The sequence below is a fragment of the Nonomuraea sp. NPDC003707 genome, from assembly GCF_053587055.1.
In genome coordinates this window covers 1-57,671 of sequence record NZ_JBSFNK010000054.1, presented here as the reverse complement: position 1 = coordinate 57,671, position 57,671 = coordinate 1, and the positions used below count along the sequence as shown (strand labels likewise).

The 57,671-nt window shown below is 67.7% G+C and carries 51 protein-coding genes and 2 pseudogenes (1 of these 53 running past the window's edge); 26 read left to right on the top strand and 27 right to left on the bottom strand.

Annotated features, from left to right (window positions below; genetic code table 11):
• The 10 genes from ACWDRB_RS61275 to ACWDRB_RS61230 form a co-directional block, all read left to right on the top strand.
• A protein-coding gene (locus ACWDRB_RS61275; RefSeq protein ID WP_449911006.1) for a hypothetical protein crosses the window boundary here: on the top strand, positions 1–313 show its 3' portion. 107 nt of this gene lie to the left of the window's left edge; only the last 313 of its 420 coding nucleotides appear in the window; its start codon lies beyond the left edge, outside the window; it ends in the stop codon at positions 311–313.
• 79 nt (positions 314–392) lie between these two features.
• On the top strand, positions 393–704 hold the full coding sequence (locus ACWDRB_RS61270) for a hypothetical protein (RefSeq protein WP_449911005.1): 312 nt from the start codon (positions 393–395) through the stop codon (positions 702–704).
• A 578-nt stretch (positions 705–1,282) separates the two neighbouring features.
• Entirely contained in the window at positions 1,283–1,435 is a 153-nt protein-coding gene (locus ACWDRB_RS61265; RefSeq protein WP_449911003.1) for a hypothetical protein, read from the top strand.
• An 88-nt stretch (positions 1,436–1,523) separates the two neighbouring features.
• A complete protein-coding gene (gene fxlM / locus ACWDRB_RS61260; protein ID WP_449911001.1) occupies positions 1,524–2,729 on the top strand; it encodes a methyltransferase, FxLD system in 1,206 nt (401 codons plus the stop codon).
• 81 nt (positions 2,730–2,810) lie between these two features.
• Positions 2,811–2,984: an FxLD family lanthipeptide gene (locus ACWDRB_RS61255; protein ID WP_449910999.1), complete on the top strand. Its 174-nt coding sequence runs from the start codon at positions 2,811–2,813 to the stop codon at positions 2,982–2,984.
• A gap of 112 nt (positions 2,985–3,096) precedes the next feature.
• The gene (locus ACWDRB_RS61250; RefSeq protein ID WP_449910998.1) at positions 3,097–6,180 is read left to right on the top strand and encodes a lantibiotic dehydratase; all 3,084 of its coding nucleotides are present in this window, start codon (positions 3,097–3,099) and stop codon (positions 6,178–6,180) included.
• Positions 6,177–7,412, top strand: a complete 1,236-nt coding sequence (locus ACWDRB_RS61245; RefSeq protein WP_449910996.1) for a lanthionine synthetase C family protein — start codon at positions 6,177–6,179, stop codon at positions 7,410–7,412. The genes ACWDRB_RS61250 and ACWDRB_RS61245 overlap by 4 nt, the downstream gene beginning before the upstream one ends.
• An 18-nt stretch (positions 7,413–7,430) precedes the next feature.
• On the top strand, positions 7,431–8,264 hold the full coding sequence (locus ACWDRB_RS61240; protein WP_449910994.1) for a thiopeptide-type bacteriocin biosynthesis protein: 834 nt from the start codon (positions 7,431–7,433) through the stop codon (positions 8,262–8,264).
• Positions 8,261–9,406: a hypothetical protein gene (locus ACWDRB_RS61235; RefSeq protein ID WP_449910992.1), complete on the top strand. Its 1,146-nt coding sequence runs from the start codon at positions 8,261–8,263 to the stop codon at positions 9,404–9,406. Before ACWDRB_RS61240 ends, ACWDRB_RS61235 begins: the two co-directional genes overlap by 4 nt.
• Positions 9,407–9,902: 496 nt before the next feature.
• On the top strand, positions 9,903–10,820 hold the full coding sequence (locus tag ACWDRB_RS61230) for a phosphotransferase family protein (protein WP_449910991.1): 918 nt from the start codon (positions 9,903–9,905) through the stop codon (positions 10,818–10,820).
• Between the two features lie 60 nt (positions 10,821–10,880).
• Here ACWDRB_RS61230 and ACWDRB_RS61225 read toward each other — a convergent pair whose 3' ends face one another.
• From ACWDRB_RS61225 to ACWDRB_RS61215, 3 genes are all read right to left on the bottom strand, one after another.
• Positions 10,881–11,624: a hypothetical protein gene (locus ACWDRB_RS61225; RefSeq protein WP_449910989.1), complete on the bottom strand. Its 744-nt coding sequence runs from the start codon at positions 11,622–11,624 to the stop codon at positions 10,881–10,883.
• A 66-nt stretch (positions 11,625–11,690) separates the two neighbouring features.
• Positions 11,691–12,865, bottom strand: a protein-coding gene (locus tag ACWDRB_RS61220) for an IS3 family transposase (RefSeq protein WP_449910987.1) whose coding sequence is annotated in 2 segments (ribosomal slippage) — positions 11,691–12,604 and positions 12,604–12,865 — 1,176 coding nt in all. Because the reading frame shifts where the segments join, the coding sequence is not laid out codon by codon here.
• Between the two features lie 64 nt (positions 12,866–12,929).
• On the bottom strand, positions 12,930–13,601 hold the full coding sequence (locus tag ACWDRB_RS61215; RefSeq protein WP_449910985.1) for a helix-turn-helix domain-containing protein: 672 nt from the start codon (positions 13,599–13,601) through the stop codon (positions 12,930–12,932).
• A gap of 564 nt (positions 13,602–14,165) precedes the next feature.
• Here ACWDRB_RS61215 and ACWDRB_RS61210 point away from each other — a divergent pair.
• Positions 14,166–14,819 carry a GNAT family N-acetyltransferase gene (locus ACWDRB_RS61210; RefSeq protein ID WP_449910983.1) on the top strand — a complete coding sequence of 218 codons (654 nt, stop codon included), beginning with the start codon at positions 14,166–14,168 and terminating at the stop codon, positions 14,817–14,819.
• 105 nt (positions 14,820–14,924) lie between these two features.
• On the opposite strand, the gene ribD is transcribed toward ACWDRB_RS61210, so the two are convergent.
• Positions 14,925–15,785 (bottom strand): bifunctional diaminohydroxyphosphoribosylaminopyrimidine deaminase/5-amino-6-(5-phosphoribosylamino)uracil reductase RibD, encoded by an 861-nt coding sequence (gene ribD, locus ACWDRB_RS61205; RefSeq protein WP_449910981.1) that lies wholly within the window; start codon positions 15,783–15,785, stop codon positions 14,925–14,927.
• Positions 15,785–17,017, bottom strand: a complete 1,233-nt coding sequence (locus tag ACWDRB_RS61200) for a helix-turn-helix domain-containing protein (protein ID WP_449910979.1) — start codon at positions 17,015–17,017, stop codon at positions 15,785–15,787. Before ACWDRB_RS61200 ends, ribD begins: the two co-directional genes overlap by 1 nt.
• A gap of 1,010 nt (positions 17,018–18,027) precedes the next feature.
• Here ACWDRB_RS61200 and ACWDRB_RS61195 point away from each other — a divergent pair.
• From ACWDRB_RS61195 to ACWDRB_RS61170, 6 genes and pseudogenes are all read left to right on the top strand, one after another.
• Positions 18,028–18,846, top strand: coding sequence for an SAM-dependent methyltransferase (locus ACWDRB_RS61195; RefSeq protein ID WP_449911022.1), 819 nt, complete (start codon positions 18,028–18,030; stop codon positions 18,844–18,846).
• Positions 18,847–19,657: 811 nt separating this feature from the next.
• Complete coding sequence (locus ACWDRB_RS61190; protein ID WP_449910977.1) at positions 19,658–20,302, top strand: TetR/AcrR family transcriptional regulator; 645 nt, start codon at positions 19,658–19,660, stop codon at positions 20,300–20,302.
• A gap of 698 nt (positions 20,303–21,000) precedes the next feature.
• A complete protein-coding gene (locus ACWDRB_RS61185) occupies positions 21,001–21,453 on the top strand; it encodes a hypothetical protein (RefSeq protein ID WP_449910975.1) in 453 nt (150 codons plus the stop codon).
• Between the two features lie 105 nt (positions 21,454–21,558).
• Complete coding sequence (locus ACWDRB_RS61180; RefSeq protein ID WP_449910973.1) at positions 21,559–22,155, top strand: hypothetical protein; 597 nt, start codon at positions 21,559–21,561, stop codon at positions 22,153–22,155.
• A gap of 46 nt (positions 22,156–22,201) precedes the next feature.
• Positions 22,202–22,459, top strand: a pseudogene (locus ACWDRB_RS61175) (phosphoadenosine phosphosulfate reductase domain-containing protein); the annotation flags it as partial.
• A 127-nt stretch (positions 22,460–22,586) separates the two neighbouring features.
• Positions 22,587–22,886: a hypothetical protein gene (locus ACWDRB_RS61170; RefSeq protein ID WP_449910971.1), complete on the top strand. Its 300-nt coding sequence runs from the start codon at positions 22,587–22,589 to the stop codon at positions 22,884–22,886.
• A gap of 826 nt (positions 22,887–23,712) precedes the next feature.
• On the opposite strand, the gene ACWDRB_RS61165 is transcribed toward ACWDRB_RS61170, so the two are convergent.
• The 5 genes from ACWDRB_RS61165 to ACWDRB_RS61145 all read right to left on the bottom strand — a co-directional run bounded on the left by ACWDRB_RS61165 (position 23,713) and on the right by ACWDRB_RS61145 (position 26,530).
• Positions 23,713–24,183: a hypothetical protein gene (locus tag ACWDRB_RS61165; RefSeq protein WP_449910969.1), complete on the bottom strand. Its 471-nt coding sequence runs from the start codon at positions 24,181–24,183 to the stop codon at positions 23,713–23,715.
• A gap of 228 nt (positions 24,184–24,411) precedes the next feature.
• Positions 24,412–24,810 (bottom strand): hypothetical protein, encoded by a 399-nt coding sequence (locus ACWDRB_RS61160; protein ID WP_449910967.1) that lies wholly within the window; start codon positions 24,808–24,810, stop codon positions 24,412–24,414.
• A gap of 174 nt (positions 24,811–24,984) precedes the next feature.
• On the bottom strand, positions 24,985–25,386 hold the full coding sequence (locus ACWDRB_RS61155) for a hypothetical protein (protein ID WP_449910965.1): 402 nt from the start codon (positions 25,384–25,386) through the stop codon (positions 24,985–24,987).
• A gap of 176 nt (positions 25,387–25,562) precedes the next feature.
• Positions 25,563–25,964, bottom strand: a complete 402-nt coding sequence (locus ACWDRB_RS61150) for a hypothetical protein (protein ID WP_449910963.1) — start codon at positions 25,962–25,964, stop codon at positions 25,563–25,565.
• A gap of 179 nt (positions 25,965–26,143) precedes the next feature.
• On the bottom strand, positions 26,144–26,530 hold the full coding sequence (locus ACWDRB_RS61145; RefSeq protein ID WP_449910961.1) for a hypothetical protein: 387 nt from the start codon (positions 26,528–26,530) through the stop codon (positions 26,144–26,146).
• A gap of 114 nt (positions 26,531–26,644) precedes the next feature.
• Between ACWDRB_RS61145 and ACWDRB_RS61140 the strand changes: the two genes are divergently transcribed.
• Positions 26,645–27,073 carry a hypothetical protein gene (locus ACWDRB_RS61140; RefSeq protein ID WP_449910959.1) on the top strand — a complete coding sequence of 143 codons (429 nt, stop codon included), beginning with the start codon at positions 26,645–26,647 and terminating at the stop codon, positions 27,071–27,073.
• A gap of 221 nt (positions 27,074–27,294) precedes the next feature.
• On the opposite strand, the gene ACWDRB_RS61135 is transcribed toward ACWDRB_RS61140, so the two are convergent.
• The 14 genes and pseudogenes from ACWDRB_RS61135 to ACWDRB_RS61070 form a co-directional block, all read right to left on the bottom strand.
• On the bottom strand, positions 27,295–27,897 hold the full coding sequence (locus ACWDRB_RS61135) for a hypothetical protein (RefSeq protein WP_449910958.1): 603 nt from the start codon (positions 27,895–27,897) through the stop codon (positions 27,295–27,297).
• 702 nt (positions 27,898–28,599) lie between these two features.
• Entirely contained in the window at positions 28,600–29,232 is a 633-nt protein-coding gene (locus ACWDRB_RS61130; protein WP_449910956.1) for a hypothetical protein, read from the bottom strand.
• 133 nt (positions 29,233–29,365) lie between these two features.
• Complete coding sequence (locus ACWDRB_RS61125; RefSeq protein WP_449910954.1) at positions 29,366–30,028, bottom strand: LmeA family phospholipid-binding protein; 663 nt, start codon at positions 30,026–30,028, stop codon at positions 29,366–29,368.
• Positions 30,029–30,082: 54 nt separating this feature from the next.
• Complete coding sequence (locus tag ACWDRB_RS61120) at positions 30,083–30,952, bottom strand: hypothetical protein (protein WP_449910952.1); 870 nt, start codon at positions 30,950–30,952, stop codon at positions 30,083–30,085.
• Complete coding sequence (locus ACWDRB_RS61115; RefSeq protein WP_449910950.1) at positions 30,949–31,290, bottom strand: PadR family transcriptional regulator; 342 nt, start codon at positions 31,288–31,290, stop codon at positions 30,949–30,951. Before ACWDRB_RS61115 ends, ACWDRB_RS61120 begins: the two co-directional genes overlap by 4 nt.
• 122 nt (positions 31,291–31,412) lie before the next feature.
• Positions 31,413–32,522, bottom strand: coding sequence for a TniQ family protein (locus tag ACWDRB_RS61110; RefSeq protein WP_449910948.1), 1,110 nt, complete (start codon positions 32,520–32,522; stop codon positions 31,413–31,415).
• Positions 32,522–33,631, bottom strand: a complete 1,110-nt coding sequence (locus tag ACWDRB_RS61105; protein ID WP_449910946.1) for a TniB family NTP-binding protein — start codon at positions 33,629–33,631, stop codon at positions 32,522–32,524. The genes ACWDRB_RS61110 and ACWDRB_RS61105 overlap by 1 nt, the downstream gene beginning before the upstream one ends.
• Entirely contained in the window at positions 33,628–35,715 is a 2,088-nt protein-coding gene (locus tag ACWDRB_RS61100) for a Mu transposase C-terminal domain-containing protein (RefSeq protein ID WP_449910944.1), read from the bottom strand. The genes ACWDRB_RS61105 and ACWDRB_RS61100 overlap by 4 nt, the downstream gene beginning before the upstream one ends.
• Positions 35,715–36,479, bottom strand: coding sequence for a TnsA-like heteromeric transposase endonuclease subunit (locus ACWDRB_RS61095; protein WP_449910942.1), 765 nt, complete (start codon positions 36,477–36,479; stop codon positions 35,715–35,717). The genes ACWDRB_RS61100 and ACWDRB_RS61095 overlap by 1 nt, the downstream gene beginning before the upstream one ends.
• Positions 36,480–36,640: 161 nt before the next feature.
• The gene (locus ACWDRB_RS61090; protein WP_449911020.1) at positions 36,641–37,585 is read right to left on the bottom strand and encodes an ROK family protein; all 945 of its coding nucleotides are present in this window, start codon (positions 37,583–37,585) and stop codon (positions 36,641–36,643) included.
• A gap of 66 nt (positions 37,586–37,651) precedes the next feature.
• Positions 37,652–37,864: pseudogene (locus ACWDRB_RS61085) on the bottom strand (MarR family transcriptional regulator); the annotation flags it as partial.
• Positions 37,865–38,086: 222 nt separating this feature from the next.
• Positions 38,087–40,075, bottom strand: coding sequence for an ATP-binding cassette domain-containing protein (locus ACWDRB_RS61080; protein WP_449910940.1), 1,989 nt, complete (start codon positions 40,073–40,075; stop codon positions 38,087–38,089).
• Positions 40,072–41,415, bottom strand: coding sequence for a DUF4407 domain-containing protein (locus tag ACWDRB_RS61075; RefSeq protein ID WP_449910938.1), 1,344 nt, complete (start codon positions 41,413–41,415; stop codon positions 40,072–40,074). The genes ACWDRB_RS61080 and ACWDRB_RS61075 overlap by 4 nt, the downstream gene beginning before the upstream one ends.
• Before the next feature lie 33 nt (positions 41,416–41,448).
• Entirely contained in the window at positions 41,449–41,937 is a 489-nt protein-coding gene (locus ACWDRB_RS61070; RefSeq protein WP_449910936.1) for a hypothetical protein, read from the bottom strand.
• Positions 41,938–42,672: 735 nt separating this feature from the next.
• Between ACWDRB_RS61070 and ACWDRB_RS61065 the strand changes: the two genes are divergently transcribed.
• A complete protein-coding gene (locus ACWDRB_RS61065) occupies positions 42,673–43,605 on the top strand; it encodes a tyrosine-type recombinase/integrase (protein ID WP_449910934.1) in 933 nt (310 codons plus the stop codon).
• Between the two features lie 28 nt (positions 43,606–43,633).
• Here the strand turns inward: ACWDRB_RS61065 and ACWDRB_RS61060 are convergent, their stop codons facing one another.
• Positions 43,634–44,581 carry a restriction endonuclease gene (locus tag ACWDRB_RS61060; RefSeq protein WP_449910932.1) on the bottom strand — a complete coding sequence of 316 codons (948 nt, stop codon included), beginning with the start codon at positions 44,579–44,581 and terminating at the stop codon, positions 43,634–43,636.
• A 97-nt stretch (positions 44,582–44,678) separates the two neighbouring features.
• Entirely contained in the window at positions 44,679–45,410 is a 732-nt protein-coding gene (locus ACWDRB_RS61055; protein ID WP_449910930.1) for a hypothetical protein, read from the bottom strand.
• A 204-nt stretch (positions 45,411–45,614) separates the two neighbouring features.
• On the opposite strand from ACWDRB_RS61055, the gene ACWDRB_RS61050 reads away from it, so the two are divergent.
• From ACWDRB_RS61050 to ACWDRB_RS61025, 6 genes are all read left to right on the top strand, one after another.
• Complete coding sequence (locus ACWDRB_RS61050) at positions 45,615–47,204, top strand: Mu transposase C-terminal domain-containing protein (RefSeq protein WP_449910929.1); 1,590 nt, start codon at positions 45,615–45,617, stop codon at positions 47,202–47,204.
• Entirely contained in the window at positions 47,204–47,968 is a 765-nt protein-coding gene (locus ACWDRB_RS61045) for an AAA family ATPase (protein WP_449910927.1), read from the top strand. Before ACWDRB_RS61050 ends, ACWDRB_RS61045 begins: the two co-directional genes overlap by 1 nt.
• Positions 47,961–49,445 (top strand): hypothetical protein, encoded by a 1,485-nt coding sequence (locus ACWDRB_RS61040; RefSeq protein ID WP_449910925.1) that lies wholly within the window; start codon positions 47,961–47,963, stop codon positions 49,443–49,445. The genes ACWDRB_RS61045 and ACWDRB_RS61040 overlap by 8 nt, the downstream gene beginning before the upstream one ends.
• The gene (locus ACWDRB_RS61035) at positions 49,442–50,227 is read left to right on the top strand and encodes a hypothetical protein (protein WP_449910923.1); all 786 of its coding nucleotides are present in this window, start codon (positions 49,442–49,444) and stop codon (positions 50,225–50,227) included. Before ACWDRB_RS61040 ends, ACWDRB_RS61035 begins: the two co-directional genes overlap by 4 nt.
• Before the next feature lie 304 nt (positions 50,228–50,531).
• Entirely contained in the window at positions 50,532–54,653 is a 4,122-nt protein-coding gene (gene mobF, locus ACWDRB_RS61030) for a MobF family relaxase (protein WP_449910921.1), read from the top strand.
• Between the two features lie 217 nt (positions 54,654–54,870).
• Positions 54,871–55,485 (top strand): HNH endonuclease, encoded by a 615-nt coding sequence (locus ACWDRB_RS61025; protein ID WP_449910919.1) that lies wholly within the window; start codon positions 54,871–54,873, stop codon positions 55,483–55,485.
• A 136-nt stretch (positions 55,486–55,621) separates the two neighbouring features.
• Here ACWDRB_RS61025 and ACWDRB_RS61020 read toward each other — a convergent pair whose 3' ends face one another.
• Positions 55,622–55,981 (bottom strand): hypothetical protein, encoded by a 360-nt coding sequence (locus ACWDRB_RS61020; RefSeq protein ID WP_449910917.1) that lies wholly within the window; start codon positions 55,979–55,981, stop codon positions 55,622–55,624.
• A gap of 222 nt (positions 55,982–56,203) precedes the next feature.
• Here ACWDRB_RS61020 and ACWDRB_RS61015 point away from each other — a divergent pair, with 222 nt between their 5' ends.
• Positions 56,204–57,442 carry a cytochrome P450 gene (locus ACWDRB_RS61015; RefSeq protein WP_449910915.1) on the top strand — a complete coding sequence of 413 codons (1,239 nt, stop codon included), beginning with the start codon at positions 56,204–56,206 and terminating at the stop codon, positions 57,440–57,442.
• Positions 57,443–57,671: the final 229 nt, after the last annotated feature.

Genomic DNA, 57,671 nt, shown 5'->3' with positions numbered 1-57,671 from the left:
GGCCCAATACTGCGAGCGGCACGAACTGCAGCTCTGCGGCATCTTCACGGATCGTGAAGGTAGGCCCGGTGACGACCCGGCGTTCGTGGGACTCTTGGACGTCCTCACCTTGTCCGGCGCTTACGGAGTGGTCTTGCCGACCGCCGGCCATCTGGGCAAGAAGCGTGTCGCTGCCCGACGCCGAGAACAGATAGGCGCGATCGGGGCGCGTCTGCTCCTCGTTCGCGGTGCCCTTCGCCGGGCGACTGCTGCCGCGCCGCTTCCGCACTCGCGTGCTGCGTCGTCGCCGGACCACATGCCGTCCGCACGATAACCGCCAATCGCCCAGATATTCCTGTCGTCCTGGCCGAGGCCGGCCTGCGCGCCTTTCGATGTTCCATCCGGAGAAACCCATGATCTTGGTCAACGAGAGCGACGCCGCCGCTGACGAGGCAGGGAGAAGGTGCGTGGAGAGCCTCCAGCATCGCCTTCCCGACTGGTGGCTAATGTACTCCCGCTACGGCCGCTCCCTCGTCGCCTTCTACGAAGGCCCCTGCGCGCGGGGCGGGATCAGTGTCGAGGCTGAGCACCCAGAGGAGTTGCTGCGCCTCATGGGCGACGCGATCCAGGCGCAGTGGAAGGCCCAGATGAGGCTCACCCGCGCCAACCCCACCGACGCTCCCCGGGAAGCGCCTTCCGGCCCACAGTGGAGAGCGGCCGGATGATCAGACGGGACATGGCCGAGCTGGCGGCCCCGCGCGCAGCCGGGGCTGCCGTACCACGTCTCGGCGCGGCCCGGCCCGCGGATAGGGGCCGTGCCCCTCTTGCCGGCCATGCACCACGGCGCGGGTTTTACCGGCCGTGGAAACCCATTCCCTCCTGGCCCGCGCTGCCACAAAGCCCCTTGCCCACCTCCTGCGGCCCTCTCCCCGAACATCCTCACCCGCACGCATCGGGGTGGCCAACGGCGAAGCGGAGTTGCAGAGACCTGCAACGGAACTGCAGCACCGCTCCTCTCCTCGTGCCGGGGCAAGGCTTGCATCATCAATGCACGCACCCCTCACCGCGATGTGTCCTCCGGTTACGGCTCTGCCCTCAGCACCAGACAGTGAGACGTGCGCGGAGAGAGCGGACCATGGCGAGCCACCAACCGCAACCAGTTGAGCAGACGCCCACCCGGGCTGAGGAGGAGGCGCCCACTTTCACATGGGTCCCGTACGAGTCGCACGGCGGGACCCTCCGAATCAGTCGTACCTCGTGCTGCGGCGCCGTCGAGCTGGCGTCTGAAGGAGGCGAATACTTCGTGCTGCGCTACTCCAGGGCCGGCCGCTACGAGGAGACCAGCCGCGGCGTGTACCGCAAGGCCGCCACCGCCTACATCGCCCTCGAGCACAAACACCGCAGCGAGGACCATCGCGGGGAAGCACCGGAACAATACGCGCCCATTGACCAGTGAAAGGCCGGCGAGGCTACCCCCCAGGATTGCCCGCCAACAGCCACTATCGACCAGTTGCCCACCACGATCAAGAAGAGGGGACCTATCGGTGACCACCGACAACGACGTCCAGGACGCCACCGCGTTGCGCGCCGCCATGGTGCGCGAACTTTGGGACACGAGCGTAATCCAGTCCGAGTCTGTGGCGGCAGCCATGGCTGTCGTGCCGCGCCACGTGTTTACGCCAGGCGAGCCGCTGGAGGTCGCCTACGCCGTGGACAGCGCGCCCATCGTCAAGCGCGACGACAACGGTATGACTCTCAGCTCGGTGTCCGCCGCTCACCTCCAGGCCACCATGCTGGAACAGGCCGCGGTCGAACCCGGCATGCGGGTCCTCGAAATAGGCAGTGGCGGCTACAACGCCGCCTTGCTGGCCGAGCTCGTGGGCGACAAGGGACGCGTCACCACGATGGACATCGACCCCGACATCGTGGAGCGCGCTGGTGCCTTCCTCCACGAGGCCGGCTACGACCAGGTGGACGTGGTGCTGGCCGACGCGGAGCAGGGCGTCCCCATGGCGGCGCCCTTTGATCGGATCATCGTTACAGCGGGGAGCTGGGACATCCCGCCCGCGTGGCTGGAACAGCTCAGCCCCGCCGGTCGGATCATCGTCCCGCTTCGGATCAAAGGAGTGACCCGCTGGATCACGTTCGACCGTGACGGCAAGGGTGGTCTGATCAGCCGCGACTACGGCTTGTGTGTCTTCGTGCCCTTCCAGGGGGACGGCTCCCACACCGAGCGGAACATCGTGGTCGACGACGGGGTGGTGGTGCGCCTCGACGACGAGGACCTCAAGGTCGACGCAGAGGCGTTGCGCCGGGCGTTGCACCTGCCGAGGATCGCCCGCTGGTCCGGGGCCGCGTTCGACATGCCCGACGAAGTGGCGCTGTTCCTGCTCACTAACGACCCGGACATGGTCATGCTGTACGCGGAGCAGAAGCGCATCGACCAGGACCTGCTCGCGCCCTCCACCGCGTTGGGCGTGCCCGTCCTGATCAGCGGCGACAGCTTCGCTTACCGGACCAGGCGTGCGAACGACCAGACGGGCGGATTCGAGAGCGGCGTTTACGCGCACGGACCCTCGGCCGAGGAGGTCGCCGCCCGGTACGTGGAGCTGCTGCGCCAGTGGGCGGCCAAGCACCACCGCCGCGGTGCCGCGTCCTTCAGGTACATCCCCAATGCCGTCAGCGCGCCGGCCCCCTCCAGCGGGGTCATCGCCAAGCGGCACGGCGTTGTCGCCATCGCCTGGCAGTAGACCACCGGGGCCCCTGGGGTCTGGACGATCCTCAGGAGGCACCGGGGAACCCCACCCACCATCATCGAAGGAGGTTCATCCATGGCCGTCACACAGCTTGTCGAACAGGATGCCGGAGGCTGGGGCACGGACGACTGGAGCGCCGACCTGGACGTGTCTATCGTCGAAGACACCCTGGCCGCCGAGCAGCTCATCCGCCCGACCGACGACGGCTGCAACTCCACGTGCGCGACCGCGTGCACGAGTTGCCCGTAGGCGCCGCCCGGGTGCCGCCGCGCGCCTGCTGACATCCGACGCCTGACCTGAGCGCCCGGCCGGCGCAGCTCACCGGCCGGCCGGGCACGCCCCTCAGCTACGGGAGCGCCCGATGTACCACTATCTCGACGCCGCGGTGTTACGCGCCCCCGCGTGGCCGCCAGACCAGCAGGTCCAGCCGGTCGCATCGTGGCCTGATCTGACCGGTCCAGAAGCGGGCCCCGTCTCCTGGCGGGCCTGGCTGGCTCGCACGTGGCAGACGCCGGGGTTCGCGGCGGCCGTGGAGCAGTCCAGCCCGAGCCTGGCTCGGCAGGTGCGCGACATCTGCGACGGACGGCAGATACCCGACCCGGCCGCGCGCCGGGCGGTGCTCGCCGTGATGCGCTACCTCCTGCGCGCCACCAGCCGTGCGACACCGTTCGGCCTGTTCGCCGGAGTGGCACCGGCTCGCATCGCCGCCGGAACCGGCGTCCCGGCGGTGCATATCGGCGACGCGCACCGCCCAGTAGCCCGCGTCACGGCGGAATGGCTCGCCGCGGTCGTCCAGTGGCTGGAAGGTGACAAGGCGCTCCGGCGACGCTTGAGCGTGGTAGCCAATGGGCTGGCGTTCGAGCGGGACGGCCGCCTGGTACTCGCCCATCGTGCCAGCGCCGTGGCGGGCGGTGCGCCGGAGGAGGTGAGCGTGCGCGCCACAGGCCCTGTCCGGACAGTGCTCCGGCTGGCGCGTGATCCCCTCCCCGTCACGGACCTGATGGCCCTGCTGTCCGCCGCATCCCCCCAGACTCCCGAAAGCACCATCGACGCGCTCGTGGCCGCGCTGGTGGCCCAGCGTCTCCTGCTCACCAGCCTGCGCCCACCTATGACAACCACCGATCCGCTCGGGCACCTCCTGCGGGAACTGGACGCCGCCAACGCGCGCGACATCCGCCAGGTGGCCGCGATCGCGAAGGGCCTGCACGCCATCGCGGACGAACTCGCCCAGCACGACCGCGCACCCGTCGCCGTGGCGGGCGAGCATCGCGCCCGCGCGGCCGCCGCGATGGCAGCCATCCACCGCACCACGCACCCGCCGCTGACCATCGACCTGCACCTGGACGGGGAGGTGACGGTGCCCGCCACCGTGGCGGCCGAGGCCGCCACAGCAGCAACCGCGCTCGCCCGCTTAGCCCGGCGCCCCGCGCTCAACACCGGCTGGATCGCCTGGCATGAACGATTCCTGGACCGCTACGGACCGCACGCCCTCGTCCCGCTGATGGACGCCGTCGACGCCGACACCGGGCTCGGCTACCCGGCCGGATACGACGGCACCCACGCGTCCCGGGCCGAGACGGTGACCGACCGCGACCGCAAACTGCTGGTGCTGGCGCACAACGCCGCGATGCGCGGCCAGCGCGAGATTCTGCTCGATGACGACATGATCGCCGACCTCGGCGGGGTGGCCCCCGGCGCGCCGGTTCAGCCCACCACCGAAGTGACGGTACGAGTCGATGCGCCCACCGCCCAGGCGTTGGCCGAGGGCCGGTTCACGCTCGTCGTGGCCGGGGTGTCACGCGCAGCGGGCACCACCACCGGCCGGTTCCTGGACCTGTTCGACGACGAGCACCGGCAGCGGATGAGCACCATATACACGAGCCTGCCCACGAGCGCCCAGGACGCGCTCGCCGTCCAGGTGTCGGCGCCCGCGCCGTACACCAGCACGGACAACGTCGCCCGCGCCCCGCAGGTGCTGACGCACGTTCTCCCGGTCGGCGACCACCCCACCGGCGGCACGCAGCTGCTCGCGCTGGATGACCTCGCCGTCACCGCCGACCAGCACGGCATCTCCCTGGTGTCACGCTCGCGCCGCCGCACCGTCCAGCCCGTGATCCTCAACGCCGTGAACCCGGTCCGGCACACCCACCCGCTGGCGCGTTTCCTCCTCGAAGCGCCGAACGCGCTGCGCGTCCCGTGCGCCGGCTTCGACTGGGGTCCCGCAGCCGCGCTGCCGTTCGTTCCCGCGCTGCGCTATCGGCGCACGATCATCTCGCCCGCCCGCTGGCGGCTCACCGCCGCCGACCTGCCCGCGCCCTCGGCCGACTGGGAGGAATGGGACACCGCCCTCACCGTCTGGCGGGAGCTGGTGGCGCTGCCGGAGACGGTCTGCCTCGGCGGCGGCGACCAGCACATCCGGCTCAACCTCAACGAGCCCGCGCACCGCGCCCTGCTGCGCGCCCAGGTGGATCGCGCCGAGACGGCCGTGCTGCGCCTCGCGCCCGACGCCGGCGCGGCCGGGTGGATCGGCGGACGCGCGCACGAGATCGTGATCCCGCTCGCCGCGACCGGCCGACCCACCGAACCGCCCCGGCTCCCGCGCGAGGTGACGTCCCGCGACCACGGCCACCTGCCCGGCCAACACGGGCGGCTGTCGCTCAAGCTGTACGGCCACCCCGACCGCCACGACGCCATCCTCACCCGCCACCTGCCGCGCCTGACTGATGCGCTCGACGCCGAAGCGCGGTGGTGGTTCCTGCGCTACCACGACCCCAACCACCACCTCCGCATCCGCCTCACCGTGCCCGCGAGCGCGTTCGCCGACGCCGCCGGCCAAGTCACCACCTGGAGCGTGCAGGTACGCCAGGCCGGACTGACAGCGCACGTGCAATGGGACACCTACTTCCCGGAGACGAGCCGATTCGGCGGCCCCGCCGCCATGAACGCGGCCGAGGCATACTTCGCCGCCGACTCAGCCACGGTCCTCACCCAGTTGACCGCGATCGCCACCCCCGGCGGCCCCAACCTGCACGCCCTGACCGCCGCCAGCCTGCTCGACACCGCCACCGCCTTCCTCGGGGACACCGGCACAGCGATGCGCTGGCTGATCGGCCACACCCGCACCGACGCCTCCCGGCCCGACCGGGCCATCTACGACCAGGCCGTCAGCCTGGCCAGCCCGGACGATCACAACGCGCTGGCCGCACACCAGGCAGGCGAGCAGATCCTCTCCTCCTGGGCGCGGCGACGGCAGACGCTGGCCGCCTACCGCCGCACGCTGGAAGAGGCAGGCACGCTGCCCCCGGCGGGCGTGCTGCCTGATCTGCTGCACCTGCACCACGCCCGCATGGCCGGACCCTCGCTGGCCGGAGAGCGGGCATGCCTGCACCTGGCCCGCGCCGCCGCCTTGAGCTGGACCGCCCGCCCTAGAAGGAGCAGCCCATGAACGAGCCGCAGCCGAACGCGCTGGCCGTAGCCGGGTCCATCGCCACGGCGTTGGCCGACCCCCAGCCATGGGCCGCCGAACCGCCCGGCAAGGGGCGGGCCTGGCCGCAATCGCTGGTGGGCGGCGCAGCTGGCATCGCCCTCCTGCACATCGAACGCGCCCGCTCCGGCCATGGCGACCCCGGCACCGCGCACGCCTGGCTGACGGTGGCCGCCTCCGGCGCGTTGACGGCGGCTGCCAATGCCGGTCTGTTCTTCGGCGCTCCCGCCTTGGCCTTCGTTACGTACGCGGCCGCCGGCGACTCGGGCCGATATCGGGGCGCCCTGGCCCGCCTGGACGACGCGGTCACGACGCTGACCCGCACACGGCTGGCCGCAGCTCATGCCCGCATCGACCGCGGCGAACGGCCCGAAATGAGGGAATTCGATCTGATCCGCGGGCTGGCCGGACTGGGCGCCTACCACCTCAGACGCCACCCGGATCACCAGATCACCCACGACGTGCTGTCCTACCTGGTGCGCCTGGCCGAACCGCTACCCGCAGGCGGCGGTGGGCTTCCCCCGTGGTGGACGAATGTCTCACCCAACGGCGAGCCGAGTCCGGACTTCCCGGGCGGGCACGGCAACCTGGGGCTCTCTCACGGCATCGGCTCCGTTCTGGCCTTGCTGTCTCTGGCCGTCATCCGGAACGTGCCGGTGCCCGGCGCGATCGAAGCGATCGAAGCCATCTGCACCTGGACCGATGAGTGGCGGCAGGACGGCTCGGGCCCGTGGTGGCCTGGATCCATCACCCTTGACCAGGTACGCGAACAGCGCATCGACCCGTCGCAGCGCCCTCGGCCGTCGTGGTGCTACGGGATCAGCGGCACCGCGCGTGCCCAGCAACTGGCGGGCATGGCGCTCGGCGACGCCGCACGCAAGCAGAGCGCCGAGTCCGCCATGCTGGCGACACTGCGCGATCCTACGCAGCTCGATCGGCTCCCGGAGATCGGTTTGTGCCACGGAACGGCCGGGCTGCTCCAATCCGCCTGGTGGATGGCCGCCGACGCCCACACCTCCCAGATCGGTGCCGAACTCCCCACCGTGGCCAACCGGCTGACCACGCAGATTTCCCGGCGCATGCCCGAACCCGAACTCCTCGATGGCGCCGCCGGGGCCGCGCTCGCCCTGCACACCATCGGCACCGGCATCGCCCCCGCGTCGCGCTGGGACACCTTCCTGCTGCTGGCCTGACCACCGGAGACAACCTTCATGGACACCTGCCCGTGGCGGCAAGTCAACCTCGCCTTCCCCGACTGGGCTAAGGCCGAGCACACCGCCGTGACCCACCTCGCTCCACTGCTGGGCGCAGCCGAAGACGAACGGCTCGTCACCGCTTGGTTCTTCATGCGCAAGACGCCCTGCTGGCGCATCCGCTACGCGCCCAGCAGCGGCCGAACGCAGGCACACCTCCGACGCCACCTGGACGACCTCATCCGGCACGGCCACATCGACGCCGCGACCGAGGCTATCTACGAACCCGAAACGCACGCATTCGGCGGCGCCGAAGCGATGTGGTGTGCTCACGACCTCTTCCACCTCGACAGCCGCCACCTGCTCCACCACCTCACCTACTCGCCAGGTATTGAGCGCCGCCGCGAACTGTCGATCCTGCTGTGCACGACATTGCTGCGCTCGGCCGGGTTGGACTGGTACGAGCAGGGCGACGTGTGGGCGCGGGTGGCCGACCACCGCGAGCTCACCGACCCGATCCCCCCGCAGCGGCGGCTCACGCTGGAGGCCGGACTACGGCGGTTGATGAGCGTGGACGCCAACCCGCTGTTACGCGACGGCGCGCCCATGGCATTCGCCGCGGAATGGTCAGCAGCGTTCGCCACCGCCGGCCGGGATCTATCCCGCCTGTCAGCCGAAGGGGTGCTGCACCGCGGCCTGCGCGCTGTCCTCGCCCACCACATCATCTTCGCCTGGAACCGGCTCGGCATGCCCTACACCACCCAGGCCGTCCTAGCCCACACCGCCCAACAGGTCGTGTTCGGATGCGACCCCACGGCCGCCCTCGAAGCCGAGGAAAGCGAGAGATCATGAACGTCTTGCTGCAGCAGGCTGCGCAGCGTTTCCCCCTGATCGCGCGCCCCCGCCCAGCGTGCCTGCCCCTCCGGACGCGCATCGCCGAACTGCGCGACCTCAGCGACGCCGCCTCCCACGGCACCGAACGCGGCCACCTCACCCTCGCCTCCGAGGCGCTGAACAAGGCCGCGCTGATCGCGAGCGACTGCGGCGACACCGCTACGGCCCGCTCCCTATGCTGGCGGCACTTCACCGCCTACCTGCCCGCCTGGCCACTGGACGCACCCCAAGCACGCTACGCCCTGGAGCCGCTCGTCAACCTCGCCCGGCTGGCCATCCGCGAACACCACGGCGCCCACGCCTACCTCCTGCTGGACAACCTTTTCCACGCCGTCAGCAACGGCGGCACAGCCGACATCGACGGCCACCGCCTCCCATTCGACGGTCTCACCCGGACCGGCACCGATCTCCACACGGTCCGCACGTGGCTGTGGAGCGTCTTCCTGAGCGAAGGCATCCGGGCTCTCATCAGCGCGGACCAGTGGGACCAAGCGGTCGCCCACGCACGGCAGCACCGCGGTGTCGGTCAGCGGCTCCTGGACGGCCGGCAGGCCACCATCGTCGCGCACTGCCTCGACGGGCGTACCGACACCGCCCTAAAGCTCCTCGCAGACAGTGAGCCCCTCCAGCCGTGGGAACACGCGGTGGCCGGGTGCCTGGACCTGCTGTGTAGCCGTGCGGCCGGGCGCTCAACCGGCGACACCGCCGCCAAGGTCCAACGCCACTATCTCGAGCTCGGCCAGACGCCGGGGCTGCTGGTCTTCCGTATGCGCCTCGGTCTGACCATGCTTGACCTCGCCACCGTGACCGACCGGCCTTTTGCTGACCGGGTGTTCACGTCCCTGATCAGCGACGTTCTCGCGACGGCGGACGGGTATGCCGCGCGGGAAGTCCTTGCCCACAAGCAGGGCAATGCGATGCTCAGCCTGGCAGAGCAGCATGAACTCACCTCAGCCATACGGGACGCCGGGCTGGGGCTCGGCACCATCCCGCCCCCGCTGCTGGGCGACCTCCTCGCAGCCGTGCGCACGAGCGAGACAGTGATAGAGAGCAGCCTGGACACGCGCTCACAAGTCGTGACCAGGCACGCCCCAATCTAGGAGCCATCCCGGCCGTGGCTTGCCCCGCAGCCCAGCCACGGCAGCCGCGCCGGCTCCGGCCCGGTGCCGGCGCGGCGCGGCCGTGGGGACGACGCGGCAACGTCGTTCCACGGCCGCACGACTTCCGTCCACGATGGCCCCAGTAAAGGACACCTGATGGCCCCCATCCCCACCCCCGACAACGGCTACTACGGGTGGCTGCCGCAGAACGCCGAGTTGCGTGATCGCTGGAAGCGGTTGAGGCGACTACTGCACCCGCTCCTGCCTCCAGGGCATCCCACCCGGGCGAGGGAACCGGCGCAGGATCACCCAGTGGCGGCGGCGTCCATGGCTTCGAGCGGCACGGAAGCGACATGGTGTGACATTCAGTCTGCCGGTAGAAAGACGTGTGGGCATGCAGATTGCGGTACCTGCTGGTCGACCACCCTGCGGCCAACGGTAGGCCCGCTCATATCCTTGACGCGATGACCAACTCCAGCACCCCTTGGCCCAAGCCATGACGACCGATGGCCAAGCCGCATCTTTCACTGCGGCGGCCGCGTTCCATGCTCTTCGGCTCGCATGCGAGCAGAAGGAACTGAACTGGTCGGGTGCCACCTTGCTCGGCCCCGTCGGCGACAACGGCGTCTTCAGGCTTCCCAACGAACGCATCGTCGCCCGGGTGGCCTGGGGGATGTCGGCACTGGAATCGGTCGAGCGGGAGCTTCGCGTGGCCGCGTGGCTCGCTGAGCATGATCTGCCTGCCGTGCGTCCGTCTTCCATGGTGGCGGAGCAGCCGGTGCTGAGTGACGGCCGGGTGCTCACGTTCTGGGAGGAGATCCCCGACCCGCAGCAGGGGCGGCCAGCCGATATCGGCGCGCTGCTGCGGCGCCTGCACGCGCTTCCCGCCCCACCGGACGGATTGCTGCCCAGATTTGACCCGTTCGTCCGCCAGGATTCCCACATCCGCGACTCCGCTGGCCTCCATGAGCAGGACAGGCGCTTTCTCATGGGCCGCCTGGAGGAGCTGCGGGCCGCCTACGCCAACCTTCCATTTGCTCATGCGCCGCGCGCCATTCACGGCGACCCGCACCGCAAGAACCTCGTTCGTGGCGCCGACGGCCGCGCTGTCATGCTGGACCTGGAGCGGTTCGCCGTGGGGCCAGTCGAGTGGGACCTCATCGTGCCAGCGGTCTACCACCTGGTCGGCTGGTACAGCGACGCGGAGTACGCCACCTTCGCCGAAGCCTACGGCTGGGACATTGCGCAGTGGGACGGCTTCTCCACGCTGGCGAGTGTGCGACAGCTGCGAATGACGACGTGGCTGGCAGGCCGCACCGGCCGGGAACCGCGGCTGATCCCCGAAGTGCTCAATCGCATTGCGGCGCTGCGCAACCCGAGCGCTCCCCGCCGCCCGTGGACGCCGGGGACCTGACCGGTCTTGGGTGGCCTGGGCCGAACGTGAGCGGCGTCCTGCGGCTCCGCCATGTGAGCGCTACGCGAGGGCGAGGGCGTCGTGCCATTGCTGGCGGAATTCAGCGGCGACCGGAAGAGCCGTGTACGAGGCCAGCTGGTCGTTGAACCGCTCAACGTAGGTATGCACTCGCCGCGACTTCAGCTCGCCGGCCGTTGAGCACGCCAACTCCACGTCGTGCTTCCTGGGTCGGCGCGAGCCGACATGAACACTGGCTTGAATCAGTCGGCAAAACGTCCGTGACCGGCGATACGTGGCACTCGACTCGCTGAGGGCAAGACCAGTGTGGACAAGCGCCTCGTTTGTGTCCCGTAGAGCCGCGAAGCAGTGGCCGAACTCGTCATGGAATTCCGCCTCGTCGAAATAGGCGATCCAGTCGGGATCTTCTCCCTCGCGCCGCTGCGAGAATGCCCGCTCGGCCTCCCTCAAAGCGGCGAGGCAGTCACGCCGGTCACCGAGGCAGGCCAGCGCCCGGGCCTCCATCGCGTAGTACATCGCGAGCACGGTCGGCGTCGCTCTGCTGCCAGCGCCAAAACGGGCAGCTCGGGCTAGGTCGACCGCCTCCTGATACTCGCCAACGAAGGTGGCTTGGTGGGATGCCAGGGCGAGCACCTTGCCGCCCAGCGGCCGGTCGCCGGCGGCATGCGCGAGGTTGAGCGCCTGCAGGAAATATCGCCGGGCCATCCCGTGCATGGCCAGGTCGTACGCCATCGCACCAGTCTTGTACGTCAACTGGGCGGCCACCGCGAACAGGTCCTGGCCCACACGGTCGGTGTACGAGCCGTGCTGAGGGGCCACGGTGATTCCGGACAGCCGCCTTGCGGGCGTAGCCTATGCGGCCGTTGGGGTTGAAAGGGACTCGTTGAGAACTTCGAAGGGTGGCCGATAGCCCAGTGCCGAGTGCAGGCGCCGGTGGTTGTAGAACCCTTCGATGTAGCGGATGACCTGCCGTCTCGCCTTGGCTCGGGTGGTGAAGACGAAACGGTGCAGCCATTCGTTCTTGAGCGCGGAGAAGAACGATTCGGCCATCGCGTTGTCGTAGCAGACCCCGGTGCGGCCAACCGAGCGGCGGATCTGCAAGCTGGTCAGGAAGCGGCCGAACTCGTCGCTGGTGTAGTTCGAGCCGCGGTCGGTGTGGAACACGGCGCCGGGCTGGAGCAGGCCGGTATCGGCCGCCATCCGGATCGCGTCCTTGATCAGGCCGGTGCGGTAGTGATCGGCCATCGCCCAGCCCAGGACCGCCTTGCTGTGGCAATCGATGACGGTGGCCAGGTAGAGGAAGCCCTCCCAGGTGCGGATGTAGGTGATGTCGCCGACGAGCTTGATGCCCGGACGTTCGGCGGTGAAGTCGCGGCCGACCAGGTCGGGGATACCGCGGTAGTCGCCCTGGATGGTGGTGGCCGGCCGGAACGCCCGTATCTGGGCCGGGGTCAGGCCCTGCTCACGCATCAGGGCGCGCACCAACTCGGCCGAGCAGTGCTCACCGCGACGGGCCAAGGCGGCGTGCACCCGCCGGTGGCCATAGGTCTCGTGCGAGCCGGCGAAGACCTCGGCTATCAGAGCGGCCAGCAGCGCGCGGCGTTGCGCGGTGGCCGAGGCCGGCCGCTCGCGCCATTCGTAGAAGCCCGAGCGTGATACGCCCAGCCAGACACACATTCTGGCGATCGCATGGTGAGCCTTCTCCGCGTCGATGAGCTCGTACTTGGCGAGCGTCATCGAGTCTCTGCCGCGAAGAAGGCGGCCGCTTTTTTCAGGAAGATCAACTTCTCGCGCAGCTCGGCGTTCTCCCGCTCCAACTCCCGGATCCGGGCCCGCTCCGGCCCGGAGACCGGCTGCCGCTCGTCCTGAGCGCTCGCGATCCGATGCCGGTTCACCCAACTGCCCAGGGTGCTGGCGTTGATGTCGAACTCACGTGCCACCGACGCGACTGTCCGATCGCCCTCCAGCACCATGCGGATGGCTTCTTCCTTGAACTCCGGCGAGAACTGCCTGCGACGCCTCGTCACGTACCTACCTCTTCCAGACTTCTGTCAGCTTATGTAGCCGACTGTCCGGAATCTGGTGGGCCCCTCAGTGCAGCAACGACGCGACCTCACCCTGCAAGAACGCCACCGCCGCCTTGCGGGCGTGCCCGCCCCCGTAGCGATGATCAAGAGTTTCGAACCTTCTCACCGTCGCACGCACCGCTTCCACATCACCGGCAGTGACATGGCGGGTGTGTCTCGTCTGTCTTGCTGGTTCGGGCGGCAGAGCAACGAGCCAGCGGCCCATCGGCGCCATGAGCATCGACGCGGGCACCTCGTCGAACCGCAACCAATCCGCTTGGTCGAGGTCACACACCCACAACGTCTGGGCCGCGTCCAGCATGGCAGCTCGAGAGGGAAGGAAGTCCAGCCCTCCGCTGGCGCCGACAGACGCGCTGCTGCCCGGCGCAGCACTCGACACCAGGCCGTGCCCCGGTGCCACCCGGCCGATCCTGTCTTCTGACAGCGACGCTGACCGGCCCATGGCGGCCAGAAGCGATTTGAACCGGCGGTACGCATCTTCGTCCGCTTGACGCAGAGCGACGTCAAGCAGGGCTTCTGTATCGGGTTTCGGGTGGGTGAGCGCCCCCATACTTTCCCAATTGGAAACCGTGCGCTGAGATACGCCTACGAACAAGGCGAAGGCGCGCACGGGTAACCGCAATGCCTTGCGCAGCGCGGTTGCTTCCGCGCCCGTCCATTCCACGACCGTCGCCACACCCGAATAGAAGCACGTTTAGGCGCCCAACTGCAGGGACCTGCAACGCAACTGCAACACCGCTCCTCTCCACCGGCCGGAACAAGACCCGCATTATCGATGCACGCACCCCTCACCAGGTCAAACTCCGACGACGCTTCGGGACGCATCATGACTCCTGTCGAACAGCGCACCCTGCACGGTGTCGTATGCGGTTCCCTCCGGCTTGTCGGAGTGTCGGCCAGAGGGGCGATGGGCCTTCGCGCAGTTATGGACAACTACTGTCGTCGACACGGCCTGCTGTTGGCGGCGGTATGTACCGAACGCGTGAGCTCTGTATGCGGCCAGCAGTCAATCGCGTTCACCGCGCTGTTGGACGTCCTCGCCATTAGCGAGGTTGTGGGCGTGGTGCTGTCGTCGCCTGCGTATCTTGAGCCGCGGCAGCTCACGGCTAGGTGTGAACAGCAGATTCGCGTTGCAGGCGGCGGCGTCCTCTTCGTCTGCGGCCGAAACCAGGCCCCAGCCCTGTGGCACCCTGGAAAGTAACTGAGCTGGATCACACTGACCCCGAGGGGACGGTGAGCCGTGGGTGAGGACCTCGCTGGGCTGTGGCCGTTGTTCGGGCTGCGCGTACGAACCACGCGGCTGGAGCTCGCCGTCGCCGACACCCCGGACCTGCTCAGGCTGGCCCAAGCGTCCGGCGACATCCAACCCGCCGACGAGCCCCGCTACCAAAAGGCCTATCTGTACGAGCCGTCACCCGGCAGGGAGCGGCACCTGCTGCAGCGGCACTGGCGAGCCCTGGCCCACTGGCGACCGGAAAGCTGGGACCTGCATCTGGCCATCCGCGTGGGCGGCGTCGCGATCGGCGTGCAGAACATGTGGGCCAGCGACTTCGCGACCGTCCGCGTTGTGGAGACCGGTTCATGGATCACCCGCAGCCACCAAGGGCAGGGGTACGGGACAGAGTCCCGCACTGCCGTCCTCGAGCTCGCTTTCGCCCGCCTGGGCGCGCTGGAGGCGCACACCTCGTACGTGGACGGCAACCTCGCCTCCCAGGCCGTATCGCGCAAGCTCGGCTACACCTCCAACGGTCGACGTGCCTACGACCGCGACGGGGTTCGCACGGTCGAGCACTGCATGCTGCTGGAGGCCACGGCTTGGGAGCTGCGCCGCGCGCCGGGCTTGTCAGTAGAGGGTCTCACCCCCGCGTGCCTGGAGCTGTTCGGCGCGGCCTGACCCGGCCGCTGTCGGATGGATCTGGATGCGGCGGGCCGGCACCGACAGCTCGATCTGCCACTGGTCACCCTTCTAGCTTTCGCGGCTGCGGAGTCCGCAACCGGCTCACCGGTGGTGACGCCGTGTCTGGACCACCATGTAATCGCCTGCGCGTCGAACGGCAGCGATGGAGAAACCCGCAGGAGCGACTGGTTCGCCAGCAGCCGCGGACGGGGTACGGCCAGGCAGGTAGATCACGACCTCGTCCACCACGCCGCCAGCAACCCAGGGTGCGGCGAGTCGCTGGTCACCGACCATGAGCAGCGACCGGACACCGCTCGCATAGAGGGTCCTCAGCACGTGCTCCGGATCGCCCGCCGGCAGTTGTCCCGGAAGCATGAAGGTGTCACCGTGACCACCTGGCGTGCCTTCCTGCAGGCCCCCGTCCGGGTACAGGACGGCGTCGAAGCGCTGCAGGTCGGCTATCGGCATCGCGCGATGACCAGCCGCGTCCTGGACGTAGGCCCAGGTGACCGACGGGATGCCTCTGCCAAGGGCAGTCAGCCAGGAGCCCAGTACGAGTTCCGCCTCGCCGGCCAGCACGCCAGTCTCCACGTCGACCCCGGCCCGGCGGAGTTCTGCCACGCCGCCCTCGCCGCGCGACGTGGGGTCGATCAAGGCGACGACCACTCGCGCGATTCCGGCATCGATCAGCAGCCCGCGACATGCCGGAGCACGACCTGCGTGATTGCAGGGTTCCAAGGTCACCACAGCGGTTCCGCCGTACGACGCCGCGCCGGCTGCGGCCAAGGCATGGCCCTCGGCGTGTGCCTCGCCTTTGCGGCGGTGAAAGCCCTCGCCGATCATCTGACCGTCCGCGTCGAGGATCACACAGCCCACAGGTGGGTTGGGGCTTGTCGTGCCGAGCCCGAAGGCCGATATGGCGATTGCGCGACGCATCGCCGCGATCTCCACCGTGGATGCCATCAGACAGCGGATGTGGTGGTGAGGGCAGCCAAGAATTCGGCGACCGGGTCCAGGTGAGCGTGGCGCGAGAGCTTCGGCGCGACCGAGGTGACCATGGAAAGGATTCTGGTCGATCCGCTGTCCTGAGCAATAGCCAGGGCTTGGCCAGCAGCAAGGGCGGCAGCCTCGGGCTGACGCTTTGCGACGAGGGCGATCGACAACCCAGCGTGTGCCACGCCACGGTCCCGCTGATAAGTCGCGGGCAGATCGATGATCGCGGACTCGAACGCGTTCGCCGCCCGCCCGGGACGCCCCAGGGTGAGCCAGACTCGACCGCGCTGCATCTCCACGTAGGCGGGCGTGCAGAACGCGCCGTGGCCGGATCTCGCGTCTCCGGCATCGTCAGCTACTGCACACTCGTGCGCGCGGTCGATCATCGCGTGAGATCCGGCCCCGTCCCCGTCCAAGGCCAATCCATGGGCGTGCTGTTGAAGAATCGCAGCCAGCATGGGACCGGCGACGTTTCCCTGCTCTCGGCGAGCAGCTTCGGCCAGGCCGACGACCTGCGCGCCGTTGCCTTCGGATAGTGCCTGCTGGCTGCGTCTGAACAGCGTCCACGCGACCATGGGCCGATCACCGGCCTCCAGCGCCCATTCCATCGCATGTCCTGTCCAAAGGCGGCTGGCGGACAGGTCTCCGGCGTCTTCATACAACCATGCGGCGGATTCGGCGTACTTCGCGGCGAGGAGGAGGGCTTTGTCGCGCAGCGATGATCGTATGTGGCGAAGCAGCGCTGTCAGGATAGTGAGCTGCGTGCAGACCCCGCTAAGGGCGTAACGAGGGCCGAGTAAGTTATCGGTGCGCACCAGGATGTGCCACTGGTCCCCCAGATGGGCAAGCAGTTCCTCGGCATGTCCGGCAGGAAGGCGTTGAATTCGTCGCTCCACTATCGGGTCTACCGCCGGGATGGGCAGGGGCGGGGAACTGCCCACACGAAGTTTGTCGTAGAGCTCGGCTTTTTCGCCACCTGCGCGGCGCGGTACAGCCGTACGCTGCAGTACCAACTTCACCAGGTCGCCGTCTGCATCCAGTTCCGCGTCCAGGCGCTGGGCCAGTGGGATGGACGGGCGTTTGTGATTGTTGGCGATTTTGGACAGGTATCCGACGTTGTAGTGGGTGGCCTTGGCCAGCGTATGGAGTGAGACGTCGCGCTCGGCCATCAGCGCTCGCATCTTCTCACCGAAGGTCGTCATTTGCGCGCCCACGTCTCGGAACCGATGTTGCCCTCGTTTACCCCTGTTGCCTGTTGCCCAATGGGCAACAGGGCAACATCTACCACCGTAGCCCGATCTGGCGATTGCATGGAGTTCGAAGTAGGCAGATCACCGCCTTCCACGGTGATTTTCCTGCGCAAACTTAAGCGGCCCCGGCCCGGTGCACGAACACCGGGGGACCCGGGGCCTTGACCGGACGATGGAGGTCCGATCCATGCAGAAGCCTAGAGCCATCCGGATTCGGTGGCACGCGGATCATCCTCTGAAGCCGCTGAGGCGCACCAGGTATGGAAGCGCCCCCTACGCCCATAACGACGCGTCCCTCACCCACCGCCCCCATCACCGTTGGGAGCATCCAACCGTCGCGCAGGTGCGAGCCAGGAACGCTGCCCGGCGCCAGCTGCAGCTCGCTCGTCCGATGCGGCAGGTGGTCCCGGCGCGCCCGTCGGCGCGGCCCCTCCGAACCTCCATCTCCCCTTTGGGTGTTCCGGCCGTGAGCCGGTGCGGCTGCGCAGTGGACCAGACCCAGCGTCGCGCACCTTTTCATCACCGGACGGGTAACCGCCGCCACCGCAGCGGCACGCAGCCCATTGGATATCGGAGATCCGGCATGATGCGGAGTAGACCAGCCCCGGTTTCCGTAGCAGGGCCACACGCGTTGCCCCTGGTGGGCGCCGCGGCCGCCGCGCTCAGCACCTCAGCCGCATTGTCCGGCGCGCCAGCTTCCGGCGATAGCGGATCCCGCCTTCAGGGGCGGCCACGGACACCAGACGGGTCGTCTGTTGCTCTGGTGTACTGGTCGGTCGACCAGGAGAGCACGTGGTCAAACGTCGGCAAGAGAACGGCGGCGACCAGTGCGAAGTGAGCCGCGCTCGATTCTCGACCACACGCCCTCTTCGTCTCCGCTACCTGGCAACGGCGACGGCAATGTGGCGTCGACAGATGCTCGCCAGCAGGGCGAATCGACTGCGTCCAGTGCTTGGCCGGAGCTGGACACGCTGTCCAAGCGTCAGCATGATGGCCAGCCGCCGCCGGGGATTGACCCGAATGTGCCGAATGTGGCGCGTATGTACGACTACTACCTCGGAGGCAAGGACAACTTCGAGGCGGACCGGGTCGCGGCCGAGAAGGCGCGGCGGCTGAATCCTCACGCGGCGTTGTGCGCGCAGGCGAATCGGGCATTCCTGGGTCGCGCGGTGCGCTCAATCGCTAAGGATGGTGTGCGGCAGTTCCTCGACCTCGGTGCCGGGCTGCCCGCGATAGACAACGTGCACGAGGTAGCGCGGCGCGTTCACGCTGACGCGCGAACGGTGTACGTGGATTACGACACGGTCGTGCTTCAGCATGGGCGGGCGCTACTGGCGACCGATGACAGCACGATGATGCTCGACGGGGATCTACGCGACCCCGAACGGATCCTTGCGGACGCATCGGAGCATCTGGACTTCGATGAGCCCGTGTGCGTGCTGCTGGTGGCGAGCCTGCACTTCGTCACAGCCGCAGAGGATCCGTACAGGATCGTGAAACGGCTGATGCGGGACACCAGGCCAGGAAGCTGCCTGGTCATCTCACATGTGATCGAGACACCGGTGACGCTGCGCGCGGTGGAGGCCTACGACGGGGCGTCCGCGCCCGTCGTGTTGCGAACCGTCAACCAGGTCCGCCGATTCTTCACCGCGGCGGGCACGGACCTGCTGGAACCAGGGCTGGTGCGGGTGCCACTGTGGCGTCCCGACCCGGACGATTCACAGGCCCAGAGCGACGCCACGAAGGTGGATTTCGTAGGCGGGGTCGGGAGGAAGGCGTGACGGCGCAGGTGGAGCTGGACAGTCCAGCAGGGACCCTAGCGCGAGCGCTGGCGACGGAGCTGGGAAGGTACGGGATCAGGGCGCAGGTCAGCGAGTGCGAGGGAATCGCGCTGGTAGGAATCTGGACCGTCGGGTTGGTGGTCTGGTGCGAGTGTGGTCCGCACGGGTGGCGTTTCCGCTGGTGTCGGGATAATACGAGTGCGCGGTGGACGTATATCGTGTGTCCGTGCTCGGCGATGGAGACCGCCGTACAGCGACTCCTGCGCCTCTACAGCGAGCGGCACAAGCTGATACACGGGACCACTCCAGTCATCGGCGACGGCGATATGTCATGAGCGGCATGTCATGAGCGGCGCGGCCTGGATCGAGGCCGCCACGCTCGCCCCGCGTCTGGTCCAGGCCCGCCATGACCCCGCCGACGCCGACAAGCTCCTGCTGTCGACCGTGCCAGCCTGGGCAACAGCACCCCACAAGGCCGTGATCGGGCTGACCACCCCTGAACCTTGTTGCGGATCTATCAGGCCAAGTACGGCCGATCGAGCACCGAATCGAGCACCGACAGGCCCGCGCCGCGGCCGCCAAGGCCGGCCGCACCTGGCTCGAGTTCCGGATGAACCCCGCCTGACCAACCCCGGCCGTGGCCCCACAACCCCGCACATCCGGGTCACGGCACCCTCGCCCCGGCATCCCTCGGGCCCGGGCCGGGGCGAACAGGCCGTGGGGCTGCGCTGCCGGAGTCGCAGCCCCACGGCCCCGGAATGAACACGAGACCTGGGATACGCGCCCGGACGTATTGGAAGGGAATCGGATCATGGATGGTAAGCCGTATCGGGGATTGAGTCCCGAAGAAAGGCATCGGGAGCAAAGCGAACGGTTATTATGTGCCGGATTTGCGCTGATGGCCCGGGGCGGATACACGGCAGTAACAGCTGTACGAGTGACTGCGGAGGCTCACACGTCGATACGAGTCCTCTATAAGACCTTTGGGGGCAGCCATCAGCTTTCAGCAGCCGTGATTACACGCTGTAGGGAGGATGCGAAGCAGGCGGCCCTGAAACCACGCGGCACCATGGGTGAAAACACGGTGGCTGCCGTGAGCTGCGCCGTCGCCGGATTTGTCGAGTACGTCACGGGAACGCCAGGTGTTTTTCGGGTGCTGTATCGGGAGGCGCATCACGTCGCGGGGCGCGAGTCCTGGCGCAACCCGCTGGTAGCCGTGTTAGAGGAGCTCCTGAGCAGCGGTGTGGAAGAGTCGGGGAAGAGCCTGCGGCTGTTGGCGGCGGCGATCGGGGGAACAGTGGAAGCGCTGTTGAGGGAATGGTTCCGCACGGGCGAAGTATCCCCGCAAGAGATCATCAATACGGCGACGCACGTGTACGAGACGACCGTAGACCTGTATGCAAGGGCGTTTCCGGCCGAGCAGCCGGACGCCTGCAGGAGAGTGCCTCCGAGCTGAGGCGATCGCGGCCCCCGCGAGGGTGGTGGAAAAGCTGGTTGTGCTCCGTCGACCAGCCGCCGACGGAGCACAACCGCCACACACTCAGCAGCCTCGACCCGCCTCCGACGGCCTTCGCTGACCGCCACCCAACTGAACGGGGGCCCGGGACTCTACTGACGGGTAGCTACGCTAAGGACGGACCCCGGAAGGACCTGCCTTCGCTCCCATAAGCACGCGCCGACACCCCCATGTCGGTCGTTGACGTGGCGTCGCGCCTTGGCGGGCATGTCTCATTCCGGTCTTCAGCCTTCTCGAAGGTGCTCCCCGGCGACCCAGACCTACGGGGCTTACCCTCCTTTGCACCTCAAGGCCGTCGTCCTGGACGGTTGGTTCTGCCCGTCGCGAGCTGGTCCGCGGCAGCGCCCGTTTCCCGGCAGGCCGATCCTGCACCGCCGACGTCCCGGACCCGCAACCCGGGCCCTCACCCCTCTGCACGGGACCGCAGCCTCGATGAGATGGGTGCCGAGACGGGAAGATCTTTTGCTGGCGCAAAACATCTTCCCGTCTCGGCACCGCCCGGGTTTGCGGCCCCGGTCCTGGCGGTGCGGTCTCTGCCTTGCCGGGACGGGCCCGCCACCAGGCCAGCCCTCCGATCCCGGCCAGACCCGCTCATCCACTGGCGCCCAGCACGGGCGCCAGGCCACGGGGAGGCCCACATGGACATCCAGGTCAGCATCACCGGCAAGATCGCCTACGAGCCGCACTTTTTCCCGGCCACCCACGCCGCACCCGCCAAGTGGTCGGCCAAGCTGGAGGTCAACGGACCACCCACGCCCGGCCGTGACGGATCCCCCTACATTCCCACCCGGACCTTCGAGGTGGTCACCTACGGCGTGGCCGCGATCCGGGCGCACGAGTCCTACCGGCAGGGCCATGTGCTGGTCGTGCAGGGCGTCGATGCGTTCCCGCGCACCTATGACTCCAAGGACAAGGACGGCAAGAAGATCGTGCGAGCCGTCATCAAGATCACTGCCACCGCGATCGGGCTGTGCTCCCGCTACATCGTGGTGCAACAGGGCCATACGTCCTGGCCGCCGGCCGAAGCCGCGTCCCCCCGGATGGTGCAGGGCACCACGGCCAGTCAGACGCACGTCCCCGCGGCCGCGTAGCGAGCCGCCGATCCCGCGGAATCGCCCGCGTCCTGCAGCGCGCGTCCCCTGCAAGCGCGCAGCAGGACGCCGCCCTGTTCACTCGCATGAAGGAGCCATTCCCGCATGTCCGTCACTCTTGCGGAGATCCCCGACAATGCCGATCTCGAAGCGCCTGAGGACTACCGCCTGCTGCGGATCCCGATCAAGTACCTCGAACACTTCCCTGGCAACGTCCGTGAGAATCTCCGCCTGACCACCGAGTACTGCGCCTCTCTCAAAGAGGAACAGCAGGTCACCATCACGGTCATCCCCATCCCCGCAGATTACGAGCGCGCAGACAACGACAACCCCGAGGCCCTGTTCTGGGTGGTCAAAGGCAACAGGCGGCTTGGTGGTGCCCGCAAGGTCAAACTGGACAAGCTGCTGTGCCTGATTGACCTCACCAAGGCCGACAAGCAGGCCCTGCTCTACATTGACCAGGTTGTGGAGAACGATGAGGACTTTCGCGTCCCTCTGACGGTGTTCGAGAAGAACCGTGCGCTCACGTTGGCCATCGGTGCCGGCGCCAGCAAGACCGAGATTCGCAAGCGCACCGGCCGTAGCCGCAAGGAGATCGCGGACGCTCTCGCCGGGGGCGGCCTGTCGGAGGAGACTCGCCGGGTAGCCCAGGCGATGGACTACGCCTGGGGCACGGACGAGCTGGCGATGCTGGCCGAGTGATCAGAAAGAGTCACAAGCGCATACCTGGGTCACCGAAGCGGTCGAAGAGTTCTGGCAGCTGCTCGGTATCAAAGGCGACCGGCCCGTGCAGGTCCTGTACTGCCTGGGCCTACGCGGTGAAGAATCCGCCTCACGTGCCGCGCAACCCATCCTCGCGGTCAACGCCCGCCGCTCCAGCAGAAACCGTGTGATCACGCGCTGGCTGCCCATCCGGGATTGGACCATCAATCAGGTCTGGGACCAGATCAAGCGATCAGGGCTGCGGCCACACGCCGCCTACTCCTGGGGCATGTCCCGGCTCTCCTGCTCAATGTGTGTCCTGGGCTCCATGGACGACCTGCTGCTGGCCGCCACACTGCGCCCACAGTTGGCCGCCGACTACCGCCAGGCGGAGATCGAGCTCGGCCCATCGCTTCACCCACAAGCTGTCCATGGGCGAGATCCTCGCCGGTCTCCGTGCCGCCCGCCTGGAGGCCAGCGGCGATCCCACCGCCGCCGACGCCAAGGTGGACCTGTGGGAGATGGTCCGCGATCACATCGCCGCCACCCGCGCCCAGGCCGTGCTCGACAAGGACGTCAAACCGTGGACCGAGCAGCAGATCAACGACCGAGCCTCCGCCCACACCAGCAACATCCTGACCTCAGCCCACCGTGCGCTGACCCGGGTCGCGCAGATACCGCGCGAGGAACTCCGCCAGCTCCGTGCCGTTGATGGTGAAGGTGTTCGGTGACAGTCAGTCCCGGACTGCGTACACGCCCACAGCAACCACTTCGAGCCTCTGAAGCGAAGCCCCTAGCGTGATCTTTCTTATTCCCGGTCGAATTTGTGGAACCCCACGGTGATGAGCCCCCCCATTCGATCAAGGGCCGAAGACCTTCTTGGGAACCCCCTCGGGCCGGGCGCCGCACTGCGTGCCTTCGGCCCGCTGGACTCCCCGTAGACCGGCGACGGCGCGCGCCAGTCGCACTCATTCCGTCCGTCGGGGTGGAGGTCCAGATATTCCGCGCACAGGGCGCTCGCTGCGCTCGCGTCCCTGCGGGATCGGCCTGCGGCCGACCCCGTGCACGGGGGCTCACGCTGGCCCCAGAAGACTCCGCTGCGCTCCGCTTCTGGGGCCGGCGCTCGCCCTTCCCATGAGGCGCCGTACCGGACGACAGGTGGTCACGGGTGACCGGTTGGCCTCTTGTACGGGGTGGCTGGGGGCTCCGCCGCCCCCAGACCCCCGCGGGGCGGGCGTACTGGCCGCCTACCGGGCGCGCAACACTTCCAGGTGCAAGGCGGCCAGCACGCCGCACCTGCCGGTTCCGCGCGTCTCGGGTCGTCATCCTGCGCATCATCGAGGTCCTCGAGCTCGCCACGCTGATCCGCCGTCATCCGCTGATGCGCCGATCTTCTCGACAACGCCGCCTTGCCTTCGGACGGAGTGCCGGGAATGCGGAGCGAAAGGGCTGCACGGGCTACAATGAGGGCAGCTCCTTTCGGAGTGTTCAACCTGAGGACCGGCGAGGTTTCCGATTGAGAACCCCTCGGGGTTCCGCCTCGCCGGTCCTTTCATTTCACCAGTCGGGACAGTCGCATCCGGTTTCGTCGGGTTGGTCGGTGGACCAGCCGCATCGAATGCACCATCTGGTAGGACGGTAGTCCTGGTCAGGTTCGTGATCCTGGCCAGGCGTGCTCAACAGTCGTTCCGCTTGCGCCGATAGATCCTCGTACCGCGCCAGTGCGCCTCTGATACCGGCGATGCGGTGCGGATCAGGGCTGAGAGTGACGGCCAGTACGCACAGGTCGCGGGCAATCAGCCACTGGATGATGAGGTCATTGAGCAGCGCGGCGACGCGCGAGTCTAGGGGAAGGTCCTGCATCGCCACCCGGGCTCGCTCCATGGCCTGGGCTTGGGCGAGCCCGCCCGTGCCATCCGGCTCAGAGATCGGCGGGAGAGCGATCGGGATGGGGAGGAGGGTGAGCAGCTTGCCGGTGAGGGTGTAAGCGCCCAGCACCAATTCGGCCAGCTCTGGCAAGTCTTCCATGGGTGTTGCCTACCTTTCTGGAGTTGTCAACCTGCGCCGGTTCGGGGTTCCGACCCCCTTGCCGATGTCTCTATTATGCCATAAATCCTTGACGGATCGCAAGGATTTATGGGGATCTATCGGGCACTCGCCCATCAGCGTCTGTCTGCGAATCGTGGGAGATTCCGAGAGGGGAATCCCGTGCCGCCGCCCCGGGAAGTCTCCCGGGGCGGCGGCACAGGACATCGGTCAGAGCCGCCGCGTTGCCTCCGCAGTCAGGCGACTGACCTGCAGGAGACCCAGCCAGAGCACCTCAAGCCGGTAGGCGAACAGGTCCGGTTCGTGCTTCGCGAGCGCCATGTCGGCCATGCCGACCATGTCGAGCGCGCCCAGCCATACGACGACCGCCTTGTTCAGTAGGCCCCTTAGGGTGTCATCGATGGGAAGATCCATCAGTATGACCCGGGCCCTGACGAGGGCTTGGATAATGGCGACGATGTCGGGACGATAGTCCTCGTCCTCTTTCCAGAGGGCCGGGATCTCGATCGGGATGGGGAGAACCCCGAACAGCTTGCCGATGATGGCGTAGCTTTCGATAAGCTCATCAACCAATCCGCTGAGCCGTTCGTTGTACTCGTTCGCGTCCACTGTGTGGCGTTCCTCTCTGGAGTTGTCAACCTGCGCGGTTCGGGGTTCCGACCCCCTTGCCGATGTCTTTATTATGCCATAAGTCCTTACGATTCTTCAAGAATTTATGGCCGCTTGGAAATGCAAAGCGACTGGCCACCCCCGAACTTTCTCGGGAGTGGCCAGTCGCTTTGCTCAGTGATCCGTATCGAGGAGGCGCTCTAGGAGGTCGATCCTGGACCCCATCCGATGAGTGATGATGGCGAGCGCTTGGGTCAGATAATCCTTAGGAGGACCGGAATGGGCCCGATCGTACAACTCTCGCGCGGCGAGCCATTCCACCAGCAGAGCGTTGAATGTGGCCGCGATTAGGGCGTCCACGGGGAGATCCAGGAGTGCGATCCGCGCCCTCTCGGTGGCTTCCTCCAGGGCGGTCCCTTCCTTGTCGAGGATTCCCCGGCTTCCGTCGAGGGGGATGACGGGTGGAAGACTGATCGGAATAGGAAGCCGCTGGAGTAGCTTGCCGATCAGGGCGAAGCTGCCCTCAAGCAGCTCCCCCAGTTCGTCGAGGCGTGTCTGGTATTCCTCGTAATCCATGCGGTGTTCCTTTCTGGAGTTGTCAACCTGCTCGGTTCGGGGTTCCGACCCCCTTGCCGATGTCTTTATTATGCCATAAGTCCTTACGATTCTTCAAGGAATTGTTGCGGCATTTCGGCCCGAAAATGCAACGACTGGCCACCCCTGGATGGCTTGGGGTGGCCAGTCGTTTTATCTCAGTGACCCGGGTTGAGTTGGCGTTCGATGAACTCCATTAGGAAGGCCATTCGGCCTGATGCTAGGACGAGCGCGAGGAGTACGAACTCCTCCGGAGGGCCGAAGTCGGCCCGTAGGTACAACTCACGCGTCGCGAGCCATTCCACCAGCAAGGTGTGAAAGGGAGGCGTGATCGACAGATCCATGGGTAGATCCAGAAGCGCAATCCGCGCCCTTTCGACGGCTTCCGCCAGGGTAAGCCCTTCGCTGTTGAGGATTCCCTGACGTCCGCCGGGCGGGGTGACGGGGGGAAGGCCGATCGGAATAGGAAGCCGCTGGAGCAGCTTGCCGATTAGGGTGTAGTCGCTTTCCAGCGACTTCCCAAGTTCGTCGAGGCGTGCCTCGTATTCTTCGAGATCCACTTGGTGTTCCTTTCTGGAGTTGTCAACCTGCTCGGTTCGGGGTTCCGACCCCCTTGCCGATGTCTCTATTATGCCATAAATCCTTAAAGGATCGCAAGGATTTATGATGTTGACCTCAGGAAAGGCGACTGCCGCACCGGATTTCCCCGGGGCGGCAGTCGGTTTGTCGGGACTCGGGATCAGAGCTGGTCGTCGAGGTAGTCCTCGATCCGGTCCATTCGTTCACAGGCCAGTGCCGCCGAGAAGACCAGGTAATCCCGCTGGGGCCCGGAATGGGCCTGTGCCAGCAGTTCGCGCGTGCTGAGCCACTCGATCATCAATGTGTTGAGGGCGGCGGCGGTCACGTCATCCATGGGCAGGTCCAGGACTGCGCTGCGTGCCCGATCGACGACCTCGGCCAGGGCGGCCCCTTCGTCTTCGAGTAGCCCCCGATCGCCATCGGCCTTGATTGGGGGGACGCTGATCGGAAGAGGTAGCCGCATGCACAGCTTGCCGATGTGGACATAGATGTCCTCCAGCACGTTGCCCAGATCTTCGACGCGCTCCCGGAATTCTCCGTACTCCATTGCGATCCTTTCTGTGATCAACCTGCGCGGTTCGGGGTTCCGACCCCCTTGCCGATGTCTCTATTATGCCATAAATACTTGCTATCCTTCAAGGATTTATGGCATGCTGGACCCATGAAGAACACCGCGACCCGTCCCGACCCCGAGCTGGACGCCGCCGTCTCACGCATCGCCGAGGCCCTGGGCGTCACCGCCGCCGAGTTGGCCGACGTCGTCAACGAACTGACGACCGATGGCCGGGGCCGGTCTGCCGCCGAGATGCAGCTGCTCGCACTCGGCGAGGTGGTACGGCGGGACCCGGCCCGGCATGATCTCGTCGGCGCGGTCGAGGCCGGGGAGATCCTCGGAGTCTCCCGCACACGTGTCCACCAGCTCGCCGACCCCAAAACCGGGCACAAACTCTTCCCGCGCCACCGCTACCACCTTGCGGCCGGGAAGCTGTGGGCGCGGGCCGACATCATCGCCTTCGATAAGCTGTGGGACCGCCGCCGCACCGGCCGCCCGCCCAAGAACCCGGCCGCCGACGTGGCAACCACCGGCTGAAACCCAGCCTTACGCCCTGGAGGCGGCACCCCGCGCGGGGTGCCGCCTCCAGGGCGTATGCGTCCTTGCAGAGAAGACCTGGCCTGGCCACGCGCGCGAGGCGGGGTTCGCCTTTGGCGGGCATCGAGCCCGCCAAAGGCGATGCGCCGCTGCTACCCGTATGCGCGGCCCCTCTTGCCCGCATGGGGCCGGCGCTTCAACCACGGGCAGCCCGTTCGCCCTTACAGGCGAGGGTCGTTCAGCAGCGTGAACCCATCCGCTTCCGTGGCCGTCAGGCGGTCTACTGAGAATCTCCGGCCAGGCAGTTCGCTCGCGGCAATGCCAGCCTGCTGCGCGATCCGGGCGGCGGGAATCTGCAACGGCGCCGAGGCCGGATGTCGAGGGGTGACCAACTCCGCCTGATCGCCGATGGTCAAGATCACCTCAACCTCGTTGCCCGTCTCGGGTGCGAGATCCGGCCACCGGCCCCGGTCATCCCGCAGCCGACGACGCGCGGTCATGGTGGCCATGCCCGCATGCTCACCCAGGCTTTTCAAGGGAAAGCCGTCGCGGTGGCGCGCGCGGGCTGCTGTCATCAGCAGGCGTAGGCGGGTTTCCAGAGCAGCGTGCGCGTCGCGCACGGTGTGAAGAACTTCCGCCATGTCTGCCGCCGACTCCGGCAGGTGATCAATCGTTTCTCCGTTGCCAAGCTCGTGCAGTAGCCGCCCGAGGCCGCCGGAGTCGATCAGTGCGGCCAGCGCGCCGGACGGGTCATCCGATTCGGGTGAATAGGTAACGGTGACGCGTTGCTGATCATCGCTGCTCTGATTCTTCGTGATCTTCAAGGGAACGCCTCCAGCCGCGTACCAATCTGGTACGAGGCGGAGCGTACCAGATTGGTACACAGGTGCGAGCTATCCGTGATCCCGACCCGGCGCCCTGCCAACTGTACGCAGCTGGCGGGGCTGTTCGGCGTTGACGTCATTTCGCCGCACGGCGATAGGTGTGTACGGCCGCTGTCCGTCCGTCGCGGGTGACGGCCGCATATATCCCGTGCGCAGGGCGCTCGCTGCGCTCGCGTCCCTGCGGGATCGGCCTGCGGCCGACCCTGGGCACGGGCGCTCGCGCTGGCCCTCCGACTCCGCTGGCGCTCCGCTCCGGGCCGGCGCTCGCGCACCGCCGCGGTACCCCTCCCCCTCCTTCCCCGGTTCCTCGGGGGACGGTGCGGCTGCCGTCGCGCGGTCCGAAACCTCCCCATCGGCGGGGACCTGACAGATTTCGTGTCCGTTCCAGATGAAGTTGGCGGATGGGGCAGGGTCTGACCTGCGGCACGACACCTCGATCCGGACGGTTTCGAGGGAAGCCGTTCAGGTTTTCTTGTCAGTCGGGAGAGGAGGCCTGTGAGGGGGCAACCGTCCACAAATGATCTTTCAGCCATGAAAGATCAAGTGGCGGTGCTCAGTCTCGGTGCCTGCCTACGCAGGCGTCCTGGCAGCTTCACCAGCTATCGACCACAACTCGTGGCCGGCAGTGGTCCGGCGGAGTGGTCACTGATGACGCTGGTGATCGCCGTTCAGGGAGCGGCGGCAGGCCTCCATCAACTCCGGACGATTGCGAGCCAGCTCGCCCAGTGCGAACAGGATTACCGCCCCGAAAATAAGCACCACCGAAGTTCCAGAATAGACGGCGACGGCCGGGCAACTGCCTGTGAACCCGAGTCTGTCGACGACCAGCGAGGAAGCATGGAACGGGAGGAGTGGCGCAGCGGCGGCGACGGTCAAGCAGAGTGCCGCAAGCCAGGTGAGTCGTGCCGGGTTGCGCCCGAGAGACGGCTGCCCTTGGAGGAACGATCGAAAGAGCCGATACAGCAGGACGCCCGCCGCAAACGCGCAGATACCCATCAGAAGGTCATCGCCGTGTGCGGCGACCTGCTCGGCGACGGTGGAGTTCGCTGCCAGCAGCGTGCCATCCCCTATTTTGTACAAGGCGCCTGCCACTGAGATGTCCGAGCCGCTCGACACCTCGATAGGAAGCTTGTGGGGTATGTCCCGGCAATGCACGGCTACCACTCCGTGCGCCTGTCCAGCGCCTTTGATCGCAGACGCCAGCCCCCAGATCGCCGCAACGATCCCCGCCAGCAGCGAGAGGCTGGCGAACCATCCCACAAGCGCGCGACTCACGCGATCTCCCCGGCTATCGCATCCATCCCGTTACCCCGCGAACACGGCCTGAGGTCAGCTGCCATCGCTCAGTTGCCCGGCTCCGCCCGGGTGGAGGTCTTCGCCGCGGACGACAGGGCGAAGTGGTTCAGCCTCATCCACGAATAGGCACCTCAAGCGCTTCAGCGAAGAGCTCCAGTCCTTCCGGCAGGCTCCTGACCCCGGTCAGCTTCACATCGAAGGGCAGATTGAACGGGATCGGGTAGGAGATCAGTTGCGCGACCTGGTCCGGCACAGGCACGCCCTGAATTTTCTCGGCCTGGAGCTTGATCCTCCCGTCGGCGACTTCGACCCGCATCTCGGCGTTGAACTTCACCTTGTTCGCCCCGATCGTCACCTCCCCCGAGGCCGTGAGCCGCTGCCCGTTACCGCCGATCTTCACGCCGCTCGGAGCGTACTTGTCGATCGTCGCCCTGGACAGGGTGCCGCTCATGGTCACGCGACCGGCCTGGATATTGGCTTGGTTCTGCAGGACGTCGGCGAGGGGCGCCCTCACGTCGTACGCGACACCTCGCAGATTCTTGACCGGCACGCCGCTGTAGCTGAAGGTGCCGAGATCGAACCGCACCTCTGGATAGCGCCCCGACACGGCCTGCGTGAGAAACGGGATGCCCTCGATCGACACGCTCGGCGTGCCGGAGAGGTTGGGGACGGCGGCAATTCTGTTCGCCAGCTCGCGCTCGACGCTCGCCACGGCGACTCGGTCGATGATGAGGAGGACGACGAGCGCGATCAGGAAAACGATCACCTTGCGCACGAGGCACTCCGCATGCGCCGTCGGCCGCGGAAGGTCTTGACTGCCGTTCCAGCATCACTCATCCGTTAATGACTCTCTGCGCGAGCGACCTGGAGAACGGAAGGCGGCGACCAGAAACCCGGCCGACCCCAGCCCCAACAGCGCGACCCCCCATAACCCAACCATCATGAGCTGGGGGAACATCGCCAGCATGACCGGCGAGAGCACCACGACGCTCCTGCGCCCTACCGGAGACTGTGCGGCCACTCCGCAGACCACCGCACTCAGCCCGAGCGGGAGCAATTCGGGCGGCACTCCGGCCTCCCGCAGGGCGGCCCCCAACTGCCCCGTCACGACGGCCATCGCCAGAGCCGCCCCGGACCACGCCAGGATCCGCCCGCGGCCCACCAGCGACAGCCCTCGCCGCGGCTGCGCCACCCCGGTTAGTGCCGCTGCTACCAGCACAAAGGAGCCAACGATGCCGCCGAGTGCCACCCTCATATCCAAGGAGACGCCTGTGGCCGATAACATCGACATGGCGACCATGGCCGCGCTGAACAGGATCGCCCAGATCCACGCGACCGCCGCAGCAGGCCAGCGGCGATTGGTCCAGGCCAGGAAGACGGTCAGGATGCCCATCAGAAGCATCTCACCACTGCTGATGCCTAACTGAATCTGGTAGGCGAGCAACACTATGGGACCGACCGCCGCAACGACACGCATCGCGTCCCGCCAGCGCGCCATGGACTCCGGCCCGAACGCCCAGCGGACGCGGATCGCGGCACCCCCCTTGACGAGGTCGAGGACGTCACGCGACTCCGGACGACTCTGCCCGGGCCGCGCCGCCGCCAGCAGCACATTGAGCATCTCCTCCTCGTGCCGCTCTCGGTGCCCGTGCGGATACCAGCGGAGAAGGCGGCGGTAACGACGTTCCAGGTCGCTCACGCGACACCTCCGGCGGGGCGCGGGTGCAGCCGGGCGGCGGCGGTCCTGGCGTTGCGCCGCAGCCGTTCGACTTCGGCGGCCAGGCGGCCGCTGCCTTCGTCGGTGAGCCGGTAGTAGCGCCGCAACCGCCCGCCGACGATCTCCTCCCGGTCCTCCGCGATCAGCCCTTCGGACTTGAGCCGGTCTAGGGCGGCGTACAGGGTCCCGGCCCGCAACCGGACCTCACCCTCGGAGATCTGCTCAACGTCGACGATGATGCCGTAACCGTGCTGAGGCTCAGCGGCCAGCGCGGTCAAGATGAGGAACGAAGGCTCCTGTAAAGAGCGCAACTTAGACACAGGATCTTTATATACCGATAGTCGGCACATTGAACAGATCGAGAAGCCGACTCCTCAGCGAAGCGGTGTAGTGACGCCTCCATCCCAGCATCAGCCTGGAACGGCTCCACGCGGCTGGCCGTCTAGGGAACGGCTTTGAACCGGTCTGTGGTGCGTTGGCTTTGCCAGATCGCGCCGGCGAATTGTTCCATCGGGGTGCTCCACTCGCGAATGACGACGGGGTGGACTGTGCGATGGTGCAGGATCACCTGGCCGGGGCGCCGCTTGCGGGAGAACCACAAAACGGCCTTGTCGTGGCGTTCGCGGTTGGCCCGGGTGACAGTCGTGTCCAGGTGGCCAGGCCGGCGATGCCCCGGGGCGGCGGTGAACGTGGTCGGGGGCGGGCTGGGTGGCCGCCAGCAGTCTTGCTCGATCCAGTGAGCGATCGGGTCGCGTTCGCCGCGCGGCTGGTAGAAGGGGTCGCCAAGCCGCCAGCCGATCGCCGCGGTGAAGCGGCTGAGCTGCTTATCGTCTCCGGCGGCCAGGCGGCGCCAGGTCGGCGAGCCGATGAGGACCGCGATGCTGATCACCTCGGGATAGATGGCGGCAAACAGCCTGGACGCGCTGAAGGTCTCCTGCTCAGTGTTCTTCGGGATGAAGACGAACGAGCGGACGTTCCAGACAGCCTGGTTGAGAGCCATGCCGGGGTTGTCGTCGAGGTCCTGTTCCCAGAGATGGGCGCAGATCATGAAGGCGGTCAGGACGGCGTCGTAGGCGGCGGCCCAGCCGTGGCGGCGGACCAGGCGAAGGTGCCGTCGTTGGGCGGCGACGATCTCAGGGAAGATCTTCAGGTGTGGCCCGGGATGGTTGATGTCGGGCGGTCCGATCCAGTACTGGTGCCGGGTGCAGACGTAGCGGTGGTGCGGGAAGATCCGAAACACCGGGCCGCCGGGGTGGCGGGCGTCGCAGCGGGGGCAGCCGATCTGTGGGATGTGACGGAACGCTTCCCAGGTTGGTGGCGGGTCGCGGAGCTCGAGGAGCGCGCCGGCCAAGTGATGGGGCGGGTGGCCGGTGAGCGCGGACAGCTGGTGGATGTCGATGGTTCGCCGGGCCGGGCTGGGCGTGGGAATGCTGACCCGTTTCCAGAGTTCGTCGCCGTCCAGGCCGTGCAGCGCGGCCAGGCGAGCGAGGTAGGAGGCGACGGTTTCGTGCCGTGCCGGTGGGACCGCGATCGGCAGCGTGCGTGGCAGCATCAGCTCGCAGCGTCGGCGGCCGCGCGGACGGCGCGAGCGCGCGCGGGCAGGTGCGGCTGGGACGCGGCGCGCTCGGCGGCGTAGTCGACCGGGACGACGTCCAGGAGCTCCTGGGTGATGCGCTCGGTGCCGGTCTCGATGGCCAAGATAGCCGCCCCGCGCACCAGCTGGGACAGGCTGCCGATCATTCCGCCGCTGCGCCGGTAGAGGTGTTCGGCGAGAGCGACCAGGGCGCCGGCGGGCTGGTCGTGCAGGCGCAGCAGGCTCTCCAAGGTGGCGATCAGCGAGCGCCAGGTCTCGCGCTGCTCGGCGGTGCCGTAGGCGAACGGGGCGGCGGGGATGACGGTGAACCGTCCGGCGATCTGACGGCCCCGCACCCCTGCGAACAACCCTTGGGCTTCGACGTCGATGCCCGCGTAGACGAACGTGGCCGGCAGCCGTTCGGCGAAGTACTTCAACTGGTCCGACACCTCGGCGCCGGTGCGGGTGGCGATGCTGATGTTGTGGATCTCATCGACACAGACCAGCTCGACATGGGTGTGCGCGGCCGTGTGGCAGACCGCGTTGACGATGTCGGTGATGTTGGCGCGGTTGGGCAGTTCCAGCCCGAGGAAGCGGGCGAACTCGACCGCGACCATCCGGGCGGTCGCCGCCGGCGGCACGGTGACGTAGATGACCGGTAACCGGTGCCGGTCGCCGGCGTGGCGTTTGCGGATGTGACGTTCGTGCGTGCGGCCCAGCTGGGTCAGCGCGGTGGTCTTGCCGGTGCCGGACGCGCCGGAGATGATGACGCCGCGGCGAGCCGACACCTGCCGCCGGTTGAGCTGGACCAGCAGCCTGCTGGTGTTGATGACTTGCCGGATCGTCGGGGTGTTCACCAACGGCAAGTCGCCGTGGTAGTCGCGGCGAGCCTCGTCATAGGCGGCGCGTTCACGACGCGACAGCGCCAGCAGCTGGTCAGGGGCGAACAGCACCGGCGGGGTCGGCTGGTAGTCGACGAAGAGCCGCCATCCTTCCTTGGTGGTCAGCGGCGCATCAGGAGGAACCTCATCGTCGCTTCCGCCGGTGGCATCGGAAAGGGCCGGCCAGGGGTCGAAACCGCGCGTCATATCCACCTTTCCGCTTCCGCTTCCGCGTCGAAGATCCCCAGCGGGACCACCGTGCCGGTCAGCGCCTCGCCGGGCTCCTCAGCCGCCTCGGGCAGCTCGGGTGATTGCGTGCCGGCAGGCTCCAGCGCCGGAGGACGGTGGGCGGCCGCGCCGACGCGTGTGCGGGCCACGATGCGCGCCCCGGCACCGTCCAAGAGCCCATCTCCGTCGTCGGCCGGGCCGGCCTGAGCCCGAGTCAGCAATGCGTCCAGGACCCGGGCCACCACGGTCTCGCTGGTGTCGTCCAGCCCGGCCTCGGCGGCCAGGTGGCGGGCGTAGCGCCAGGTGAAATCCGCAAACGGCGCCGCGACCATCGGCAGGTGCGTCCACGGGGCGCTCACCCAGCCGTCCGGCGTGCGTACGAACACCTGCGACAGGTCGTAGGGGTCGTAGTGGATCTCCCACAAGCCGTTCTTGGCAGCCACCCCCGAGTGCTGCAACCGCCACGGGCCCAGCTCGGGGCAGTCGTAGGTGCGGTAGTCGATCTGGATCCCGTAGGCGTTGATCTTCTGCCACTTCACCGGCAGTAGCTCCAGATAGTCCTCACCCGACAGCACCAGCGGCAGGTAACCCGCCGCGGCGACCAGCGCGGCGTAGCGGTCGTTGGGCGACATCGCCCGTCGCGGTGAAAACGGATCGCGCAGTGCGTCGTGCGGGCGATGCTGCCAGCCGCAGATGAGCCACTCCTCCAGCAGATCCTGCAGCTGCGGGACGGTCCAGACCGCCTCCACAGCAGAGCCACGCAGGGTTGGGTTGGACCCGGTGTAACCCGCGACGTGCTGACAGAACAGCGAGTTGATCGACCCCAGCGTCGCCTCGACGATCGCTTTGTCGGTCGGCGTGCCCGGACGGCACGGCTGCACCGAGACGCCCAGCCGCTCACACGCCTGGACGAAGGTGTGCGAGACGTACACCTTGCCCTGGTCGATCACGATGGTGTCCGGCACGATTACTGGCCGGGCGGCCGCCATCTCCATCCGCGCATCGATGTCGACCAGGCGCTGATGCGGCAGCTGGGAGGAGGCCATCCGAAGCGCATTCGACCAGCCCGGCCGCATCGGCTCCGGCACCAGCATCCGGGCCAGCAACAGGGAGGCGTCGACCGCTTTGGTGCCCACCGGTCGCAGCACCGCCGCGCAGATGGTGCGCGTGGCGACGTCGACAGCGATCGTCAAATCCGCACGGACCGGCAGCCCGGTGTCGGCCAGCACCATCACATCGATCGGAGTCGAGTCGATCTGCACCTGCTCGCCCGGGCGGGCCGCCAGCGTCGGTGTGAACGCCCCGGCGGGCCGGTTAGCCGTCTGCCGCCGCGTCACCGCCGAGCCGAAGGTGTGCCGTCCGGTGGCCAACCGGTCGATCAGCTTGTAGAACGTGGTGCGGCCCGGCAACGGCACCACCCCGGGACCGTGGGTGTCCTCCACCGCCTTGACCACCCGGCGGATCAACCGCGACCGCGTCCCGGTCGAGGTGTGCGTCTCGGCGTCCAGCACCTCCTGGATCGCCGCGACCAGGCGGGCATCGGCTCGCCCGGTCGTCTCCCCGGCCCGGGTGGCTCGCTGATCCACCAACCCCCACAACCCCTGCTGCTGGTAGCGCGCCCGTATCCGTTCCACCGTCCGCGCGCTCACCCCCAGCTCGGCCGCTTTGGACTTGATGCGCTCAGCCAGCAAATGCGCCGCCGGGTCGTACTCAGGCCGTGGCTCCACCTCCGCCCCGGCCTCTGGCGGCAGCCCCGTCTCCACCTCCGCCCCGGCCTCTGGCGGCAGCCCCGTCTCCACCTCCACCACATGCCGCTGCCAGTGCTTGGCCGCGACGAGCACGTCCTCGGGCAGACCTTCCAACAGCCCAATCGGCTCGATCGACGGCAGCGGTGCACCCTCCACCAGACCGAACCCAGGCGATGCCATCAAGTACGACGCCAGCACCACCGACTCGGCGCCCTCGCTGGAGCGCAGCCGTACCGACGTACCGGCCAACGCCACGACCTGGTGCTCACCGCCGTCGAAATGCACCCAGTCGCCGGGCCGCAGCACCGCGCCCATCAGACCGCCCGCCCGGTCACCGACACCCGCGCCAGCGGATGCAACGGCACCGACAGATCGGTCACCAGCTCGTGCTGCCACAGCAGGTGAAACAGCACCGGCAGCACCGCGATCGGATCACCGACCGCCTCAGCTCCGGCCATCAGCTCCGCCGGCTCATCAAAGGCCGCCAACAGCGTGTCGGCGAGCTCATCTCGCGTATGCCGCGGATGCCGATAACCCGACAGCCACCGCATGTTCGCGGCCACCACCGCGTCTACCGCGCCAACGACGCGGTAGTCCCATCCCAGCCGCTCGCACGCCCGCTGGGTGGCCTCGAACTTCACCGCATCGCGCGGCTTGATCCGCTCCAGTGGCCGGCAGTCGACCACCATTGCCGAACCGTCTGTGCGTCGGGCGAAGTAGTCCGGCGCGTGAGAGCGGACCTTGCCCTCCTCCGTCGACCACGACAGCCAAAACGGCTGTGAGGAGATCCCGACCACCGTGGGGTCGAAGTCCAGCAGCATCAGGTGATCGCGTTCCAGCCAGGACTCATAACCCACGTGCCCGCCGACGGTCGCCGACCACCACAACCCCAAGAAGTTCCGCTGCCCCTTGTAGGAGGCAAACCCCCGCGCCGGCGATGCCATCTCGAACCGCACCGCACCCGCCTCATTCAGCGAGATGCGCCGCAACCCGCCGCCCTCAGCGACGTACCGGACCTCGAACTCCCCATCCTGCGGAGGCGCATCCATCCCGCCGGCCAGCGCGCGCAAAGCCGTCATGGCTGAGCATTCTGCCCCACCAAGATCGGAGCTGTTGAGCGACAGGTGAATGTCAGCACGCTGCGACGAGATCTGTCAGTAGCTGACCGTAACCGTAGCCGTGATTCGCGAAGCAACACCTCCGCGCGTAGGGCTTCGTGATAGATCAAGGCAATGGGCCTCTACGGCATTGCTGTCTTGCGAGGCAGGTTCTTGAGAACCAAGACAACCCCACCCAGCGCCGAGGATGCTCTATATTCATCGCGGGCCAGCGTCGCCAGGACTACCTCGAGCTTTTCAAGCGCAGCGGGGATGGCGGTGCGCGCGAGACTCTCTTTAAGAGGTGCGAGCAGGATGTCCCTGGCTCGGCTCAGGGCGCCGCCCACCACGATTGTGTCGGGACTATTCAGATTAACTATCGTACCCAGGCCAATCCCAAGGAACGAGCCGGAGTCGGCGATCAACCGTTGGCACAGTGGATCCCCTCCATTTGCCTTGGCGACCAGGTGGCCCAGGTTCCGTAGATCTGGCAGATACTTGCGTGCTCGGTTGACCAGGCTTGCTCCTCCCGCATACACCTCAAGACACCCACGCGCACCGCACCAGCAGAACGGTCCACGAAAATCTACCGTTATGTGACCAAATTCTCCCGCGGTCCCGGCGGCGCCCCTCACCAGTCGCCCGTCGTGCACATACCCCGCACCCACGCCGGTCCCGGCCTTGACGTAGACAAGATCATGGCTGCCTTGTCCCGCCCCGAAGACCGCCTCGCCGAGGCCTCCGAGGTTCGCCTCGTTACTCACCAGGACTGTCCCGTCCCGCGTCAGCGAAGCGAACTTGGACTCAATCTCCACCGTGCGCCATAGAGAAGTCAGTATTGCGCCGTCCCGGGTCACTGGCGCTGGAATGCCGATTGCCACACCGAGGACATCCTGCGGTTGGTGCTCGACCTTTGCCAGCAGGGTGGGCAAAACCACCTTGGCCGCTTGGTGGATGGCCTGCTCCGGAGGGATGTCGTCGTCGCCGCATCCCAGTTCTTCAGCCGTCTTGATATTGTGGCCGATCTCCTTATAGCCGGCGTCGCAGATAACCGTCGCGATATGTCGTCGGCCAATCTCGATACCCACGGCGACACCAACCCTGCTGGACAGGCGCACGACAGCTGCCCGTCGGCCGACTCCCCGGCCCCCTCCGTTCTCCTCCACCTGCTCGATTAGGCCAGCGGCCATCAACTCGGACACGGCCGCGGAGACCGAAGGCCTGGACAGGCGCATGTCCTTGGCCAGGTCGGCGCGCGTGCGAGGGCCTTTGACACGCAGTTCAGTGGCAACTCGCCGCGCTATGGGCTTGAGCTCCCGAGCTTGATCTCCAGACAGCCACGTTCGAGAGCTTGAACGAGCAATCATTAGAACATTATCTCAACATCTGACGAAACAGAGCAGCTTTTGCGTAAGCCTGAGCAGGACATTGTGTCACAATTTTACAGATTCGATCCCGTCAGGTAGTGGGCCGCCCCAAGCCATCCAGGTCCGAACGACAGCCTGCCCCGCCATCCGCGCACTGGTCGGCGCTCGGTCGTTGTGCTGAGCGGACGGTGCCGGATGGAAGGCTTGAACTGAGGCGCTGTCTCATCTCTGCTGGCGCCAGAGTGAGCGCCCGCGCCAGCGCAGTTCCATGATCAGGATTGCCATCGTGATCGCCACGGTGAAGATTGCCGCCGTCCCCAGGAGCAACATGCCGAACTGATGGCGGGTGTGCTCCCACAGGGCGTCCTTGGCCTGGGCGTAGTGGTTCAGGTCGGCGGCCGAGGCCACGGCAGCGAAGCCCAGGCGTGCCGGCAGCACCTCGCTGAACGTCTGCAGGAACCGGTTGTCCAAGTGAAAGAGGCTGCCGTTGATCACCACCTGGAACACGGCGAAGAACGCGTTCACGGTGACAGCCCGCTCCAGGGTGCTCGACGCAGCAGAGATAAGCATGCCCACGGCCATGGAGGAGGCCATGACACCGAACATCACCACGAAGATCATCACGGCGGGTGGCAGCCCGTAGAACTGGGGCGGCAGCTCCCGCCACCCATCGAAGAGCATGGTCATCACTGCGGCCATGACGGCGCAGATGCCGCCGAACACGGCCGTTTTCGCTGCCAGCAGGCTTGCCGCGCTCACCCCCACACGATGATCTCGCTGCAGAACATCGCGCTCATGGACGAGTTCCAGATACGTCAATGACGATCCGGTAAGAGAGGCGACCGTCACCAGGATCGCCAAGACCCTGTGCATCTCAGGGGTTGGTCGCAGGCCGCTTGGCGCGGCGAGAATGGCCAGCACAGTACCGACCAGGGGCAAGGTAAACAGGGCGGCCAGCGACTGGAGACCGCGCCTCTTCACCAGCAGCAACTGACGTCTCAGGGCAGTCCCGAAGCCCGTCAGAGAAACCCAGCCCCGCCAGGAACTGCTAAGCGTCGCTTCGCGCGACCGAACAGTGTCAGCTGGCGGCCGCCGAACCTGCCTGTCGAGAACCTCCATCGATGGAGCCCACTCTCGATCAGTGAGGTCGGGCGGGGGGCCGTCATAGGCCATGCGCCCCGCTCCGTCCATCACGATCACCTTGTCGACGATGCCGGGCAGATGGGTCGTGGTATGCGTCACAATGATCACCGTGCAACGAAGTTCGTCGCTGATCTTCCGCAGATCCCTCATGATGCCGCCGTCTTTCCCCAGGTCCAGGCCCGATGTCGGCTCATCGAGGATCAGCAGTTGAGGGTAGCCCACGAGTTCGACGCCGATGGATACTCGAAGGCGTTGCCCCCCAGAGAGATCTCCGATGGGCTTGTCCCACTGGTTCTCCAGCCCCAGCGACGCGATCACCTTGGCGACCCGTTTCTCAATACTCAGGGGTATGTCGGCTAGGGCGCGAACCTGCGCCGCATAGGTCAACGTCTCACGAACCGTGAGTTCCGGGTACAGGTGGCTCGAGCTCGACTGGGGCACGTAGCGGATTTGCTCTCGGCGTGGTCGGCTCCCCGCGCCCGGGAGGCCGATCAGGACCCTTCCGCCGACGTCGTGCTGGTAGTCGCCTACGAGCAATTTGGCCAGCGAGGATTTGCCGGCGCCGGACGGTCCCACCACGGCGACCACTGTGCCTCCTTCGATGCGGAGGCTGAGATCGTCGAGGAGGGCTGTGCCGTCCTTGGCGGTGACACTCACGTGATCCAATTCGACATAGAGGCCCCCTTCTCGATCGCTGGGGCAGACCGGTGCAACCGGGATGTGTGCCTGGCCGTCGCCGTGCTGGCCAGGCCGGACCGTCATGCTGGCGGCCATGAGTTCCGGCGCGATCGTGATGGTGGTTTGGCCAACCACGATGACGCTAGCTGGATCGAGGGCCGTCATCTCGCGGATCTGAGTGCCGTTGACGTGCACTAGGCCGCCCTGATCCGGGGTGATCCACCAGCGTCCGGATCCGTCCACGGTCAGTAGAGCGTGCCGGGGCCGGACCAGTGCATCGTTGATCTCGATGTCGGCGCCCGAACTGGTCGGCCCGATCGTCCATGCCGTCCCCAGACCTGCCGGGTCTGCGCCCTGGTGGGCCTGGGAGATGGTGGCGAGCTGACTCATTCGCCACCCCTCTCGGTCGCGTTGAACTGGCGCCACTCGGCCTCTAGAACTTCCGGCGAGGCCAGCGCCTCGTCGAGCAGACGCTGCCGTCGCTGCGCGGTCACGCGGTCGCGGACCTCGCTCATCTGCGCCGATTTCTTGGCGTATCGAGTCGTGGCCTTTTCCTCCCGGATGCGCTGGCGGACCTCGCTCTTGTACTCGTTCGCGTCCTGGGCCCTGGCAGAGCGTCGCAGAACTGCGTCATTACGGCGCCGCGCTGTCTCCTCGGCCACCCGGGCATTGTCGGCGATGAGCCGGTCATAGCTGGTCTGGCCCCCGAAGATCTTTAGCGCCACTGGCATCGAATCGACGATGATCAGGAAGAATCGCAGCCCCCACGCGGCCACGTTGGTGTATCCGCTGTGTGCGGCCAGGGAGTGCATCGCCTCGAAATGCTCGGCGAGTCCGGCTTCCTGCTGACGGGCTCGCAACTCGGTAAGGTCATTCTTGATCGCGGTGTTGATGGCGGCGGCGTAAGTGGACTGCGCGGTGCGCAGTTGGGTATTGAGAGTGTCGATCTGGCCGTTCAGCTCGGCCAGGCGCCTGCTGTTCTTGACCATCCGATGATCGCGCCGGTAGTCCTCGGCTTGCTTGCGCCGCTGCTGGCAATACGGTCCGTTGCCGGCCTCGCCGGTGTTGCCGAGGCCTGGCGCTCCGGTGCATTCGGCGCGGGCGTCGTTCAGCAGCTTGTCGTACGTCGTTTGATCTTTGGTCAGGGTCGTCTGCAACCCGCTGGCCTCAGAGCTCGCGGTGCTGAGCTTCTGCTGGATAACCTCAGGTGATTCGCTGCCGACTTCCAGGTGAAGATCACGGCACCTCTTGTCGTTGGTGGTGCTGTTCTTGGTTCCAGAGACCGGATTGCATCGGGCTAGCTCGCTTTGCCGCGTGACCACCTCGTGGTGGCGGCTGGCTTTGATCTCATCGTCGATGTCGGGCTTGAAAATCCCCAGCAGGAGAGGCTCGGCGATCACCACCCCGAGTACGACCGATAGCAGGACCCGAGGCCACAGCTTGCGCGCGTGACCACCGGACTGCTTAGAGGTCGTGGTCGACATCAGAAAACGATCTAGAGACAGGATCAACAATCCCCAGATCGGCAGTACGGGGAGCGTGAGCAACCGGAGGCCTCCGGTCACCATTGACAGGCCGATGCCCATGGAGATCATGGCCATGATCGCGACCGCCAGGACGACTCCTCCGAGTCCGGCATATCGGGCACGTTCGTGTGGAACGAGATCCAGAACCTTCTCCTGGCAGCCTGCAAATGAGCGCAGCCACCGGTTGATCTTGCTTATCTTCATTTCAGCGGTTCCTCGAAGCATGTTGGACGAGGCCTAGGCGATCGCCTCGGCAGGACAGTGGCACCGGGCGGCACCGTCGACGGCGGCCGTTGCCGGGTGACGAAGCCGGATGGCAGTTGAAGGATCCGCGCACTGCGTGACGACGAGCCCCGGCACATAGAGCGCCTCCGTCTCGCGAGCCTGCAGGTGGATCAGAACGAGCCGGATGATCCGCGGGTCCTCGACGTCGCACCGACCGAGCAGTGTCCTTGTGCTGTGGTCCAGCAGATGTCGCGCAAGCGTCGCTTGCACCTGCTCCGCCCTCCAGAAACCCCTGGCGAGCAGCAGCTCATGGTCGCGTACCTGGCAGAGAAATGAGGCGGTCAACTCGACCACATGCTGGGCGTCGGCCGCCGGCAGTGACAGGCGAACATCGAGGCGCTCCCGGAACACCGAGACAAAGATCGCGGCCGTCGCCTCAACCAGAATCGGATCATCAAGACCACGGGGCGCCACGTAACGATCATTGATCTGGGCGATCAAGGTCGTTCCCGCTGGCGCCACCGGCAGCTCTGCGCGCCTGCGTCGCCCACGGCCCCATCGCTTCTGTACCGGTGCGAGTGGCCGGTAGTCCACGACCGGGAACGGGCGATCAAGACGCACCACACCGGCCGCCTGAGACACGCGGAACGGTAGGAGCTTTGGCGCTGAACCGCCCGCAAGAGCTGCGTCCGAGATCGTGTTTGTCACCATAAGATCCCCTTCGAAAGCCTTTGAGGCATTTCGTCAGATACTTACTCGTAACCTTGAGCAGAGCTAGGGGAGCCGGAGTAAAGCTTCAGAACTTTGCCTATCGATCCACCAAATGCCCCTGCTTTCCGCCAGTAACGTCGAAAACTGACGGCTAGCACAGTCGCTCATCAGCCCGCGACACCCACCCGCAGATCCGCGCCGTCGTCCTGGCCTCCTCCTGACCTGGGCCACCTGCGGCGCGCCTTTCGGGACCTGGCGCTGGTCCGCCGCGGGGGACCAGCACCAGGCACGTTCATTGAGCAGCTCGGCACGACCTCTCCACAGACGTAGCCGCTCCCGGGGAGACCAGATGGCGGAGGCGGTGGAGGAACTGGCACGGGGGCAATCAGCCCAGTCGCGGGATAACCTCCGTTATCTGGCAAGATGAGCCCGGGTCGCTGTGAGCGAGCTGGGCGGACGCCGTCCGGCACTGACGGTTCGTTTCCCGGTTATCTGGCAACTCGGCGGATGGTGGAGGGCGGCGGCATGGATCCGGTCATCATCGAGCAACTCGGCCGCGCCCATCCACTCGCCCGACACCTGGACGACTTCCTCACCGACATGTCCAACGCCGGCGCCTCCGGCCAGACCATCCGCGCCTACCGCGGCGACCTGATCCAGTTCAGCGCACACCACGATGGCGACATCGGCGAGCTGACCGCCGCGCCCATCCGGGCCTACCTGGCCGAGCTCGCCGAGCTGTCGCCGGCCAGCCGCAAGCGCAAGCGCGCCGCGATCGCCTCCTTCACCAAGTGGGCGGTCCGCCACGACCTGCTGCAGGCCAACCCGATGGACCGGATAGACACCGTCAAGGTCCCGAAGGCCCTCCCCCGTCCGGCCGCGGCCGCCGACGTCGCCAAGGTCCTGGCCGCGATCTGCACCCGGCGGCCGCGCAAGGACCTGCCCCTGGACCGGCTGCGCGACCGGGTGCTGTTCGAGACCGCCTACGTCTGCGGCGCCCGCGCCTCCGAAGTGTGCGGTCTCTACGTGGAGGATCTCGATCTGCGCCTGGACGACGAACACGTCCGCATCCACGGCAAGGGCAGCAGCGTGCGCACCGTCCTGCTGGACGACCGCGGCTACGTCACCCTGCTCAAGCTCTACCTGGCCCGCGCCGGCTACACCGCCGGGCCGCTGTTCCGCGCCTCGATCAACGGGCGCGGCGGACCGCTGTCCTACGACGCCGCCCACCACCGCTGGCAGAGCTACTGCACCACCGCACGCGTTGAGATTGACATCCACCAGCTGCGCCACGCCCACGCCACCGAACTCATCAACGCCGGCGTCTCCATCGAGGCCGTCCGTCGCCGGCTCGGGCACGCCTCCACTGAAACCACCCAGCTGTACGCGCTGCTCGATGACAAGGTCGCCGACACTGAGATCCGCGCCGCCCGTCGCCGCCGAGACCGCGTCACCTGATTGGGATTGGTCCTCGACGACGTCTTCGCTATGGACGGTGCGGCAACAGCTGCTGTTCGACCCGATCGGCGACCAAGTCGGTGACCGTGCCGGCGGCGTCGGTGAGGCGGACGGACAGACGGGCACCCTCGTCGGCCTCGGTGAAGATCAGCAGGGCCTGGTTCCCGCCCACCTGTCCCGAACCGTAGGCGTAGGCCGTGCCTTGCAGCTCTCCTGCCGACAGCTCTACCCGACGGACGTCGGTGTAGTCGGTGAGCTCAACCTTGAGCCCTACAAGGCGCAGCAGTTGCGGCGGGCTGCTCTCGCGCCGCAGGAAGACGTCCTCTGGGCCTGACCAGACGACTTGCTGCTCAACGCGCACCGGCCGCCGGTCCTGCTCGTACATCGCCGCGATCGCGGGTCGCGGATCGAGACTGTCGCGCGTGCTCTCGATCAAGTCGGCGATGTGCCCGACCTCGGTGCCGTCGGCGGCGAAGAGCACATGGTTGAGGGTGAGCTCGCTTTCGTGCAACTGCCCGTCGTCGAGTTCGACCTGACCGTGAAGGGCGACCAGGTCCCGGCGCATGATGTTGTACAGGTCCGCCAGCGGGTGTCTCAGCCGGGCCAGGGACCCGTCCTGGGTGATGGGCCGCTCCGGGGTGACGGCCTCGATGTTGTAGTGGCGGGCCTTGACGGCTGCGGCCTTGGTGAATCCCGAGGCCGAGACCAGCACCAGCCGATCGGTGGGCAGGTCGGCGTGTTTGCCGTGCATTTCCTCCACCCAGGACACGTCGGCCTTGCGGCTCCGGTCGCGGCACTCCACACCGATGTGGATCAGGTGGCCGGCCACCTGGGCGACGAGGAGGACGTCGACCTCGCGCGGCTTCCCGGTCGTGCGATCGGGCAGGCTGGCGGATTCGGTGACGGTGACGTTCGGATCCAGGTGCGCCTTGACGAAGTAGACGACGGCCTGGAAGTCGTTGGAGCGTGCGGGCACCCGATCACGGTAGCCACCTCGACCGACAAACAGGGGTCGTCGAAGCGAGCTGGGCGTGATCCGACGTCGATGTAGTGGCGTGAGCTGGCCCGATCAGTCAGGTGTGGGCGGCTCTGGTTGAGTCGTCAGCTGGGCCGGCGTGGATGCGTAGGGCCACGTGGTTGCCGAGGTCCGGGTCGGTGCGGGTGCTCAGGCCGAGTTCCACGATGCGGCCGTCGCGGGGGTGCCAGGAGCGGTTCGGTGTCGTTCGGCCGAGAATCCGGTCAAGGGCGTCGATGGTCGGTTTCCACAGGTTCGGCCATTGCCTTCGGGGGCCGACGAGGAAGCCGATGTGGAGCCGAAGCGGCCCCTCGGGAAGGGTCACCGCCTCGGTGAGTTGCTGGTCGATCTGTTCTTTGAACGCCGTCGTGTCGCCGGCTGCGGTGGTCCGGACATCGAAGACCTGGCCGGGCCAGAGATCCGCTCCGGCGGGGACCGCCTCGGTCACGCCGAGATGGGAGTCCGGGGCGTGCCGCTTGGTGCCCCATACCGATACGAACCGCCTGCCGCTGACCTTGCTCAGGCTGGTGACGAGTGGGAACAGGTAGTTGTCCAGGTCATGCTGTTCCAGCAGTGGCGTGGCTACGGGAAGACCCACATCCAGCCGCAACGCGAGCGGATCCGGGAGCTGGCTGAGCTGCGGAGCGCACACCCGGGACGCCTCGGCGAGGAATTCCTCCAGCCGGACCTGGCTCGGGTGCCTGGCCGCGTCCCAGCTCGCCAGCCTAGGCCGGATCTCCAGCCGCGGGCCCGGCTCCGGCATGCCGTACACCGGTAACTTCGCGCGCATAGCGCGGAGACTACTCCAGGGCGACGACCGGAACCTGACCGAATCCGACACCTGGTATGAGCACAGCGGCAACGCCGAGGAGGCCGGCCCAGCTCGGCCGCTTTGGCCGGAGAGTTTCTCATTCGCCTGATCGCGGTGGCATGCCTTGCTACGTTCCGGTCCGGGCACCTTGTGACATCTCTCCCCCGCGGCGGGAGGCCGATCATGCCGAGAGCCGATCGCGAGCAGCGTCAGGCCGCCGTCGAGCGGCTGCGTCAGTTGCGTGCCGACGGTGATCTCACCGCCGCCCATGTGCGCCTGGCGGCCGCCGGTCTCGAGCTGAGTGAGCGCAGCGTGTGGCGGTTGCTGGGCAGCGAAGACGGTGCCGCGCGCCGTCCCGGTCCGCCGCCGTACGAGCTGACGGAAACCGATAGGGAGGCCTACGCCCACTACAGCGCGAACATCGCCGCGGTGCACCGGGCGCGCACCGCCATCCTGGACGGCCAGACCAGCGCGGCCGGCGTGCCGGTCCCGGAGTTCCTGCGCCAGGGCTGGGCCGGAGCCGAGCCGGTCACGCTGCGCACCCTGCAGCGGGCCTTCACCCGGGCGTTGTCGCCCGCCGAGCGGGCCAGTTGGAGTTCGGGCGAGCATGCCCGGCGCGAGGCCGATGTCTACCTGGTGCGCCCCGCCGCGAACCGCAACCAGGTCTGGGAGGCCGATCACAAGAAGCTGCCGATCCTGGTGCTGCCCCCGCGCGGCCCGGCGGTCTGCCCGTGGCTGACCACGATCGTCGACGACGGCACCCGCGCCCTGCTCGGGTGGGCGCTCGCGCTGACGCCGCACGCCGGCACGGTGCTGACCGCGCTGCGGATGGCGCTGGTCTGCGACGCCGAACGCGGCCCGTTCGGCGCGATCCCGGCCCTGGTGCGTATCGACCGCGGGCTGGAGTTCGCCGCCGCCTCGGTGCGCGAGGCGATGGCCGCCTTGTGCGTCGAGGTGCTGCGGCTGCCGGCGCGTCAGCCGCACCGCAAGGGCAAGATCGAACGGCTGCACCGCACCATCGACCAGACGCTGCTGTCCGGGCTGCCAGGCTTCACCGAAGGCCCGCGCGATGTCGCCGGCAGGCTGTACGGGCCGCTGGATGACCGGGCCGCCGCCCGTGCCGCCGCAACCGATGAGGCGGTTCAGCCGATGCGCATCGAACGCTTCGCCGCCCACTTCGCCTCCTGGGTGGCCTGGTACAACACCGAACGGCCGCACACCGCGCTGAACGGGCGCACCCCGTTGCAGGCGTGGAACGACGATCCGTCCGCGCTGCACCGCATCGGCGCCGAGCGGCCACGGCACCTACTGCTGGCCGGCATCGAGCGCACCATCGGCAAGGACGGCATCCGCCTGCACGGCCTGGCCTACATCGCCCCCGAACTCCAGGGCCGCCGCGGCCAGCAGGTGCAGGTGCGCTACATGCCGCACGACGACCGCTTCATCGAGGTCTATCTCGACGGCGCCCACCTGTGCACCGCGCACCCGCAAGGCCAGCTCACCGACGAACAGGTCGAGGCCTTCCGCGCTCACGCCCGCCAGGAGACCAAACGGCTGGCCCGGCAACGCCGCCAGGCCAGCGCACGTACCCGCGCCGAGCTGGCGCCCCTGTCCGACGATCAGAGCGAGCCGGCGCAGGCGCGGCTGCTGCCCGCCGCGGCGCTGACCGACCAGGCCCGCCGGCGCGCCGACAGCGAGCTGACCCGCCGCTCGCGCAGCGACCTGCTCGGGCTGCGCCCGGTCCGAGCCATCCCGCCCAAGGAGACGCCCTGATGCCCGCCCACTTCCTCGGCCTGCAGGGCGCCGCCACGCTCGACACTGCCCAGTTCCAGCTCACCGGCCGCATCATCGACGACCTCATCGACTACTCGGCCACCGGCGTCATCCACGGCCCGGCCGGCGTCGGCAAGACCTTCGCCGTCGACGCCCATCTGGAACGGCTGCGCGAAGACGGCGAGCACCGCGTCATCACGTGCTCGCTGGCCTTCCCGTCCAAGCCCACCATGCGGCGGGTGGCGGCCGAGCTGTTCATCGCGCTGACCGGCGGCCCGCCGCCGCGCTCGCACAGCCGCTTCCACCTCATCGCCCACCTGGTTGGCCTGCTGACCGGGCCGCGGCGCCTGGTGTGCGTCGATGAGGCCCAGCGGCTCAACAGCGATTGCATCGAGCTGCTGCGCCACCTGCATGACCACCACGACACCCGTTTCGCGCTGCTGTACGTCGGCGGCGACGGCTGCTGGGAGGTGCTCTCGCGCGAGCCGATGCTGCGCTCGCGTGTCTTTCGGCGCCTACCGTTCAAGGCGCTGCCCGGCGCCCAGGTCCCCGAGCTGATGCGCGGTTACCACCCGATCTACGCCGAAGGCGACGACAAGCTGCTGCTGGACATCAACGACTTCTACGCCCACGGCACGCTGCGCGACTGGGCGGCCTTCACCCACACCGCCGCCGCGCTGTGCCGCCAGGCCGGCCGCGACCACCTGGACGAGGCGGTGCTGGCCAACGCCTACACCCTGCTCGGCGGCGGCCTGGATGACTGACCGCCGCCTGTGGCCCCACCCGCAGCCCGTCATCGTCGACGATCGGCATCATCTCCGAGCCACCCAGCGCTACCTGTACCGCCTCGGCGTGCTCCACAGAACGAACACGCTCTGCCAGCGGCTGCTCATCCGCCCCACGCCGGGCGGCGGCGATGAGGTCACCCTGGCACTGGATGTGCTGGCCGCGCTCGGCAAGAACCCCGAAGGGCTCCGCCGCGACAAGATCGGCGGCGCCGGATGGGAGCTGGCCCGCGCCTGGCTGACCGCTACCGACATCACCGATCTGCTCATCGACCGCGCTAACACCCTGCCCCTGGAGCGCATCGCCGACCTGATCGCGTTCGCCGACGAGCTCGGCATGTGGTTGTGGCTGATCTGGGGCGGAGATGAGCACCTCGGCCCGACGATGAAACTGATCGTCGACGCCGGTCATCGCGATCAGGTGATCCGCCCGCAGGACCTGTTCGACGTGCTGCCGCTGCCCGCGCCCGCCCGGCCCGAGCATCGCGAGCTGTGGCCCGACTTACCGGCCGCCGACTTCACCACCTTCCGCGCCGCCTGCCGCCGCCACCTGTCCCCGCGCGCCTTCGCCCGCGCCGACGAGCTCTACCGGGCCGCCGTCGGCCGCGTCCACGCATGGATGGCCGAGCGCGACCCCCGCCTGTACGACTGGCTCGCCCTGCCTTCACCGCCGCTGAGCGACATCGGCGTCGACCTGATCGGCTGGCTGCGCGACACCCACCTCGGACCGGCGGCCGAACCCGCCCCGGCGCTCATCGCGCTGCGCGCCACCCAGGCCGCGCTGTTCCGGCACGCCATCTTGCTGCGCTGGAACCCGGCCACCCTCGGCCCCGATCCCGCCGCCCGGCTGCCCGGCGACCTCACCCCGGCCCGGGCCCGCGACCTGACCGCGCTGGCTCCCACCGATCACGTCGCGGCCACCGCGCTGTCTCTGCATCTGAACCTGCCGCCCATCCACTTCGGCTGCTTCCGCTACGGCGACCTCGCCGCCGACGCCTCCCGCCTGGCCGCACCCCCACCGCACAGCCACCCGCCACCACCGCAGGGCAAGCTCTTCTACACCCCGAGCGGCACCCTCACCACGCTCACCGTCGCCGAGGGCGAACTGGCCTGCCAAGGCCCGATCCTCATCCCGCCGCACGCCCGCTATCTGCTCGCCGCCCACCAGGCCCTGCGACGCCACCAGAACGCCGCCGACGACGAGCCGCTCTTCCTCAACGACCACGACCCCACCCGCAGCCCGGCCACCGTCTTACTCGAGCGGACCATCCGCACCTGCCGCCGGCTCAACCTCAACCCGCCCTGGCTGCACCGCGACCCCTGCAAGTACGGCGCCGACGTCGGCCTCACCCCACGCCACTACGGTTGGCTGAACGAACGCGCCCTGGTGCTGCGCCAGCTCGACCACGAGCTCACCGCCCGGCTGACCTTCCCGCCCGTTGGACGACCCGCATGAACCGTGAGCTGTTCCAGCAGCGCGTCGAGCAGGCCGCCCTGTCGCTGTGGGAACTGGGCGACCTCCTTGGGATCCACCCGCACCATCTGCACACCGGCGACGTCCCCGGCCTGGCAGTACTGCCCGCCCAGGTCATCATCGACCTGGCCCGCCGTCTCGATCTGCACCCCGCCGACCTCATCGAGGCGCTCGATCCGCCCACACCCGCTCGGAGCACCACCACGGCCGACACCGCGCAGCCCGACCTCGACACCGACGCGCTGACCGTGCTCACCGCGCTGGCCACCACCAGCATCCCGCTCACCGCAGGCGAACTCGCCGCGGCGCTGACATGGACGCTCGATCGGGTCACCGCAGCGCTGAACCACGCGCACGCTCATCCCGCACTTGCCGGCCCGGCCGCGCTGCGCCGCGTCCCCCCGGATGGCTGGACCATCTCCGCCCGCCTGGACGTGCTCACCGGCGACCAGCGCCGTGCCCTGGCCGACAACGTCCGCTACCGCGCCCCGCTTACCGACGACGAAGCCAACACCCTGCTGGCCGCCTACGTCTTCCACGGTCGCGGTGACTACGAGAGCTGGCGCCAGGACCACCTCGACGCCGAACAAGTACTCAAGGACAGCGGCCTGCTCCACAGCCAGAACGGGCCCCACCGCGTCAGCCTGGACGACGATGTCCGCTTCAGTCTCGACCACCGGCCCAGCGCGCCAGCCGACACCCACGCACCGCGAGACGGCTTCCAGGCCGCGCGCCGCCCGGCTTCGCCTACAGAAGCGCAGTGACTGAGTGTCACCCTCACTGACACCAACTTGTCGCGAGCCACTGCCAAGAACCTGTCGTTTCCACTGACAGAAACTCGTCGCTCAACAGGAGCCGAAGGCGGAATCCGACAACTCAACCTGAACACCGACACGAGCACCGACAACAACACGCGAACACCGTCAGCTTCAACTGCAACCGACATTTCGCTTGACCTAAGGTCAATCTGGCCCCAAGATCGAAATGGCGGAATGGACAAAGGTATCTGCGATACGAGCCTTCGGCCCGACGCGGCCTTCCCGCCCGGTCGGCGGGTCTGGAAAGGGGGTGGATCACGTGGCGTGGGTGAGCGTGATCGGCCCCTCGATGGAACAGGTCGACTACCGGCTGCAGGAGGGCGCCGGCTGCGGACTCCACCACGACGACGACCACGGGCACGAGGGCGGGCACGCCGACGCCGACGGGCAGATCACCTACCGGCTGGCGGACGAGCGCGGACTGATGTGGATCGGCCAGGGCCTGCGCGAGCTCGGCCTGACCTCCGAGACGTCGCTCGCCGCCATCCAGCACGACGTCGCCCGCGCCATCATGAGCGGGCTGGACCCGGTCACCGGCGAGGTCCTGGTACCCGCCAAACATGTGAGTGACCCGCGCGCCAAACTGCCGGCCGCACCCCTGGGCGAGGCCCTGGAGGCGGCGGCCGCCGAGCACGGCACGACCATAGAGCAGCTGCTCGCCGAGCGGCCGGTGATGGTCGCTCGCGCCGCCCGGATGGCGCGCGGCATCGCCCGCCAGGGCGAGGCGCACCTGATCCCCATCAAGGACATCGAGCAACTGGCCCGCGCCGCCGGCATCGACCTGACCCAGGTCTACAGCGTGCGGGAGCTGGCGCATGCGCGCAAGTGGCGCGATGCGAAGGTCCGCATTGGCAACCGCGGCTACGACCTCACCTTGGACGTCTCCAAGAGTGTGTCCGTCCTGTACGGGTTGGCCGACCAGACGTTCGCCGGCGAGCTGGAGGACGTCTTCGCCGCTGCCGTCGCCGAGACGGTCACCGCCGTCGAGAAGTGGGCTGCCTACGGGCAGCGTGGCCACCAGGGCGACGGGCAACTCGCTCAGCAGGCCGAGTCGACCGGGTTACTCGGGTGGGTGATGTGGCACCGCACCGCCCGCCCGGTCGGCAAGGCCGCACCCGACCCGCACCTGCACGCGCACGTGACGATCGCCAACATGGTGCGCGGCCGCCACGACGGCAAGTGGTCGGCGGTCGCAGCTGGTGGCCGTGACATCCACCGGCACGCTCACGCCGCCGACGCGCTGCTCAAGGCCCGCCTGCGCCGTACGCTGACCCAGCGGTACGGGATCGCCTGGACGCGTGACCCGCACACCGGCGCCTGGGAGATCGCCGCGATCCCCGAGCAGGTCCGGGTCCTGTTCTCCAAGCGGGACGGCCAGGTCAAGGCGCTGCTGGCCAAGCTCGGCACCACCTACCGCGAGGCCTCGCGCGAGGCCAGGGTCGTGGCCTCTGCTGAGTCCCGCCAGGCCCGCCCGGCCGACCAGGGAGAAGTGGACCTGCGCGCGGACTGGCACCGCCAATGCCGGGCCGCCGAGGTCGACGCTGCGGCCCTCGTACAGGACTGCCGCCACGGCCGCGCCATACTTCCTGAGCGGCCCAGCGCGCAGCAGATCGCCGACTGGATCTGGCGCCCCGAGCACGGCCTGACCGCTCACCGCAAGGTCGCCACCCGGGCCGACGTGCTCGCGGCCGTCATCGACGCGCTGCCCGACGGCGTGAACGACCTGGCCGAAGCCGAGACGCTCACCAACGAGGTCCTGGCCTGCGCGCCCGCCGTACTGCTGCCGCCCTCCGGCGCGAGTCATCTGACCAACGCCTCCCGCTACACCTCCAGCGACATCCTGCAGGCCGAGCAGGCGATTTTGGCAAGCGTCCGCCAGCGCTACGACACCGGCGTGGCCGTCGTCGAGGCCGACGCCGTATGGCTGGCCATCGACGCCTTCCAGGTCACCCACGGCCTGGAACTGGCCAGTGAGCAACGGGCCGCGCTGGAGCGGGTGCTGACTGCCGGGCACGGCGTGGAGGCGGTCATCGGCGTGGCCGGAGCGGGCAAGACCACGCTCATGGCCGCCGCCCGCGCCGGGTTCGAGAGCCGCGGCCTGGTGGTGCGCGGCGCCGCCACCGCCGCGGTGGCCGCCGCCAACCTCACCGCCGAGTCCGGCATCTCCGCCCACACCATCGCCACCTGGCTGCAGCGCATCAACGACCCTGAGCGTCCTGGCCTGACCGGCGTCGACGTGCTCGTGGTCGACGAAGCCGCCATGGTCGACGACCGCGAGCTCGCTGCCCTGCTCGGCGAGGCCGAACAGACCGGCACCAAAATCGTGCTCATCGGCGACCCGCTGCAACTGCGCGCCGTCGGCGTCGGCGGCGGCTTCCGCGCCACCCACCGCCAGATCGCCGGGCTTACCCTGCGAGAGAACCGCCGCCAGCGCGACCCAATCGAACGCAAGGCGGTCGAACTATGGCGGGCCGAGCAGCGGCACGAGGCCCTACGCACCTGGGGCGAAGGCGGCAGCGTCCACGCCGGGCGCGGCGCGGCCGACACTATGGCCCGCCTGGTCGCCGATTGGGCCGCCGCGCGCGAGCCCTACCGCACCGGCACTCCCGACGCCGTACACGACGAGCTGGCGAGCGTGCTCGTGCTCGCCGGCACCAATGCCGCCGTTGACCGGCTCAACCTCGCCGCCCGGGCCGTACGGCGGGAACAGGGCGAGATCACCGGCCCCGACCGGGTCTATCGCGTCGCCGGCGGCCGCAGCATCGCCCTGGCCGTCGGCGACCACGTCCGGGTCCGCCGCAACGACTACCGCGCCCGCCGCGGCGAAGCCGACCTCGATGTGCTCAACGGCTACCGCGGCCAGGTGACCGCCATCGATGAGCGCGGCCGGGTTCAGGTCGAATGGCGCCACACCGGCCTCGACGGGCCCACCCTGGCCAGCCAGTGGATCAGCCCCTTCTACATCGCCGACGGCGGCCTGTCGTACGGCACCGCGATGACTGTGGCGGCTGCCCAGGGCCTGACCGCCGCGTACGCGCTCATCTACGGCATGGGCCTGGACCCGCATACCCTGTACTCGGCGATGACCCGCGACCGGGAAACCGCCCGCCTGTATCTGCCGCGTGAGCTGCTGGAAACCGACGCCGACCGCGTCTTCCACGGCCGGGTCCGCGGCAAGGCCGACGAGCTGCAGCGGACCCTGGAAGCCTACGCCGCCACCTTGGAAGGCGAGCGCGCCGATGCCTTCCTCACACGCGAACCCGCACCGATCGCCCCCGAGGCACCCCAGGAGGTCGGCGAGCGGCCTGCCCGCAGTACCGAGCGCTCCGCCTCCGCTCGCGATGCTGAACGCGACCTGGAGCGTGACCTCGACGAGGACCTGGCCGAACCTCCCGCCGCCTCCACTCCTTCAGTCGACGCCGAGCGTGGCGCACGAGTCGATGCCGGGCAGAAGGCGCTGACCTCCGTACGCCGTGCCACCGCGTTGCTGACCCTGTCGCAATCCCGCTTTGGCGTGGGCCTGCAATCGGCTGACGAACTCGACGCGCGCGCAGGGCAGCTCACCAAGCAGATCGCCGCGGCGGCCGCCAAGGCCCAGGCCGCCGAGCAGGACAAGGACCGGTTCGCTCGCGAGGGCGAGGGTCGCGCCGAGCGGGCACTGCTGTCCAAGCGTCAGCAGCTGGCCGAGCAGGCGCGGCTGGTCGAGGCAGCAGCCCAGGCAGCCGACCAGCTTCGGCAGGGCCGTCAGAGCATCGCTGACACCCGCCAGCAGTTGGAGACGCTGCGCCAGCGCGAGCTGGCCATCACCAACGAGCTCGACGACCTGCGACCTTGGCACCGAGCGCGGCGGCGCGAACTGGAAACCGCGTTGCCGGAGGTTCGCGAGCGTCAAGCTCACGAGCACGAACGTGTGAACCAGGCTCTCGAGCATGGCGCGGAACTCCAAGAGGCTGCCCGTCAGGCCGCCGAGCAGGCTCCACCGCAGGTGGCCTGGCCATTGGTGCGGCGCCGCCACGCCGATCTGGAGCGCGACTTTGATTCGGTCCAGCGCGGCGCTCGCAGTCGCGACGTCACGGAGGCTGCCTTGCGCGCGCAGGAGGCTCGCACCGCTCAGGCAGGACTTCAGCAGGAACAGGCCGCCGTCAGAGAAGAGAAGGCGCGACGAGCCGACTTGCCACCAGACCGGCGCGACATCGAGCAGGCCGCCCGACTCGAACACGCTGAACGCCAGCGCCAAGCTACGGCCGAGCGCGATGAGGAGGCCCGTTCGGCATCCAGCCGCAATTGGCCCCGCAACCGCCAGCAGGCACATCGGCCAGCGCCAGAACGCGATCGCGACAGTGCCGAGCCCGAGCGTGACCTCGGCCGCTGACTCATGTTCGTAGCTCCGGGGAGAAGAACATCTTTCAGCTTGGACGAGCAGCTCCGCCTCGCGGACGGCGCTCAGCGATGACCGTGGTGTGCCTTTGGATCTGGCAGGCCGCTCGTCTTGAGGACCCCACAAACGTCGCCGGAGCTGGGACCCTTCTCTCGGCGGAAAGCCCGGCGTAGTGTCGTCTCATGGGACGTCGGGCAGGCCAGATGGCGTGATGGGACGCTACCTCGAAGGACCGAATGGTCTGCGCGTGGAGCCAGTACAGCTAACTCCTGGCAGCGTGCACTGGATCTTCGCTCGGATGAGGTACTACCTTCTGGCCCAGGACGTGTTCCGGCTGGGTCGTCTCCAATGGGTCATGGAGACCTCGATGCTGAAGACCCTGGCCGGGAAGCACCGCAGCACGGTCAACAAGATGGCTCGTAAGTACAAGACGACGATCGAGTCACCAACCGGACCGCGCCGGGTCTTCCAAGTCACCGTCGAACGCGATCGAGGAAGGAAACCGCTGGTCGCCCGCTTCGGCGGGATCCCGCTCAAACGGCAGCGCACGGCCGTCCTCACCGACCAACGTCCGGTTATGAATAGCACCCGGCGCAACGAGCTGATTCATCGGCTCTTAGCCGGGCGCTGCGAGATCTGCCAGGACACGGTGAACATCGAGGTCCACCACGTCCGCAAACTCGCCGATCTCAACCAACCCGGACGACGGGCCAAACCCGCCTGGATGCACCTCATGGCTATGCGACGGCGCAAGACCCTTGTCATCTGCCGCCGCTGCCACGAAGACATCCACGCTGGTCGAGCCACCCAACCTATCCGATCATGATCACTGGAGAGCGAGGTGCGGGGAAAGCTCGCACGCCTCGTTCGGGAAGAGACCGACGGAAAAGGGCCCGTCCAACGGCACCTCGCCGGCGGTCGACTTCACTCTGAGGGGGCTCCGGCGCTGCAAAGCGCCGGAGCTACCCGACGTGCCGCAGTTCGGGCCGCTGCGCACGTTCGTGATCGCCGGCTCGGACCATCCCAACCACACGGTCTTGGCTCGTGAGCTTTGACCAGCAGTATGCGTGCCGCCTCTCACGGACCATCAGCGTGTGGGATGGTGGTCCGCTCACAGCCGAGGACTTCTCTGGCGGCCCGGCGGGCGTCCAGCGCGTCGCTTTCCCGCTGTCGCGCCGTCTGGCACGCTTGGGCCGGTCGAAGTCGATGACCTGCTGGCCGACCTGGCGCAGGACACACTCGAGGCTGGCGCCGTAGCTGCGGGTGTCCTCGATCGCCCACGCGACCTTCGCGTCCGGTGTGTGTTCGGCGGCCCAGCGCACCGTCCGATGACGGCATCCACTGACTCCGACAGCATGGCCATCTGCGGTTCTCTTGCGTCCGACGGCGCTGGGGGGCCTGGACGATGTATCACCCGAACCGCTCCGGGTCCGGTGGAGCCTCTGGTGTCCCGGAGTGGTCGACGAGAGCGTCACGAAAGCATCACGTCAGTACTTGATGCTGCACTTGTGACAGACGTTTCGAACGAAGGGATCCGCCCAGAGATGACCAACACGGACGCGCACGACCCGCTCGCCTGCCCCATCACCCATCCGCTCGACTTAGGCAGCGACGGGGTGAACCGTCCGGGCCTGTATCTAAACCCCCAATACCACCAACTGCGTGAATCCGGCGCCGGCGTCAGCGTCGTCACCCGGCTAAACGGCGCGAAGGCGCATCTGGTCACGCGCTACGACGACGTATTGATGGTGCTGCGCGACCAGACGATCTTCTCCCGGGAGAAAGCGCTCGACGACGACGACATCGACCTAGCCGGCACCCTCTTGGGCCTCGATCTGAACGACCACGCCGCGGTCCGCAGTGTGGTGGCCGACCACTTCACCCCCCGGGCGGTGGAGCTCCGCCGCAAGCAGATTGGCTCCCGCGCGGCCGCTCAGCTTGAGCACATGCTGCGACTGGGCGAGCCTGCAGACCTGATGGAAGCGTTCGCGCTGCCGTTCGCTCTCGACATCATCAGCGACATGTTCGGCTTGCCCGCACAGGACAGGCGCCAATTCAGAGCCTGGGGCGAAGCGTTCCTGGCAACCAGCGACCTCAGCCGCGCGGAAGCTGCTGACGCGCAGATGGCGATGGTTGGATATCTGGCCGATCTGATCGAGCAGCGGCGAGTGGAACCGGCCGACGACCTGCTCTCGACCATCGCCGCCCGCAGGGGGGATTTGCCCCCCGACCGGCTCATCAAGCTTCCGCTCGCGTTGCTCGTCGGCGGCTGGGAGACCACAGCGAGCAGCATCGGCACGTTCGTCCAAGTGCTGCTCACGCATCCATACATGGGTTACGAGACGGGCTACGCCTACCTGGTGGACCACCCCCAGGACGTGGAGCCTGCGATCGTGGAACTCGAGCGAATGTTCACCAACGCCGCAGCCGACGCCATGCCACGGCGGGTGACGAAGGATGTGACTCTGCCGAGCGGGGCCAACCTTCACGCCGGCGACCTGGTCATCCCCTCGCACGACGCCGCCAACTACGATCCGCGCGCGTTCACCACACCTGAGCGGATGCACTTCACCCGTACACCAAACCGACACCTGGCTTTCGGGCACGGACCCCATTACTGCATCGGCCGGCACCTGGGGCACACCGAGGTGGTCTCAGCGATCGGCCTACTGCTGCGGGAGCTTCCCACGCTGCGCCTGGTGGTCCAGGAGATTCCGCGCAAGACTGGCCAGATCATCGCCGGCCCCGAACAACTGCCGGTCGCCTGGGCATCGTCCACCTGAGATGTGACACCGCGACGAGCTGACCGGTTGTGGAGTGGACGATCTCGCTGTCCTGCTGGCGCGGCGCTGCCAGGATAGGGAGCCATGCCGCAACCGCTGTTAATGGACTCGCTCCTGAGTTTCCTGCGCCGCTTAGTGCCCGTGTACAAACTGATCCCTGCGCCTGCTGCATGGAGTCGATATCGGGCGAAATCGTGACGTAGGGCGAATCGTCTGCGACATAAAGTGA

Coding starts and splice junctions, on each gene's coding strand:
- ACWDRB_RS61270 (WP_449911005.1), top strand. CDS start 393: ATGATCTTGGTCAACGAGAGCGACGCCGCCGCTGACGAGGCAGGGAGA.
- ACWDRB_RS61255 (WP_449910999.1), top strand. CDS start 2,811: ATGGCCGTCACACAGCTTGTCGAACAGGATGCCGGAGGCTGGGGCACG.
- ACWDRB_RS61250 (WP_449910998.1), top strand. CDS start 3,097: ATGTACCACTATCTCGACGCCGCGGTGTTACGCGCCCCCGCGTGGCCG.
- ACWDRB_RS61245 (WP_449910996.1), top strand. CDS start 6,177: ATGAACGAGCCGCAGCCGAACGCGCTGGCCGTAGCCGGGTCCATCGCC.
- ACWDRB_RS61240 (WP_449910994.1), top strand. CDS start 7,431: ATGGACACCTGCCCGTGGCGGCAAGTCAACCTCGCCTTCCCCGACTGG.
- ACWDRB_RS61235 (WP_449910992.1), top strand. CDS start 8,261: ATGAACGTCTTGCTGCAGCAGGCTGCGCAGCGTTTCCCCCTGATCGCG.
- ACWDRB_RS61230 (WP_449910991.1), top strand. CDS start 9,903: ATGACGACCGATGGCCAAGCCGCATCTTTCACTGCGGCGGCCGCGTTC.
- ribD (WP_449910981.1), bottom strand. CDS start 15,785: ATGGCATCCACGGTGGAGATCGCGGCGATGCGTCGCGCAATCGCCATA.
- ACWDRB_RS61200 (WP_449910979.1), bottom strand. CDS start 17,017: ATGACGACCTTCGGTGAGAAGATGCGAGCGCTGATGGCCGAGCGCGAC.
- ACWDRB_RS61190 (WP_449910977.1), top strand. CDS start 19,658: ATGGATGGTAAGCCGTATCGGGGATTGAGTCCCGAAGAAAGGCATCGG.
- ACWDRB_RS61185 (WP_449910975.1), top strand. CDS start 21,001: ATGGACATCCAGGTCAGCATCACCGGCAAGATCGCCTACGAGCCGCAC.
- ACWDRB_RS61180 (WP_449910973.1), top strand. CDS start 21,559: ATGTCCGTCACTCTTGCGGAGATCCCCGACAATGCCGATCTCGAAGCG.
- ACWDRB_RS61170 (WP_449910971.1), top strand. CDS start 22,587: ATGGGCGAGATCCTCGCCGGTCTCCGTGCCGCCCGCCTGGAGGCCAGC.
- ACWDRB_RS61165 (WP_449910969.1), bottom strand. CDS start 24,183: ATGGAAGACTTGCCAGAGCTGGCCGAATTGGTGCTGGGCGCTTACACC.
- ACWDRB_RS61155 (WP_449910965.1), bottom strand. CDS start 25,386: ATGGATTACGAGGAATACCAGACACGCCTCGACGAACTGGGGGAGCTG.
- ACWDRB_RS61145 (WP_449910961.1), bottom strand. CDS start 26,530: ATGGAGTACGGAGAATTCCGGGAGCGCGTCGAAGATCTGGGCAACGTG.
- ACWDRB_RS61140 (WP_449910959.1), top strand. CDS start 26,645: ATGAAGAACACCGCGACCCGTCCCGACCCCGAGCTGGACGCCGCCGTC.
- ACWDRB_RS61110 (WP_449910948.1), bottom strand. CDS start 32,522: ATGCTGCCACGCACGCTGCCGATCGCGGTCCCACCGGCACGGCACGAA.
- ACWDRB_RS61105 (WP_449910946.1), bottom strand. CDS start 33,631: ATGACGCGCGGTTTCGACCCCTGGCCGGCCCTTTCCGATGCCACCGGC.
- ACWDRB_RS61100 (WP_449910944.1), bottom strand. CDS start 35,715: ATGGGCGCGGTGCTGCGGCCCGGCGACTGGGTGCATTTCGACGGCGGT.
- ACWDRB_RS61095 (WP_449910942.1), bottom strand. CDS start 36,479: ATGACGGCTTTGCGCGCGCTGGCCGGCGGGATGGATGCGCCTCCGCAG.
- ACWDRB_RS61080 (WP_449910940.1), bottom strand. CDS start 40,075: ATGAGTCAGCTCGCCACCATCTCCCAGGCCCACCAGGGCGCAGACCCG.
- ACWDRB_RS61075 (WP_449910938.1), bottom strand. CDS start 41,415: ATGAAGATAAGCAAGATCAACCGGTGGCTGCGCTCATTTGCAGGCTGC.
- ACWDRB_RS61065 (WP_449910934.1), top strand. CDS start 42,673: ATGGATCCGGTCATCATCGAGCAACTCGGCCGCGCCCATCCACTCGCC.
- ACWDRB_RS61055 (WP_449910930.1), bottom strand. CDS start 45,410: ATGCGCGCGAAGTTACCGGTGTACGGCATGCCGGAGCCGGGCCCGCGG.
- ACWDRB_RS61050 (WP_449910929.1), top strand. CDS start 45,615: ATGCCGAGAGCCGATCGCGAGCAGCGTCAGGCCGCCGTCGAGCGGCTG.
- ACWDRB_RS61045 (WP_449910927.1), top strand. CDS start 47,204: ATGCCCGCCCACTTCCTCGGCCTGCAGGGCGCCGCCACGCTCGACACT.
- ACWDRB_RS61040 (WP_449910925.1), top strand. CDS start 47,961: ATGACTGACCGCCGCCTGTGGCCCCACCCGCAGCCCGTCATCGTCGAC.
- ACWDRB_RS61035 (WP_449910923.1), top strand. CDS start 49,442: ATGAACCGTGAGCTGTTCCAGCAGCGCGTCGAGCAGGCCGCCCTGTCG.
- ACWDRB_RS61025 (WP_449910919.1), top strand. CDS start 54,871: ATGGGACGCTACCTCGAAGGACCGAATGGTCTGCGCGTGGAGCCAGTA.
- ACWDRB_RS61015 (WP_449910915.1), top strand. CDS start 56,204: ATGACCAACACGGACGCGCACGACCCGCTCGCCTGCCCCATCACCCAT.